Source organism: Arthrobacter sp. MYb23 (genome assembly GCF_002979775.1).
In the GTDB taxonomy this organism is placed as follows: domain Bacteria; phylum Actinomycetota; class Actinomycetes; order Actinomycetales; family Micrococcaceae; genus Arthrobacter.
Genome location: NZ_PCPR01000015.1, coordinates 1 through 56,205, shown reverse-complemented (window position 1 = coordinate 56,205; position 56,205 = coordinate 1). Strand labels below are relative to the sequence as shown.

Annotated in this window: 52 protein-coding genes, 4 tRNA genes, 1 pseudogene and 1 riboswitch (1 of these 58 only partly in view); of the genes and pseudogenes, 34 read left to right on the top strand and 23 right to left on the bottom strand. The window is 62.8% G+C overall.

Annotated features, from left to right (window positions below):
* The 3 genes from CQ020_RS15435 to CQ020_RS15425 all read left to right on the top strand — a co-directional run.
* A protein-coding gene (locus tag CQ020_RS15435) for a urocanate hydratase (RefSeq protein ID WP_105692648.1) crosses the window boundary here: on the top strand, positions 1-950 show its 3' portion. 778 nt of this gene lie to the left of the window's left edge; only the last 950 of its 1,728 coding nucleotides appear in the window; its start codon lies beyond the left edge, outside the window; its stop codon occupies positions 948-950.
* 8 nt (positions 951-958) lie between these two features.
* Positions 959-2,551 (top strand): histidine ammonia-lyase, encoded by a 1,593-nt coding sequence (gene hutH / locus CQ020_RS15430; protein ID WP_105692647.1) that lies wholly within the window; start codon positions 959-961, stop codon positions 2,549-2,551.
* 197 nt (positions 2,552-2,748) lie between these two features.
* Positions 2,749-2,997 carry a hypothetical protein gene (locus tag CQ020_RS15425; RefSeq protein WP_105692646.1) on the top strand — a complete coding sequence of 83 codons (249 nt, stop codon included), beginning with the start codon at positions 2,749-2,751 and terminating at the stop codon, positions 2,995-2,997.
* Between the two features lie 179 nt (positions 2,998-3,176).
* Here the strand turns inward: CQ020_RS15425 and CQ020_RS15420 are convergent, their stop codons facing one another.
* The 5 genes from CQ020_RS15420 to CQ020_RS15400 form a co-directional block, all read right to left on the bottom strand.
* Positions 3,177-3,398, bottom strand: a complete 222-nt coding sequence (locus CQ020_RS15420) for a hypothetical protein (RefSeq protein WP_105692645.1) — start codon at positions 3,396-3,398, stop codon at positions 3,177-3,179.
* A gap of 206 nt (positions 3,399-3,604) precedes the next feature.
* A tRNA-Cys gene (locus CQ020_RS15415) sits at positions 3,605-3,675 on the bottom strand.
* Positions 3,676-3,874: 199 nt separating this feature from the next.
* On the bottom strand, positions 3,875-4,354 hold the full coding sequence (locus tag CQ020_RS15410; protein WP_105692644.1) for a hypothetical protein: 480 nt from the start codon (positions 4,352-4,354) through the stop codon (positions 3,875-3,877).
* A gap of 62 nt (positions 4,355-4,416) precedes the next feature.
* Positions 4,417-5,364, bottom strand: a complete 948-nt coding sequence (hutG, locus tag CQ020_RS15405) for a formimidoylglutamase (protein WP_105692643.1) — start codon at positions 5,362-5,364, stop codon at positions 4,417-4,419.
* A 98-nt stretch (positions 5,365-5,462) separates the two neighbouring features.
* Positions 5,463-6,905: an NCS2 family permease gene (locus CQ020_RS15400; RefSeq protein ID WP_105692642.1), complete on the bottom strand. Its 1,443-nt coding sequence runs from the start codon at positions 6,903-6,905 to the stop codon at positions 5,463-5,465.
* Between the two features lie 114 nt (positions 6,906-7,019).
* On the opposite strand from CQ020_RS15400, the gene CQ020_RS15395 reads away from it, so the two are divergent.
* A complete protein-coding gene (locus CQ020_RS15395; RefSeq protein ID WP_105692641.1) occupies positions 7,020-7,646 on the top strand; it encodes a copper resistance CopC family protein in 627 nt (208 codons plus the stop codon).
* 150 nt (positions 7,647-7,796) lie between these two features.
* A riboswitch (cyclic di-AMP (ydaO/yuaA leader) is annotated at positions 7,797-7,988 on the top strand.
* Positions 7,989-7,991: 3 nt separating this feature from the next.
* On the top strand, positions 7,992-8,786 hold the full coding sequence (locus CQ020_RS15390) for an NlpC/P60 family protein (RefSeq protein WP_105692640.1): 795 nt from the start codon (positions 7,992-7,994) through the stop codon (positions 8,784-8,786).
* A gap of 250 nt (positions 8,787-9,036) precedes the next feature.
* Here the strand turns inward: CQ020_RS15390 and CQ020_RS15385 are convergent, their stop codons facing one another.
* Positions 9,037-9,729 carry an FAD-binding protein gene (locus tag CQ020_RS15385; RefSeq protein WP_105692639.1) on the bottom strand — a complete coding sequence of 231 codons (693 nt, stop codon included), beginning with the start codon at positions 9,727-9,729 and terminating at the stop codon, positions 9,037-9,039.
* 418 nt (positions 9,730-10,147) lie between these two features.
* On the opposite strand from CQ020_RS15385, the gene CQ020_RS15380 reads away from it, so the two are divergent.
* Together CQ020_RS15380 and CQ020_RS15375 are read left to right on the top strand one after the other, a co-directional pair.
* Positions 10,148-11,185, top strand: coding sequence for a universal stress protein (locus CQ020_RS15380; RefSeq protein WP_105692638.1), 1,038 nt, complete (start codon positions 10,148-10,150; stop codon positions 11,183-11,185).
* A gap of 19 nt (positions 11,186-11,204) precedes the next feature.
* Entirely contained in the window at positions 11,205-14,018 is a 2,814-nt protein-coding gene (locus CQ020_RS15375; RefSeq protein ID WP_105692637.1) for a PEP/pyruvate-binding domain-containing protein, read from the top strand.
* A gap of 12 nt (positions 14,019-14,030) precedes the next feature.
* On the opposite strand, the gene CQ020_RS15370 is transcribed toward CQ020_RS15375, so the two are convergent.
* Positions 14,031-14,951: a cation diffusion facilitator family transporter gene (locus CQ020_RS15370; RefSeq protein WP_024819257.1), complete on the bottom strand. Its 921-nt coding sequence runs from the start codon at positions 14,949-14,951 to the stop codon at positions 14,031-14,033.
* A gap of 10 nt (positions 14,952-14,961) precedes the next feature.
* Positions 14,962-15,462: a metallopeptidase family protein gene (locus tag CQ020_RS15365; RefSeq protein WP_105568166.1), complete on the bottom strand. Its 501-nt coding sequence runs from the start codon at positions 15,460-15,462 to the stop codon at positions 14,962-14,964.
* A gap of 91 nt (positions 15,463-15,553) precedes the next feature.
* Here CQ020_RS15365 and CQ020_RS15360 point away from each other — a divergent pair, with 91 nt between their 5' ends.
* Positions 15,554-16,477: a carbohydrate kinase gene (locus CQ020_RS15360; protein WP_105692636.1), complete on the top strand. Its 924-nt coding sequence runs from the start codon at positions 15,554-15,556 to the stop codon at positions 16,475-16,477.
* Here the strand turns inward: CQ020_RS15360 and CQ020_RS15355 are convergent.
* Positions 16,474-17,463 carry a DMT family transporter gene (locus CQ020_RS15355; RefSeq protein ID WP_105692635.1) on the bottom strand — a complete coding sequence of 330 codons (990 nt, stop codon included), beginning with the start codon at positions 17,461-17,463 and terminating at the stop codon, positions 16,474-16,476. The two genes, CQ020_RS15360 and CQ020_RS15355, sit on opposite strands and share 4 nt — an antisense overlap.
* A gap of 316 nt (positions 17,464-17,779) precedes the next feature.
* Here CQ020_RS15355 and CQ020_RS15350 point away from each other — a divergent pair.
* From CQ020_RS15350 to CQ020_RS15340, 3 genes are all read left to right on the top strand, one after another.
* A tRNA-Glu gene (locus CQ020_RS15350) sits at positions 17,780-17,852 on the top strand.
* A gap of 84 nt (positions 17,853-17,936) precedes the next feature.
* Positions 17,937-18,010 (top strand) — tRNA-Asp (locus CQ020_RS15345).
* Positions 18,011-18,056: 46 nt separating this feature from the next.
* Positions 18,057-18,132, top strand: a tRNA-Phe gene (locus tag CQ020_RS15340).
* 181 nt (positions 18,133-18,313) lie between these two features.
* Here CQ020_RS15340 and CQ020_RS15335 read toward each other — a convergent pair.
* The 4 genes from CQ020_RS15335 to CQ020_RS15320 form a co-directional block, all read right to left on the bottom strand.
* The gene (locus CQ020_RS15335) at positions 18,314-19,921 is read right to left on the bottom strand and encodes an FG-GAP-like repeat-containing protein (RefSeq protein ID WP_258141908.1); all 1,608 of its coding nucleotides are present in this window, start codon (positions 19,919-19,921) and stop codon (positions 18,314-18,316) included.
* Between the two features lie 389 nt (positions 19,922-20,310).
* A complete protein-coding gene (locus tag CQ020_RS15330; RefSeq protein WP_258141907.1) occupies positions 20,311-21,261 on the bottom strand; it encodes a PKD domain-containing protein in 951 nt (316 codons plus the stop codon).
* 2 nt (positions 21,262-21,263) lie between these two features.
* The gene (locus CQ020_RS15325; protein ID WP_105692634.1) at positions 21,264-21,938 is read right to left on the bottom strand and encodes a DUF6318 family protein; all 675 of its coding nucleotides are present in this window, start codon (positions 21,936-21,938) and stop codon (positions 21,264-21,266) included.
* Between the two features lie 111 nt (positions 21,939-22,049).
* Complete coding sequence (locus CQ020_RS15320; protein WP_024818458.1) at positions 22,050-22,430, bottom strand: RNA-binding S4 domain-containing protein; 381 nt, start codon at positions 22,428-22,430, stop codon at positions 22,050-22,052.
* 255 nt (positions 22,431-22,685) lie between these two features.
* Between CQ020_RS15320 and CQ020_RS15315 the strand changes: the two genes are divergently transcribed.
* Positions 22,686-24,077 (top strand): MATE family efflux transporter, encoded by a 1,392-nt coding sequence (locus CQ020_RS15315; protein ID WP_105692633.1) that lies wholly within the window; start codon positions 22,686-22,688, stop codon positions 24,075-24,077.
* A 21-nt stretch (positions 24,078-24,098) separates the two neighbouring features.
* On the opposite strand, the gene CQ020_RS15310 is transcribed toward CQ020_RS15315, so the two are convergent.
* Both CQ020_RS15310 and CQ020_RS15305 read right to left on the bottom strand, forming a co-directional pair.
* Positions 24,099-25,202 carry a sulfite oxidase gene (locus CQ020_RS15310; RefSeq protein WP_105692632.1) on the bottom strand — a complete coding sequence of 368 codons (1,104 nt, stop codon included), beginning with the start codon at positions 25,200-25,202 and terminating at the stop codon, positions 24,099-24,101.
* A gap of 164 nt (positions 25,203-25,366) precedes the next feature.
* Positions 25,367-26,401, bottom strand: coding sequence for an aldo/keto reductase (locus CQ020_RS15305; protein WP_105692631.1), 1,035 nt, complete (start codon positions 26,399-26,401; stop codon positions 25,367-25,369).
* Positions 26,402-26,699: 298 nt separating this feature from the next.
* On the opposite strand from CQ020_RS15305, the gene CQ020_RS15300 reads away from it, so the two are divergent.
* Together CQ020_RS15300 and CQ020_RS15295 are read left to right on the top strand one after the other, a co-directional pair.
* A complete protein-coding gene (locus tag CQ020_RS15300) occupies positions 26,700-27,191 on the top strand; it encodes a flavin reductase family protein (protein WP_024818448.1) in 492 nt (163 codons plus the stop codon).
* A gap of 64 nt (positions 27,192-27,255) precedes the next feature.
* Positions 27,256-27,759 (top strand): hypothetical protein, encoded by a 504-nt coding sequence (locus CQ020_RS15295; RefSeq protein WP_146116694.1) that lies wholly within the window; start codon positions 27,256-27,258, stop codon positions 27,757-27,759.
* 7 nt (positions 27,760-27,766) lie between these two features.
* Here the strand turns inward: CQ020_RS15295 and CQ020_RS15290 are convergent, their stop codons facing one another.
* Positions 27,767-28,618 carry a hypothetical protein gene (locus tag CQ020_RS15290; protein WP_105692629.1) on the bottom strand — a complete coding sequence of 284 codons (852 nt, stop codon included), beginning with the start codon at positions 28,616-28,618 and terminating at the stop codon, positions 27,767-27,769.
* Positions 28,619-28,754: 136 nt separating this feature from the next.
* On the opposite strand from CQ020_RS15290, the gene CQ020_RS15285 reads away from it, so the two are divergent.
* Positions 28,755-29,210 (top strand): YchJ family metal-binding protein, encoded by a 456-nt coding sequence (locus tag CQ020_RS15285; protein WP_105692628.1) that lies wholly within the window; start codon positions 28,755-28,757, stop codon positions 29,208-29,210.
* A 119-nt stretch (positions 29,211-29,329) separates the two neighbouring features.
* Here CQ020_RS15285 and CQ020_RS15280 read toward each other — a convergent pair whose 3' ends face one another.
* Positions 29,330-31,294, bottom strand: coding sequence for an acyl-CoA dehydrogenase family protein (locus CQ020_RS15280; protein ID WP_105692627.1), 1,965 nt, complete (start codon positions 31,292-31,294; stop codon positions 29,330-29,332).
* 62 nt (positions 31,295-31,356) lie between these two features.
* Positions 31,357-31,659, bottom strand: coding sequence for a hypothetical protein (locus CQ020_RS15275; protein ID WP_105692626.1), 303 nt, complete (start codon positions 31,657-31,659; stop codon positions 31,357-31,359).
* Between the two features lie 314 nt (positions 31,660-31,973).
* Between CQ020_RS15275 and CQ020_RS15270 the strand changes: the two genes are divergently transcribed.
* The 7 genes and pseudogenes from CQ020_RS15270 to CQ020_RS15240 all read left to right on the top strand — a co-directional run bounded on the left by CQ020_RS15270 (position 31,974) and on the right by CQ020_RS15240 (position 41,913).
* On the top strand, positions 31,974-33,431 hold the full coding sequence (locus CQ020_RS15270; protein WP_105692625.1) for a DUF3375 family protein: 1,458 nt from the start codon (positions 31,974-31,976) through the stop codon (positions 33,429-33,431).
* Positions 33,424-34,275 (top strand): annotated as a pseudogene (locus CQ020_RS15265) (DUF4194 domain-containing protein); the annotation flags it as partial. The gene CQ020_RS15270 and the pseudogene CQ020_RS15265, both read left to right, overlap by 8 nt.
* Before the next feature lie 203 nt (positions 34,276-34,478).
* The gene (locus CQ020_RS15260; RefSeq protein WP_105692623.1) at positions 34,479-37,955 is read left to right on the top strand and encodes an ATP-binding protein; all 3,477 of its coding nucleotides are present in this window, start codon (positions 34,479-34,481) and stop codon (positions 37,953-37,955) included.
* A gap of 51 nt (positions 37,956-38,006) precedes the next feature.
* Positions 38,007-38,786 carry an IclR family transcriptional regulator gene (locus tag CQ020_RS15255; RefSeq protein ID WP_105692622.1) on the top strand — a complete coding sequence of 260 codons (780 nt, stop codon included), beginning with the start codon at positions 38,007-38,009 and terminating at the stop codon, positions 38,784-38,786.
* Positions 38,787-38,953: 167 nt separating this feature from the next.
* Positions 38,954-40,327, top strand: a complete 1,374-nt coding sequence (locus tag CQ020_RS15250; protein ID WP_105692621.1) for a cytochrome P450 — start codon at positions 38,954-38,956, stop codon at positions 40,325-40,327.
* A complete protein-coding gene (locus CQ020_RS15245) occupies positions 40,320-41,549 on the top strand; it encodes an NAD(P)/FAD-dependent oxidoreductase (RefSeq protein ID WP_181151899.1) in 1,230 nt (409 codons plus the stop codon). Before CQ020_RS15250 ends, CQ020_RS15245 begins: the two co-directional genes overlap by 8 nt.
* A 43-nt stretch (positions 41,550-41,592) precedes the next feature.
* The gene (locus tag CQ020_RS15240; RefSeq protein ID WP_105692619.1) at positions 41,593-41,913 is read left to right on the top strand and encodes a 2Fe-2S iron-sulfur cluster-binding protein; all 321 of its coding nucleotides are present in this window, start codon (positions 41,593-41,595) and stop codon (positions 41,911-41,913) included.
* Positions 41,914-41,997: 84 nt separating this feature from the next.
* Here CQ020_RS15240 and CQ020_RS15235 read toward each other — a convergent pair whose 3' ends face one another.
* Positions 41,998-42,492: an FBP domain-containing protein gene (locus CQ020_RS15235; protein WP_105692618.1), complete on the bottom strand. Its 495-nt coding sequence runs from the start codon at positions 42,490-42,492 to the stop codon at positions 41,998-42,000.
* A 488-nt stretch (positions 42,493-42,980) separates the two neighbouring features.
* Between CQ020_RS15235 and CQ020_RS15230 the strand changes: the two genes are divergently transcribed.
* The 7 genes from CQ020_RS15230 (at position 42,981) to CQ020_RS15200 (ending at position 50,047) form a co-directional block, all read left to right on the top strand.
* Complete coding sequence (locus CQ020_RS15230; protein ID WP_105692617.1) at positions 42,981-44,051, top strand: iron-siderophore ABC transporter substrate-binding protein; 1,071 nt, start codon at positions 42,981-42,983, stop codon at positions 44,049-44,051.
* 5 nt (positions 44,052-44,056) lie between these two features.
* Positions 44,057-45,172: an iron ABC transporter permease gene (locus tag CQ020_RS15225; protein WP_105692616.1), complete on the top strand. Its 1,116-nt coding sequence runs from the start codon at positions 44,057-44,059 to the stop codon at positions 45,170-45,172.
* A 122-nt stretch (positions 45,173-45,294) separates the two neighbouring features.
* On the top strand, positions 45,295-46,275 hold the full coding sequence (locus CQ020_RS15220) for an iron chelate uptake ABC transporter family permease subunit (protein WP_258141915.1): 981 nt from the start codon (positions 45,295-45,297) through the stop codon (positions 46,273-46,275).
* A 1-nt stretch (position 46,276) separates the two neighbouring features.
* Positions 46,277-47,101 (top strand): ABC transporter ATP-binding protein, encoded by an 825-nt coding sequence (locus CQ020_RS15215; RefSeq protein WP_105692614.1) that lies wholly within the window; start codon positions 46,277-46,279, stop codon positions 47,099-47,101.
* Positions 47,098-48,153, top strand: a complete 1,056-nt coding sequence (locus CQ020_RS15210; RefSeq protein WP_105692613.1) for a siderophore-interacting protein — start codon at positions 47,098-47,100, stop codon at positions 48,151-48,153. The genes CQ020_RS15215 and CQ020_RS15210 overlap by 4 nt, the downstream gene beginning before the upstream one ends.
* Positions 48,154-48,378: 225 nt before the next feature.
* A complete protein-coding gene (locus CQ020_RS15205; RefSeq protein ID WP_105692612.1) occupies positions 48,379-49,209 on the top strand; it encodes an SGNH/GDSL hydrolase family protein in 831 nt (276 codons plus the stop codon).
* A 13-nt stretch (positions 49,210-49,222) separates the two neighbouring features.
* On the top strand, positions 49,223-50,047 hold the full coding sequence (locus tag CQ020_RS15200; protein WP_105692611.1) for an SGNH/GDSL hydrolase family protein: 825 nt from the start codon (positions 49,223-49,225) through the stop codon (positions 50,045-50,047).
* On the opposite strand, the gene CQ020_RS15195 is transcribed toward CQ020_RS15200, so the two are convergent.
* Complete coding sequence (locus tag CQ020_RS15195) at positions 50,023-50,310, bottom strand: YciI family protein (protein WP_024818432.1); 288 nt, start codon at positions 50,308-50,310, stop codon at positions 50,023-50,025. The two genes, CQ020_RS15200 and CQ020_RS15195, sit on opposite strands and share 25 nt — an antisense overlap.
* Positions 50,311-50,378: 68 nt before the next feature.
* On the opposite strand from CQ020_RS15195, the gene CQ020_RS15190 reads away from it, so the two are divergent.
* Both CQ020_RS15190 and CQ020_RS15185 read left to right on the top strand, forming a co-directional pair.
* Positions 50,379-50,858, top strand: coding sequence for a MarR family winged helix-turn-helix transcriptional regulator (locus CQ020_RS15190; protein WP_105692610.1), 480 nt, complete (start codon positions 50,379-50,381; stop codon positions 50,856-50,858).
* A gap of 53 nt (positions 50,859-50,911) precedes the next feature.
* On the top strand, positions 50,912-51,676 hold the full coding sequence (locus CQ020_RS15185; protein ID WP_105692609.1) for an SGNH/GDSL hydrolase family protein: 765 nt from the start codon (positions 50,912-50,914) through the stop codon (positions 51,674-51,676).
* On the opposite strand, the gene CQ020_RS15180 is transcribed toward CQ020_RS15185, so the two are convergent.
* From CQ020_RS15180 to CQ020_RS15170, 3 genes are read right to left on the bottom strand one after another with little or no spacing between them, the layout of a single operon-like run.
* Entirely contained in the window at positions 51,673-52,464 is a 792-nt protein-coding gene (locus tag CQ020_RS15180) for an FAD:protein FMN transferase (protein WP_258141905.1), read from the bottom strand. The two genes, CQ020_RS15185 and CQ020_RS15180, sit on opposite strands and share 4 nt — an antisense overlap.
* On the bottom strand, positions 52,448-52,918 hold the full coding sequence (locus tag CQ020_RS15175; protein WP_258141904.1) for an FMN-binding protein: 471 nt from the start codon (positions 52,916-52,918) through the stop codon (positions 52,448-52,450). The genes CQ020_RS15180 and CQ020_RS15175 overlap by 17 nt, the downstream gene beginning before the upstream one ends.
* The gene (locus CQ020_RS15170; RefSeq protein WP_105692607.1) at positions 52,915-54,390 is read right to left on the bottom strand and encodes a ferric reductase-like transmembrane domain-containing protein; all 1,476 of its coding nucleotides are present in this window, start codon (positions 54,388-54,390) and stop codon (positions 52,915-52,917) included. Before CQ020_RS15170 ends, CQ020_RS15175 begins: the two co-directional genes overlap by 4 nt.
* Before the next feature lie 393 nt (positions 54,391-54,783).
* Between CQ020_RS15170 and rpmB the strand changes: the two genes are divergently transcribed.
* From rpmB to rpsN, 3 genes are read left to right on the top strand one after another with little or no spacing between them, the layout of a single operon-like run.
* Entirely contained in the window at positions 54,784-55,020 is a 237-nt protein-coding gene (gene rpmB / locus CQ020_RS15165) for a 50S ribosomal protein L28 (RefSeq protein WP_011776361.1), read from the top strand.
* Positions 55,020-55,187 (top strand): 50S ribosomal protein L33, encoded by a 168-nt coding sequence (gene rpmG, locus CQ020_RS15160; RefSeq protein WP_003798558.1) that lies wholly within the window; start codon positions 55,020-55,022, stop codon positions 55,185-55,187. Before rpmB ends, rpmG begins: the two co-directional genes overlap by 1 nt.
* Before the next feature lie 4 nt (positions 55,188-55,191).
* A complete protein-coding gene (rpsN, locus tag CQ020_RS15155; protein ID WP_011776360.1) occupies positions 55,192-55,497 on the top strand; it encodes a 30S ribosomal protein S14 in 306 nt (101 codons plus the stop codon).
* The last annotated feature ends 708 nt before the right edge of the window (positions 55,498-56,205 follow it).

Sequence of the window (56,205 nt, the reverse complement as noted above, 5' to 3'; positions counted from 1 at the left end):
CTGAGGTGTTCCCCGAGCTGCTCCGCCGCCACCAGGCCGGGGAAGTGACTTTTGATGTGGTCACCGACCAGACGAGTGCGCACGACCCGTTGTCTTACCTGCCGGAGGGCATCACCGTGGCCGAGTGGCACACCGAGGCTGAGGCTGATCCGGAAGGGTTCACTAAGAAAGCCCAGGCTTCCATGGCCCGCCAGGTCCAGGCGATGGTGGAGTTCCAGGATGCCGGGTCTGAGGTGTTCGACTACGGCAACTCCATCCGTGATGAGGCACGCAAGGGCGGGTACGAGCGCGCGTTCGAGTTCCCCGGCTTCGTCCCGGCCTACATCCGTCCGCTGTTCTGCGAGGGCCTCGGCCCGTTCCGTTGGGTGGCACTGTCCGGTGATCCGGAAGACATCGCCGTGACTGACAAGGCCATCAAGGAACTGTTCCCGGAGAACAAGCACCTGCACAAATGGCTCGACGCCGCCGCGGACCGGGTGGAGTTCGAAGGCCTCCCGGCACGTATTTGCTGGCTCGGGTACGGCGAACGGGCCAAGGCCGGCCTGCTGTTCAACCAGCTCGTGAAGGAAGGCAAAGTCAAGGCCCCGATCGTAATCGGCCGTGACCACCTGGACTCCGGTTCTGTGGCCTCCCCGTACCGGGAAACTGAGTCCATGGCAGACGGTTCCGATGCGATTGCTGACTGGCCGTTGCTCAACGCCCTGATCAACACCTCTTCCGGTGCCACCTGGGTATCGATCCACCACGGCGGCGGCGTCGGAATTGGCCGGTCCCTCCACGCCGGACAGGTCTCCGTCGCTGACGGAACCGACCTCGCCGCAGAGAAACTTGAACGGCTCCTGACCAACGACCCCGGCATGGGCGTCATCCGCCACGTCGACGCCGGTTACGACCGCGCCGTCGAGGTCGCCAACGAACGCGGCGTCCGTATCCCGATGAACGAGAAGTAGGCAACACCATGACTATTACCTCCAACGAACAGCTCACCGTTACCCTCGGCTCCAGCGGCGTCACCCCGGAAGACGTGGTCGCCGTCGCACGCCACGACGCCAAGGTGACCATCTCTCAGGACGCCCTGGACAACGTTGCCAAGGTGCGTGCGCACATTGATGATCTGGCTACCAGCGATGTCCCCGCCTACGGCATTTCCACGGGCTTCGGGGCCCTTGCCAACCGCCACATCCCCAACGACCTCCGCACGCAGTTGCAGAAGTCGCTGATCCGCAGTCACGCTGCAGGGATGGGCCCGGCTGTGGAACGCGAAGTGGTCCGCGGCATCATGTTCCTCCGCGCCAAGACCTTGGCCTCCGGCCGCACCGGCGTCCGCCCTGTGGTTCTCCAGACCATGGTGGATGTCCTCAACGCCGGCATCACCCCGCTGGTCCGCGAGTTCGGTTCGCTGGGTTGCTCCGGCGACCTCGCGCCGCTGTCGCACTGCGCCTTGGTCCTCATGGGCGAAGGCGAAGCCGCAGGTCCCGACGGCGAACTGTACGGAACCGCTGGCAAGCCGCCTGTTGCTGAGCTGCTCGCGCAGCACGGCATCGAGCCGGTAACCCTCGCCGAGAAGGAGGGCCTGGCGCTCGTCAATGGCACCGAGGGCATGTTGGGCATGCTGCTGATGGCCATCGCCGACATCCGCATGTTGCTTGCGACGGCGGATGTCACCGCCGCGCTCAGCGTTGAAGCGTTGCTGGGTACGGACCAGGTGTTCCTGCCTGAGCTCCATGCAGCACTGCGGCCGCACCCCGGCCAGGCTGCCAGCGCGGACAACATGCTCCGCGTGCTGTCCAACTCGTCCATTGTCGCTTCCCACCGGATCAACGACACCAAGGTTCAGGACGCGTACTCGCTGCGTTGCGCCCCGCAGGTTGCCGGCGCTGTCCGCGACACCGTGGACCATGCAGCGCTGGTCGCTTCCCGCGAACTCGCCGCAGCGATCGACAACCCCGTGGTCCTCCCGGACGGCCGCGTCACGTCCAACGGCAACTTCCACGGTGCCCCCGTGGCCTACGTCCTGGACTTCCTGGCCATCGCCGTCGCGGACCTGAGCTCCATTGCCGAGCGCCGTACGGACCGCATGCTGGACCCGGCCCGCTCGCACGGTCTCCCGGCGTTCCTTGCTGCGGATCCCGGTGTTGATTCCGGCCTGATGATCGCCCAGTACACGCAGGCCGGACTGGTCTCGGACAACAAGCGCCTGGCTGTTCCTGCGTCGGTGGACTCCATCCCGAGCTCCGCCATGCAGGAAGACCACGTATCCATGGGCTGGCACGCTGCCCGGAAGCTGCGCAAGTCCGTGGAGAACCTCCGCCGGGTGCTCGCCGTCGAGCTTGTCACCAGCGCCCGCGCCATTGACATGCGGACGCAAATGTCCGACGGCGAACTCACCCCGGGTCCCGCCGGTACGGCAGTGCTCGAGGTGCTTCGCGACGTGGTTCAGGGCCCGGGCACCGATCGATTCCTGTCACCGGAACTGGAAGCGGCTGACCGTTTGGTTGGCTCCGGTGCGGTCCGTGCGGCCGCCGAATCCGCCGTCGGGATTTTGGCCTGACGTCGAATAAAACGCTCATTTGATGGGCATATTTGTCACGTCCCGGTCTTTGTTCGCAACGCAATCACCGGGGCGTGGCAAATGTAGTAAAACTTATGGTGTAAGTCACGTCCACAACAACGGTGTTGTGGGCTTGACGGTCAACCGTTCACAACTCAATACACAACAGAGAACATCCACAAAGGGGTAGAAGTTCAATGAAGGCACGCGGAGCAGTCCTGTCCAGGCGAAGCGCTCACACGGCTACGGTTACCGACTGGAAGACGTTGAAGGTGGGGGAGACCGTTGAAGTGGTCAAATATGCCCACGTCATCGCGGCCGGTCGGATCGAGGAGATTTCCAGCAGCGGAAACGTTGTTTGGCTTGAGCGCTCCGGCGCGGGCGTTACCGAAGAGGGCAAGGAACTGTTCATGAAGTCCGACGGCGTGACTCTCCGCAGGGCGTAGACACCCAACTGAGTCGCAGCTGAGCGCGTTCTGAGCGCCGAAAACGCGCTTAATTGCGACCTACTTGGGTTGGGGCAGCTTAAACAGAAACCGGGGCTCGTTCCCTTCCGCGGGTAGTAGATGCGGAAAGGAACGGGCCCCGGTTTTTGGCGTCGCTGCCAGGAAATACTTTGGGGGTATCAGGCAGCGAGGACTTCGCGGGTCTGACCGAAGGGAACGGATTCGTCCAGAGCCACGGTGTAGGTGCCGGGCTCGTGCCGGGTCACCAGAATGCCGCAGTTAGCGTCTGCTGCTGCGTTTTCGATCAGGGCATCCACGGCGCGGTCGAGTCCGTCGTGGATTTCGTCTGCCTTGGAAAAGGACAGGCGAATTTCGCGTTCTGCAGTCATTGCAGGGGTCATTGGGGGCCTCCTATTACGTGCCGCATGCGAGGGCGACCCATCAATCATAATCGGTAGGAACCGAAAATTTGTAAGATGACTGGCAGGTGAGTGACCTGCGTCTCACCTTAAATGCCGCGAGATGGCACTTAGCGGCAATGTTTGAGCGGCCAAACGTTGCCATCAAATGCCATCTCGCGAACGGGAGACGGTGGGCGGCCCCTAAGACGTGGTGGCGGGATTCGAACCCGCGTACGCTGCTTTGCAGGCAGCTCCCTGGCCTCTCGGGTACACCACGTGCAAACGACACTAGGGGCCCGACGGTGAACCCGGCAAAGTTGGTTTCCCCGCTTTTCGCAGGGCTACGCAGGATGTCCCTGAACTACGGTGTGGTGTCGCCGGGCTACGGGCAGGTTGCCTCGCGTTGCCTCCAGAGACCTGCCGAGCTGTGCGTCCGGCAGCCGGCGGATCAGCGGATTGTTCGTTGAGCGCTACGTTCAAGTGCGGGAGCCGCGGACAAGCGCGGGATCCTTGCCAGCGCGGCGCCTGGAAGGCAGTGCCGCCAGCTTTGAAACTCCCGCAGCAAGAAGCAGCGTCAGGATGGCAGCAGCCATGTGCGTGTAGAGCATGAGATGAACGTTGCCTCCGCTGGCGGCTGCCCCGGCGGGCACGTCCGCCAGGGCCTGGCTGCCGTGCAGGTGGTCCAGGAACCCGCTGCCCGGGAAGTAGCCCCCGAAAGCGTCGAATCCGAAGTGCAGCAGTTGCTGCGCCACCCCGGACAGCAGTAGCAAGAGCAAGGGGCCGTGGATCCAACGGGCCATGACTTGGGCAGCCAAAGCGCCGATGGCAGCGAAGGCCAAGAGGACAGGGACGGCCGGAGCGCTGCCGCCAGCCACCATGTGCGCTGTAAGTCCCAGAATCACAGCTGCCGGCCCGGCCACCCAAGCCCACTTGTCCTGCACAGGAGTTGCGCTCATTGCCGTCCTTCCCTCCCCACAGGCTAAGTGGAAGAGGACGGCTGGAAAAGGGGCCGGGAAATCTAGGCAAGCAAGGTGTTGACCAACCGGGCCGCAACCTTAGCTGTCCTGGAATCAATATCGAACTCCGGATTCAGTTCGGCGATGTCCACATGCAGCAACTTTCCGCTCGCAGCCACCTGGCGGCAGATCGCGCTAATCACGGGCAGAGGCACGCCATACGCGGCAGGCGCGCTCACCCCGGGAGCCACCGACGCCGGCATCACGTCAAGGTCGATGGTCAGGTACAGGACGTCCACTCCTGCCAGGAATTCAGTGACGAATACCTCTGCGGCTTCGGGCGAGCAGAGTTCATCGAGCAGGTACTTCACGCCCAGCCGGTTGGCGGTATCGAAGAGCGTTCGTGTGTTGTTCGGTTCTGAAATTCCGACGACGGCGTACTGCAGTTCGCGCCCAGCGGCAGCTTCCGCGTGGGCCATCTGCAGGAACGGAGTGCCCGAGCTCGGCGTGGGTTCATCACGCAGGTCAAAGTGGGCGTCCAGGTTCAGCACACCCAGCCGCTTGCCGCGCACCGTTTCAGAGCCGGCCACGCCAAGGTAGCTGGCGAACGCGGTTTCGTGGCCTCCGCCCAGCACCACGGTGAGGTTTCCGGCGTCGAGCAGTCCCGAAATGGCGCGTCCGGCGCGCTCTTGGCCCGCTTCAAGTGAGTCGTCCTCCACAACCACATCACCGGCGTCGAACACGTCACGGTCTAGGTGGAACGCCAGCGGACCAAGCGCCGATCGGATGGCGGCCGGAGCTTTGGCCGCGCCTGCACGGCCCTTGTTGCGGAGGACGCCGGCGTCGCTGCAGAAACCAAGCACGACGGCGGGACGCGCGCCTGCTGCGGCGGCTGCGGACGTGTGCGGCGTGATGGCCTGCCACCAGCGGCGGTGCTCGGCGCCGTCCCCATCAAAGCGGCCGGTCCACGGCGCGGGAATGACGTCTACGGTGGGGGCGCTTGTTTCCATGCTTCAAGCACACCCGAACACGCCGGCGAAAACCAGCGATCCAACCCCGGGAGTGTCTGAAACTCCGGACTTCCCCCTCTCAGGGACCCGGCGAGCGTTTACTTGACGCCCAGCAGCTCTTCCACGGTTCCGATGCCGAAGAACAGCAGGAAGGCAGCAGCCACAGCCCACATGAGCGGGTGGACTTCGCGGGCGCGGCCCTGGAAGGTGCGGATCAGGACGAAGGAGATGAAGCCTGCGCCGAGGCCGTTGGCGATGGAGTAGGTGAACGGCATGAGGGCGATGGTCAGGAACGCGGGAATTCCAACGCCCCAGTCCTGCCAGTCAATCTTGCCCACCTGGGAGACCATCATGAAGCCCACAACCACCAGTGCGGGGGCAACGGCTTCGAAAGGAACCAGGTTGATCAGGGGAGTGAAGAACATGGCCACCAGGAAGAGCGCACCCGTGACAATCGAGGCGAGTCCGGTCCGTGCGCCTTCGCCGATTCCTGCGCCGGACTCCACGAAGATCTGGTTGGATGAAACAGACGCGCCGCCGCCCACGATCGCTCCGAGCGCGTCCACCTGGAGCACGCGGTCCACGTTGGGGATGTTCCCGTCCTCATCCACGGTTCCGGCCTCGTTGGCCAGGCCCACCATGGTGCCCATGGCGTCGAAGAAGATGCTCAGGAGGATCACGAACGCCAACAGAGCTGCAGCGATGAAACCGAGGTGCTCAAAGGCGCCGAACGGGTTTGCCTTGCCTATGAGGGACAGGTCCGGTGCGCCCCATTCGGTGAGCGTGGGGGCCACCAGGGACCAGCCGCGGGGGTTGACGTTAGTGCCGTCAAAGCTCGGGCCAATGTGGAGTGTGAATTCGAGGATGGCGGCCAGTGCCGTGGACACGACGATGCCGATCAGGATGGCACCCCGGACCTTGCGTACCACCAGGGCAATGGTCAGGATCAGGCCCACTGCGAACACCAGCGTAGGCCAGCCCAGGAGCTTGCCGTCCACGCCCAGTCCCAGCGGAACAGTGGTGCCGGCGGCGTCGGGGATGCGGCGCACAAATCCTGCGTTGACCAGGCCAATCAGCGCAATGAAGAGGCCAATGCCCACAACGATCGCCGTCTTGAGGGCCTCCGGAACGGCTTTGAACACGGCTGTGCGGAATCCCGTGAGCACCAGGATGAGCATGGTGACGCCGGACAGCACCACCAGGCCCATCATGTCCGGCCAGGTCAGCCCCGGATGCGAGGCGACCGTGACCGCCACGAACGCGTTGACGCCCAAGCCCGTTGCCACAGCGAACGGGTGCTTGGCCCATGCCCCCATGAGGATGGTCAGAATGCCGGCCACGAACGCGGTAGTGGCTGCTACGGCCGTGAAGCCGAGGGACGCTCCGCTCGAATCAGGCCCGGAGAGGATCAGCGGGTTCAGCACCACGATGTAGCTCATGGCGAAGAAGGTCGCGAAGCCGCCACGGATTTCCCGCGAGTACGTGGATCCGCGTTCGGAGATCTTGAAGTAACGGTCTACTGCAGAACCTTGTTTAAGCATGGAGGACTCCGGTGATCGAGGGGAGTTTGCTCTCAAATCCTATGTGGTCCGGTGCAGGCCCTCCCAACGATTCGCCTAGTCTGTAAGGAAGCCAACACTAGGAGAAACCGCCCCATGCGTACCATCCGCCCGCTTCTGGCCGCCGTCGTCGCTGCTCTTGCCTTTGCTTCCGCCCTGCTGTTTTCCGCGGTGCCGGCATCCGCGCACGACGTCGCAGAATCAACCACGCCAGCCAACGGTGCCAGCGTGGCGGAAGTCCCGGCGTCGGTCTCCATTACGTTCAACAACCGCCCCCTCGCCATTGGTTCCGGCGTAACCGTGACGGCCGGCGGCGAGAATTGGGCGGACGGTCCGGTCGAAATTATCGACAACCAGGCCGTTCAGAAGCTTCGCGAGGGCGCCCCCGCAGGCGAGTTCACGGTGGTTTGGCGCGTCGTCAGCTCCGATTCGCACCCCATCGAGGGCACCTTCACTTTCACGGCCGCCGCGGCAAGCTCGACGACGGCGAGTGGTACGGCAGGTGCCTCACCGGCGGCGTCAGCTTCGGTCCCCACCGCGGGCACCGCGGCGCCCGGCACCGCCAGCAACAATGAGCCGGCCGCCGAAGCCTCCCAGCCATTCCCGTGGAGCATCGTGGGGCTGGCTGTGGTGGCCGTGGGTCTCGTTATTTATCTCGCTGTTACCGCACGGAGGAAATTGGCGGCTTCAAACGACTCGGATGCCGATACTTCCGCGGAATAACAAGGTTTTCTACGTAGCTGCGAATATCTCGAATCGGTCACCGCGACACGCCAGAAGCCCACTTCCCGTTACTTAAATGTGACTTCGGGGGAATCATCGCGTACGGTAGTACCTGTGCCTGTTCCACGTAGCGGGCACTTCCGGCCTGATTGCCTAGCTCTGCCGCAGTCCGGAATCCGTTCGCAGACAAACCTACGGCAGAGACGGGGAACCCAATTTAGGCCGCTTTCGAGCGTGCCTTGGGGTGAAGCCACGAAGCTTCCGCTGAACAGCGGGGGATAGTGGCCGGGTGACTCCCATCCGAATCCGACAGCTAACCTCGCAGGCATCGGGAGAGGCTCTTTCATGTCTTCACGCATTCTTCGCGGCCGTCGTAAGGCGGACAGCGTACGTCCTAATCCGTTCATCTCCATTTCGAAGGCAGTCGCCAGCAACGCTTCAGGTGCTGGTCGTCAGGCAGCTGTTATCGCAGCAGCCTCGGGCCTCGTTTTGACCGGTTCCATTGCTGCTCACGCAGCTGAGACCCCGGTTCAGCGCGATTCCAGCCCCGCAACGGTCGCTGAGACCGTCTCCGAGGCACCCACCAAAGTTGTTACCGCTCTGTCGACGGCTACCGTCAACTTCGAGCGTCCCGCCGTTGCTTCCGTAGCAGCTCCGGTCATCGAAAAGCCGGCTCCTGTTGTTGAGGCTCCCGTAGCCAAGAAGGCAGCCGTCACCACCGCTGCTGCAACAGCTCCCGTCGCCGCCCAGGCTGCGGTTGCTGCTCCTGTGGCTGCCGCACCGGTTGCCGCTGCTCCTGTAGCTGCTGCCCCCGCCGCTGGCGGAGTCAACGCAGCCATGGTTGCTTCGGCTTACGCACAGATCGGCATCTTCCAGGACTGCACCGCCATGGTCGAGAAGGCCCTTGGCTCCGCAGGCATCCCGGTAGGCGACCTCGGTCCCATGCAGTTCATGAACTACGGCAAGGTCGTTAGCGATCCCCAGCCCGGTGACATGATCGTCCAGTCCGGCCACGTTGCCATCTACATCGGCAACGGACAGGCCATCAGTGGCGGCATCAACGGCAACCAGACGGGCATCCACCCGATCAGCTGGTTGACCGCAACGGGTCCCCTGACCTACGTACGCGCTGGCGCATAAAGCCTCACGCTTCAGATCAAAGGCCGGTGCCTTCGAAGACCAACGTCTTCGGAGGTACCGGCCTTTGGCGTTAAGTTCTGTTCGGAAAAGTTCAGTGCGGGACGTGCGACGCCGGATCGGCTGGCTCTGGGGGGCGGGGCGCGGGACGTGCGACGCCGATCGCGGGACGTGCGACGCCGGATCAGGCGGCCTGCGGGGTGATTGTTGGACCTGAGGGTGCGGCTGCCCGGGGCTTGCCGGTTGTGATCCGCTAGGCGATGGCGATGCCGGGACCCGGCGGCAGCGCAACCTTTGTAGAGATCGCCTGGCCCACTGCCTTGGCTTGCCGCAGCACTTCCTTGGGGGACGGTGTGATGAGGTCCCCGACGCCCACAAGGTGCATGCCCACGGCTCGCATGGCCGCGGCAAGATTCTGGCCCACAGCTATGCCAAGTTCGGCAAGCATGCGCCGCAACTGGCTTTGGGCGCAGCGTGTCACTACTACGTGGTCTGCCAGGAGGACGCCATGGGCTGTGTGGACCGCCCACTGTCGGGGATTCGATTCGAGGGGGCCGGATGCATGGAGCCCGGTCCTCAGGCCCGCCGTAGTCATGCTGGCCACCAAGCCATATCCGATCTGCCGGGAGGGATCTGACCCCAGAAAATCAAGGCGGACGGCACGGGTGGTGTTGCGAACGTCCAGGTGGTGGCTGGCGGCGTAGTTCCGCAGGTGGCGGAGGATCTCATTGCGTTCCTGCATTGCTGCGGGATCTGCGGAGTCAGTACGTTGAAGCATGCCTGTATGGACGGGCGGTCCTGAAGCGGACAACGCCCCGAACCCGTCCACAACGATTGAACCCACGCCGTAGCGGCTGAGTTCGCTGGCAACTGCCAAGCCGGACAGTCCGGCTCCGATGACCACGGTGGTGGTGCGTTCCGTGGCGGAATCAGGCGTGAGTGACACTGCTTGGTTCCTCCTTGACGTGTGTGCCTTATGGCAGCGCGTGGGATCGCGTCCGAGTTCCCCAAGCGGCCGCAAATAAATGGCCGGGGCGTGTGTTGTGAGACACCCTTGCCGGCCATTCGGTGACTCGAACACTACCGAACTTTTTCGGCCATGGATAGCCTCTTTGGCTGCGCGTTTGGTCTGTTCGTCGGGAGCGCAATAACGACGGCCGGGAACCGAGCCCTGACCGTTATGCACATAGGCCAATGTCGTCTTGATTCGCCACTGCTGACCGAGAATAGTGAGCATTGGGAGCAGGAATTTCAGAGTTTCTCCTGCCCCTGCCATTGACAATGGCACAGTTAGGAAGTTCTACGCCGGGAACCTCTGGCAGAATAGCCGGAACATCAAGCAGTAGGTGGAGAGGCAGGCCCCCATGGACCAGCACGGTAGACACAGTGAAGAGCCACAGGACGGTCAGGACCAGGTTGTGGAACCAGGTGGCATTGTCGTCGGAGTGGACGGTTCAGAGCATGGTCAGTGTGCCTTGGTTTGGGCTGCACGGGAGGCCGAACGCCGTCAGCTTCCGCTGCATATTGTCACGGCTTACTCCGTGCCTATTTTTGCGGCCTCCGGCTTGGATGGCGGCTATGCAACAGTAGACGATTCCGTCATCCGCGAGGGCGCGGATGCGATCGTTCGCCAAGCCCTGGACAAGGTCTCCGGATATGCCATCGACGTTGATGCATCCGTGGAAAACGGCGACGCCGCTGGTGTCCTGTTGGACCTTTCCGAGGATGCTGCGCTGCTTGTCTTCGGCAGCCGGGGACGCGGTGGGTTCGTCGGACGTCTGCTGGGCTCGGTGAGCAGTGCCTTGCCTGCACACGCCAAATGCCCCACGGTGACGGTACCGCTCTATTGCGCCGACAGGCTGGGCGAGAACACCGAGGACAAACACATCAAGGCCGAGCACGCCAAGACCGGGCCGCGGACTGTGGAAAATATGGTTGTCGTAGGCGTTGACGGCTCCGAACAAGCACGCGTTGCCGTGCTCGAAGCTGCCGAGCAAGCCCAGCGCATGGGAGCCAAGCTCCGCGTTATCTGCGCTGTTCCCCAATACAGCGGTTCCCTGGCCTGGGTTCCGGCCCCGTTGGACCGTGAAGCGCTGTTTGCGGATATCAGGGTCCAGCTTGATGCGGGTGTTGCGTGGCTCAGAAGCCACTTCCCTTCACTGACCATTGAGACGGATCTCCGTGATGGCTCGCCGGTTGATGTTCTGGTTGAATCAAGCCGCAGCGTCGAATTGGTGGTTCTGGGTACACGGGGCCGCGGTGGATTCGCGGGAATGCTGCTGGGTTCTACATCGGACGGAGTCCTGCACCACGCCAAGGGCCCCGTGCTGGTTGTTCCGGACCGGGAGGATCCTCGCTTGGCTGACCGCCACAAGTTCGGGCCCATGCTCGGCGCTGCCTGAGTCGGCGCCCGTTTCGTCCATGGACAAGAAGCAGCCTGGGGAGCCGGCGCAGGATCGTGGCGACGGCCGTGGAGCTTCCGATTCCGTGCTCGTCATGGACATCGCCGAAATCCGTGGATCCATGCTTCCGGTGGTCGGTGGCAAGGCCGCTAATCTGGGCGAGTTAACCAGCGCGGGGCTGCCTGTGCCACCGGGATTTTGCCTCACAACAGCTGCGTACCGTCAGGCGCTCGTGGCAACCGGCTTGGAGGAAGTCTTCGCGGCTTTGAAAGAGGCCAGCACCCCCGGCTCGGAAGCCTCCGGCTCGCAACCGGGTGTGGACTCAGCTGGCTTGGGCCGGTTCAGTGAGATTGCCGTCCGTGCCCGGTCTTTGGTTCTCGACGCCGGGGTGCCGGCCGGGATCGCAGAAGCGGTGAGATCGGCGTACGAGGCATTGGGCCATGACGTCCCCGTGGCTGTCAGGTCTTCGGCCACGGCCGAGGACTTGCCGTTCGCGAGCTTCGCCGGACAACAGGACACCTTCCTGAACGTCGTAGGCGTGGACCCGGTCCTGGACGCCGTGAGCCGCTGCTGGGCCTCGCTCTGGACAGACCGTGCCGTGACCTACCGGACCACCAACGGGATTGACCATGCCACGGTGGCTTTGGCCGTGGTGGTGCAGGAGATGGTGGACTCCACTACGGCCGGCGTCATGTTTACCGCCAACCCCGTGACGGGGAATCGCCATGAAACCGTCATTGATGCCAGCCCTGGCCTGGGGGAAGCGGTGGTTTCCGGTGCCGTGAATCCGGATCATTACGTGGTGGAGCCCCGACGCGGCGAGATTGTGAGCAGGACCCTGGGGGACAAACACGTGGAGATCCGCGCCCTTCCAGGCGGCGGCACGGAACGTCTTGAGCGGAGTCACCAGGCCTTGCTTGATGATCCGGCTCCTCAGCCCTGCCTCAGTGACGGCCAGGTCCTTGCGCTCGCCACGTTGGGCCGTGAGGTCCAGGAACACTACGGCGCCCCACAGGATACTGAATGGGCCATCGACGCCGCAGGAAAGCTGTGGCTCACCCAGGCCCGGCCCATCACCACCCTTTACCCGCAAACCACCCGAATGCCTCCTGCTACGGGGGAGCACGCGTTCCTGAACTTCAGCCTCGCACAGGGCCTCACCAGGCCTTTGACGCCCATGGGTTTGGCCGGTATCCGCCTCATCGCATCCTGCGTCGCCAAGACTGCTGCGTTCGATGTACCTGATCCCAGGTCCGGTCCTCCACCGTATTATGAGGCCGGTCAGCGCATATTTTTCGATCTCACAGCGGTGCTGCGGAGCCGGGTCGGGCGGGCAATCGTTCCGCGGGTTTTCGATGTCATGGAGGCTCGCTCAGCCACACTCATGCGGGGTCTCTTTGATGATCCACGGTTCACGGTGATCACTAAGACGCCCCTGAAGCTGATTCGCCATGTGGGGCCGGTTGCGGCTAAGTACCGCGTCCCCGGGTCCGTGCTCCGCGGACTGTTCCGGCCAGCTGCGGCGATGAAAAGGGTGGAACGCATCAACGCGGAATTACGCACCACTTTGGCTGTGCCGAGGGAAGCAACCTCCCATCAGCGGCTCGGCCACGTTCAGAGAATCCTGGGAGATGAAGTCTTCGCCACCGTGCCGCAGGTGCTGCCTCTTCCTGCGCTCGGATTCGCCATGCTGGCGCTGGTGAGCCGTATTCTGGGCGGGCAGGCGCCCTACGATCAACTCCAAACAGTGATCCGTGGCCTACCCAACAACGTCACCACGGAGATGGACCTGGCTTTATGGCAGCTCGCCTCGGATATGCGGAAGGATCCCGACGCCGTGGCCTCCATGGTTGGCAGAACGGCAGTGGAACTGGTTGAACAGTATCGGGAAGCGGACCTCCCGCCGGTTGCACAGTCCGGCGTGGAAGCGTTCCTGCGCTCATATGGACACAGAGCCGTTGCCGAGATCGACCTCGGAATGCCCCGCTGGTCGGACGATCCCACCCACATCCTCGGGGTAGTGGCGAATTATTTGAGGCTCGGGGAAGGGGCGGAGACCCCGGATCGACAGTTCATCCGGGCAGCCCGTGAGGCCGATGAGCAGGTGGCCCGTTTCGTGGCCCGCGCCAGGGCGAAGAGTCCACTTCATGCCGTGATCGTTCGCACGGCTCTGGACCGGACGCGGAGATTCGCCGGCCTGCGCGAGTTACCTAAGTACAACCTCGTCCTCGGATTGTCGGCCGCGAGGGAGCAACTGCTCCTGGTCGGGAACGAGCTTGCGGCAGCGCACCGGATTGAAAGTGCGGAGGACGTCTTCTTTCTGGACCTCGACGACGTCGAGGTCGCCTTGGCGGGGGATGACCTACGCGACGTGGTTGCGGACCGCCGCGCGGTTTATGAACAGGAACTCCGCCGCAGGCACATTCCCAGAGTGCTCTTGTCTGACGGGACAGAACCCGAGGCTACGGCCGGCGGAAGTGGCGGCAAGCAGGGCCCTGGCACCGCGCCCCCAGGAACCCTGTCCGGCAGTCCGGCGTCGGCAGGTCTGGTGTCTGCACCTGCGCGGGTCATCATGGATCCGGTTGGCGCCCACCTGGAACCCGGGGAAATCCTCGTGGCACCGTCAACGGACCCTGGCTGGACGCCCCTGTTCCTCACTGCTGGAGGGCTGGTCATGGAGATGGGTGGCCCTAATTCCCACGGCGCTGTGGTGGCCCGTGAGTACGGCATACCTGCGGTGGTGGGCGTCCCCGACGCAACCTCGCGCATCAGAACTGGACAGCACATCACCGTTGACGGCGCTGCCGGAACGGTCAGTACGGACAACCCCTGAAGGCCGAAAAGATCAGGCGTGCTGGTGCGACTCGTGCTCCGAGTGGCTCACGGGCTCCAGCTGGAAAGTACAGTGCTCGGTATCGAAGTGCCGGCCCAGGCAAGAGCCCAGTTGATCGAGGATGCTGTCCGCACCCGTGGCGTTGAGGACCTCATCCTCCACCACCACATGGGCCGAGAACACGGGCACCCCGGAGGTGATGGTCCAGATGTGGATGTCGTGGGCCTCCACCACGCCGTCGACAGCCAGGATGTGCTCGCGGATCATGTTGACGTCCACGCCCTTGGGAGTGGCTTCCAGGAGTACGTCCACCACGTCCCGTAACAGATGCCAGGCCCGCGGAATGATCATCAGGGCGATCACTACCGAGGCGATGGGGTCGGCGGCGCTGAATCCCGTGGTCATGATCACGATTGCCGCCACGATGACCGCGATGGAGCCGAGGAGGTCGCCCAGGACCTCAAGGTAGGCGCCGCGGACGTTGAGGCTTTCCTTCTGTGCCCCCTGCAGGATCAGGAGTGAGACGAGGTTTGCCACCGCACCCAAAATGGCGGCCCACAGCATGACGTCCGTGTGGATTTCCGTGGTCTCGCCGAAGCGCCGGATGGCCTCAATCATGATCACCACGGCGATGACTATGAGGATCAGGGCGTTGGCCAAGGCAGCCAATACCTCGGCCCGCTGGTATCCATAGGTCCGCTGGTCGCTCGCCGGACGGGTGGCGATCCACGCCGCCATGAGGGCGATGAAGACTCCAGCGGCGTCCGAGAGCATGTGGCCGGCATCAGCCAACAGGGCCAGAGAGCCAGACACGACGGCGCCAACCACCTGGATGCCCACCACGCCTAAGGTGATGGCCAGGACGGCGATAAGCCGCTTCCGATGCTTGCCGGTTGCTGTGACTCCGTGGGAGTGGTTGTGGTCGTGCCCCATGCCTATAAGGCTAGCCCCAGCCGAGCTCATGCAGGCGGTCGTCGTCTATCCCAAAATGGTGAGCTATCTCATGCACCACGGTGATAGCCACCTCATCAATAACCTCCTGGCGGGTGCTGCAGATGTTCAGGATGGGCTGACGGAAGATGGTGATCCGGTCAGGGAGGGAGCCTGCCTCCCACCAAGAGTCGCGTTCGGTCAACGGAACTCCCTCGTAGAGTCCCAACAACACGGTGTCCGGATCTTCGCCGGGCTGTGGCGTGTAGTCGTCCTCGATGAAGATCGCCACGTTGTCCATGGCGCTGGCCGCTTTGGGTGGGATCAGCTGCAGGGCGTCACTGACGGCTTCCTCAAAGTCCTCGGGCGACATCTCGTAAGGCCCTGACAAATGGGCTTCATCACCGGGCCTGTTTTCGACAGGACTGTGCACTGCGTTCCGTTCCCCGAGCGGCGAGGAAGGGCGCTCGCCGTCGGGAACTATTGGCAGGCCGGGAGGAAGATTCGCGGGCATGATTCGACTTTAGTCCGCGAACGCAGCAATGGCTCCGTGTGTGATGGGAGATACTGAACTCAATCCTCCTTTCGACAGACACAGGAACCGCATGACCGGCACCGCTTCCCCCGCACCTGAGCCCCTCGACGTCGTCGTTGTGGGTGAGGCATTGATCGACATCGTCCAGTCGGCGAACGGGCAGAAGGAATACCCCGGCGGTTCGCCGGCAAATGTCTCCTATGGCCTTGGGCTTTTGGACGTGAAAACGGGCCTGCTGACAGCGATTGGCCGCGACGCACGGGGTGATGCCATCGCTGCGCACCTACAAAAAGCAGGTGTGGTGTTGTTGCCCGGATCCATGTCCGCAGGCAAAACGGCGACGGCGACGGCCCGGATAACCGCCGATGGTTCCGCGGATTACACCTTCGATATCGACTGGGCGCTGGCTCCACTGGCTTTGCCCTATGCGCCCAGAATCCTGCACACCGGCTCCATTGCCACCTTCCTGGAGCCGGGTGCAAGCGTTGTCCGGAGCTTGCTGGAGCAGGCCCAGGGCGGCTGCATGGTCACGTACGATCCCAACATCCGCCCCGACCTTCTTGGAAGTCACCACGAGGCACTCTCATTGTTTGAGGAAATAGTGCCCTTGACGGACGTCGTTAAACTCAGCGGCACCGACGCCCGGTGGCTCTACCCGGGCAAGGCGCTTGAGGACACGGCGAACCATCTCCTGGCCCTTGGTACGGGGCTTGCCGTGGTGACCCAAGGGGTCAATGGATCGCTCATGGCCACCAAGCACATACAGCTCAACGTCCCGGCTGTCCCGGCAACTGTGGCGGACACCATCGGCGCTGGCGATTCCTACACCGCAGCCCTCATCATGGGGCTGCTGCTGCGTGGCAGCGACGGACTTGCGCCGACCGTGCTGGAACGGATCGGAACCATTGCCTCCATGGCCGCTTCCATTGCCGTTGGCCGGCCAGGTGCCAACCCGCCCACGCACCGCGAACTTCTGATGGGCATGGCCCGCTAGCTTCGGGGCTGGCTGGTCTGGCGGGGCTGTCGGGTTTGGCGGGGCTGTCGGGTTTGCCGACGAGTTAATCCGACCCCGATCAGGCAGATTACGCCGCCGATCAGTCCCCAAATGGTGGGGATCTCCTGGAGGACTGCCCAGGAAATCAGGATGGTGGTACCGGGCACCAGGTACGTGGTGGCGGCCAGCTTCCCGGCCGAGATCAAGGACAGAGCGTACGCCCAGGTGGTGAAGGCGATGGCTGTGGGGAAGATGCCCAAATACACCAGTCCCAGTGTCGCGGGGAGCGGTGCCGCCTGGACCTCGGAGATCAGCTGACCCGTCCATGGGAGGCAGCAGATCGCACCCACCATGATGCCGAACCAGGTGGCCTGTCCTGCCGTGAACTTCCGGAGCACGGGCTTCTGCAGGATCGCGCTCACGGAGGCGAGCACAGCGGCAAGCAAGCACAACAGCACACCGGCGACGTCCGCCGTCGAGCGCTGTCCTGAACCCAAGGCAATCATGGCGACGCCGCAGAACGCCACGCCGCTGCCGATCAGCAGCCAACGCGGGAACCCCTCCTTGAGGAAAATGCCCGCAAGAATCGCGATGAGAATCGGTGAGACGTTGATCAGCATGGCGCTGGTGCCGGCGTCGAGCATGTGTTCCGCGGCGTTCAGTGCCACGTTGTAGCCGCCGAACCACATCACCCCGTAAGCCACGATCGGCACCCATTCCCGGCCGCTCGGCCAGACCTTCAACGTCGGCAGCACCACGATTCCAAGCACGACGGCGGCAACCGCCAACCGTCCAAGCGTCAAGGAACCGGGGGAGAAGCTGGGTCCGACTGCCCGGATGCCCACGAAGGCCGAAGCCCACAGGACCACCGTGATGATGACGGCTGCGATGCCGAGTTTGCTGATGGCTGCTCCCGGCGCGGGGGTGGTGCGCGGGGATGAGCCCGGGGAGGGCTGGCCGGGTTCGGCCGGGGTGGTGGTTGTCATAGGGCAAATGTATCCGGCACGCAGCCGGGGCGGCTGGCGGTTTTCGGACGCGTCAGGACAAGATCCTGCCAATGTTGGGCTGCAGCCCCCTAGGAAGTCCGCCGAGGGGTGAGCTCTCGACCCTTTGAGTGCTTCTTCCCCTTGAGATCCCGCCCCTCGGCGGTCACCCGGTTTGTGGTCCGCGACACTGCGCAAACCTCGATTTGGGAATATCGCCATCTATGCTCTAAAGTTTTAGAGTCCAGTTCGGACGAGCGAGACACGGAAAGAACGCGTAGAGCGTCCCTTTTCTTTGCGAAATCCGAATTGAGTTCAGGCCCCCATCGTCTAGCGGCCTAGGACACCGCCCTTTCACGGCGGCGGCACGGGTTCGAATCCCGTTGGGGGTACGCAAGGAAGTGGTAAATCGGATGAAAAAAGTCTGGTAAGCTAGAAGCCTTGAAAAAAACGCGGTAGAGATACTGCAAACGCAAGGCCCTGTAGCGCAGTTGGTTAGCGCGCCGCCCTGTCACGGCGGAGGTCGCGGGTTCAAGTCCCGTCAGGGTCGCTCTGAGCGCTGAAGAAATTCGGTTCTCAAGGTGACATGTCACCTAGGCTCTGTAGCTCAGTTGGTAGAGCGTTCGACTGAAAATCGAAAGGTCACCGGATCGACGCCGGTCGGAGCCACCACTGGGAAGCATCAGTTCTTCGGAACTGGTGCTTTTCTTCTTTAACGCAATTGGCAGGGTTTGCCTCGGGGGTTGTAGGACAAAACGGTGTAGGTCCCGGGACCATGGAACCGCTGGTAAAGTCGTTGCGCCGGCACCCGGGGACGGGTGCCGGCGTCGTTTTGTTACTTCCCCTGAAGCCTCTAGAGGACGGGGCTCATGGCGTTCCAGCCGGAGCCCACCCGGACTTGGGGAAGCCAGCCGCCTTTGCCGTTGCCGGGGTACATCCATAGATTTCCTGCCCCGTCGCGGGCTAGGAGGTCGGCGTAGCTGTCGCCGTTGAAGTCACCGGGGCCGGTCAGCTCTGACATGGCGTTCCAACCGCAGCCGACCTGGACTTGGGGGAGCCAGCCGCCTTTGCCGTTGCCGGGGTACATCCATAGATTTCCTGCCCCATCGCGGGCAAGGAGGTCCGCGAAGCCGTCGCCGTTGAAGTCACCGGGTCCGGTCAGAGCAGACATGGCGTTCCAGCCGGAGCCCACACGGACCCGCGGCAACCATCCACCCGTACCGTCACCTGGATACATCCACAGGTAGCCGACCGCATCACGGGCAAGGACATCGGAGAAACCGTCGCCGTTGAAGTCACCGGGCACGGTCAGCTCGGACATGACATTCCAGCCCGTGCCAACTTGCCGCTGGGGGAGCCAGCCCCCGGTGCCGTTACCGGGGTACATCCACAGGTTCCCTGCCCCGTCTCGGGCCAGTACGTCCGCGAAACCGTCGGCATCCCGACCCTGCGGAGCCTTCGGGTCCGGCCACTTGCTGTCCATAACGATGACCTTGTCCAGTTGCTCCAGCAGGACTTTGTCATGCACCGTGTCGACGACCATTCGGCCACGCCCGAGGGTGAATTTCCCGAGGCTTTCAAAACGGCCGTCCCTCTCTGCTGTGAGCTCATAGCCGCTCTCGTTGCCCCCAAGAGACTTCGCGAAGAAGAACGTCCGCGTTTCGGCGTCGTAAGTCAACATGCGCGCTCTATCGCTATTGGGAAAGAAGTCCGGGAACTGGGTTACTTTGCCGTCCTTGTACTCCGCCACGTTTTCCATATTCCAGAACAGGAGCCGATTTTCCACTGGATCGAAGGCAAGGGGGCCTATCGTGGGCAGCGCACCCCAGACTTCTTGCGTCGGGATGCCGTTGACGATGGGTTGGATCGCGCTGTACACCCATCCGCCGCCGCCGGTCCCTGCCTCGACCAGAACATAAGCGGTGTGAGTCATCGAATCGACCACCAGGTCACTCGGAAACGGGCCGGTGGGAACCGTGCTTGTGACACTTCCGCCGTTGATGAGGGCTACGCTGGCCCCGTCTATCTGTGCGACGTAAGCCGTGTGGGTACTCGAATCCACGGCCACGTTATGTGCTCCCCAGCCGACAGGTACCGTATTGGTCACCGATGTCCCCTTGATCACGACGACCTTGTCCCCTGTCGTGACGTAGACCGTATGATCACCGGAATCGACCCCTATCCGGCGTGCTGTTCCATCAATCGGGATGGTGGCCGTGACTGTGGTGCCGTTGATGACAACGAGTGAATAGGTGGTCGGCATCACTTGTGACTGACCCTTGAGGACGTATACGGTACCGCTCGTTTCATCGACCGCCATATCGATGATTTCTCCTCCGACCTCGATGGTGGCAGACACCGGATACGGCACTTCCGCCGCGAAGGCGATACTTGAACTCCCCAGCAAGAGAGCTGTCAGGACTGATAAGGCGCAGGCGCGCAACAGGTTCTTTCGTCTCATAAAGCACGACTCTACGGACGCGAATTTCACATCGATGAGATCGCGTTGCAATGTACTAAACCCGCCGGAAATCCGTCGTTCAACAGCTCGGGGTTCGCCGGGTACGGCTTTCTTCAAGTCTGGCGTCCGCGTTCTCTGAGAATTCAGTAGACCCAAATTAGTGGGCAGGCGCAGCCCCCACTTGGCTGTCAGCTTGCCACCAAACACTAAGGTGACAGCCGGGTGAAGCTGTGCACGTTTTGACCATCGCCCCCCGCGTTCGCTGAAGTGACCTTTAGCGTCTCTGAGAGCGCGGGCATCATCCGCGATGAACCCACCAAGACAACGACCATGACCTACATCTGTGGTCTCGCTGACGGAGTTGGCAAGTAGACGCGTGAGGACTGGGCTTAGTCGCTATTGGTGCCGGGGCAGCCCCAGGAGTTGGGGTTTTCTTGGCAGGTGTCTGCGACGAGTGCTTTTTCTGTTTTCCAGACGTGGATGGTTTTGGCCGGTGTGGTGATGTCGAGGGTGCCGTTGATGGGTAGCGGTGGTCCGTTGTTGACGGAGTAGGTGCCGGTGAAGCTGGTGGTGAGGGTTGCTGGGTAGTTGCCGGTGTTTGTGTAGATGTGGCTGGTGCGGGTCTCGTTGCTGAGCCATTCGGTTTCGGGGATGGGGTAGCCGGCGGCGGGTGTGGGTCCGAGGGCGGTGCCGTCGCCGAAGCTGTAGGTGTGGTTGGCGGGTGCGGCGGTGAGGTGGACTGTTTGGCCGAGGATGGTGAGGTCGAAGGCCTGCTCACCTGCGGTGGTGTAGAAGTTGGTGGGTCCGCCTTTGAGGGTGTGGGGGAAGGGTTGGGCTTCGAGGTTTCCGGGGTTGACGGGGAGTTGTCGGAAGTCGTCGAGGATTCGGGCGGCGATGTTGGCCAGGACATTCTCGGGTTGGGGGTCGTAGAGGCAGGTGGGGCCGCTGACTGCTGGGTAGTCGGTCCAAGTGGGATTCGTGATGGATTTCGGAGCCTGCCGCCAGATCACGGGGGTGCCTTCTTCTCCGTCAGGTGTCTTGGCCGGGCATTCCATGGTGAGGCACCCTCTGTCGGGCGTGTCTGTTCCGCCTGCCCGGCAATGAACGTCGGCCATGTACTGATTCGGGTCCTCAGAACCCGCGCTGCTGCCTTCAACGAACAGTGTAAAGCTGCCGGTGGTGGGGTCTCTGGTCCACTGGGACGCACTGAGGTTCAGCCCATTGTCGACGTACCCAATGTCTATCTTTGGGTCTTTGGCACTGGCGATTCCGCATTGCATCGTCAGTGCCATGAAGGTGGAAGCGATAAGAGTGACGCTGACACGCTTGAGAGTCTGCATAGCTAACGGATCAAGCCAAGGTCGGTCAGTAGCCACCGCTGGTTCTCAAACCTCAGGGCTGCTCGACTTGCTGAATTCGTTGCGGCTGTGGGGTCCTGATAAAGCGATCCGTCAGCCACCCTGATTTCAATGGGTTCTTGGATGACCTGCACGACGGCGACTTGGGTGGAGATTGATGGATCGAAGTCAGTCTCAATGGTCGCTGACTTGATGGTTGCCCCGGTGATCCACCGCCCGTCCAGCCAAGCGCTCTCCACACCCCTGCGGAGGGACGCACATAAGGCGCATGTCGGACTACTGAGGGGCGTCAGTTGGTCGGTAGAACCCGTCTCGTAGCTGTAGCTCAGCTGCGCGTACCAGTACCCAATAAACGCCTCCAGCCCGGCCTTCGAGTTCTCCTTCGCCAGCTCTGGCATCACGGGAACGGGCACGTTCTGCGCCTTCCCCATCGCGTCAGCGGGTTTGTAAACAGCGGCTGCAGTAGGAATGGCAGTAGCCGAAGCCGCCGGAGCCGAAACGCTCGAGGTGGGCGACGCCGTCGTCGAGCTGGTCTCTGAAGGTGAGGCGCTCGGTGCGGAGCCGCCCTGGCAACCGCTCAGGAGGACGATAGCGGTCAGGCCAACTACAGCTCTTCGGAACTGAACAAAAGGAAAATGGGCAAACGAAAGGCGTGACATGACAGGCTCCCCAGCAGCTGTTTGGCGGTGTGCCGGTCAGTCTAGGCCGGGAACGGGCAACCATTCATGTCAGAAAATGCGGCCTGTGGATAACCATCAGTGAGGGTCCGCCTAGCCCCGCAGCTTCTCCATATCCCGGCGGTCCTTCTTGGTGGGTCGGCCGGCGCCGCGGTCGCGCTGGGGGAGTCCGAGTTTAGGGGCGACGGGGCGCGGGGGAGTGTGGTCGGTGAAGCAGTGGGACGCGGCTTCTGCCCCTACCCGCTTCGCGATGAGTCGCCGCACCTCAAGGATCCGCTCCCAGCCTGACTCCCGGACGCGGATGGTGTCTCCAATGATCACGCTCTGCGATGCCTTAACCGGGTTCCCGTTGACGCGGATGTGCCCGGCCCGGCAGGCGGCGGTGGCAGCGGAACGGGTCTTGTAGGCACGGATCGCCCACAGCCAAGCGTCGACTCGGACGTTGGCCGGGGACGAGGACGGGATGCTCATCATTGAATTGTCGCCGATATCCGGGATGTGTGCACGGCAGACCCAGTTTTAAGGCGTCAAGGGCGCCGGGTGGGCCCGTGAGAAACGAACCCAATGAATGTGACTTGCAGCAATTCAGCATTTTCGGTATGCCTGCCGTAATCCGATGAAGCGGCATTCTGACGTAATTCCATATCACCAGAAATGTCGATCAAAGTAATTTTGGTAAACCTCTGGGAAGCATGAATAGGCAAATAATGTGTGTTAGCTTGTGGCGTAATGTCACAACGAATCAGTTCAACGGAGGACCCGGCGGCATCGAGCGCTGCTGCCCACACTGTCCTTTCTCCTCGGACGTTCGCTTCCCTGGCCGGGACCATGTTTGCAGTCGATCTCCTGAGCGCCGGAAATGGAGCTATCGACCTGGCCTTTGTGGCCCCTTTTGGCGCCCTCATGGTGGCCGGCATAGGTTTGGGCGATCTCGTGACCGCGCTCTTTATGGCCTTCTTCGCGGGAATCATCGATGTTTTTGCTGTGAAATTGGCTCGCGCCGAAGGGCGGAATCATGCCAGCAGGTTATTGCCTAAATTGTTTGCCGCGCTGCTGATCGTTGCTGCCGTTTGGACTGCAGCCGGAATGGTGGTCACCCGGGTTGTTCCCCTGATCTTTGACGTTGTAGGTTCCGAGCCTGCTGTGGCTGCCATAGCCACCGATTACTTGACCGTACGCATGGTGGGCATTCCCTTCACTTTGGCTCTGGCCGCCGTTTCGGTCACCCTCCGCATCGTGGGGCGACAACGCCCTTCGATTGTCCTCATTGTCGCCGTGTTCGTGTTGAATGCGGCGTTCAATGCCGCCTTGGTTTACGGCCCGATAAATGTGCTGGCAGCCAACCCGGTGATGGCGGTGGCCATCGCGACGGTGATCGCTCAGGTTCTCACTGCTGCCTGCGGGGTATTTGTCCTCGTGCGGCATTTCTCCCGAGGTCGTGGGGAAAGGGTAGGTGAGACTGATCAACCCCGGATCATCCCGCTGACCCGGGAGATGTTTGTAACAAGCCTCGGTGTCGGGTTGAGGCAAATGAACAACTACGCCGCGGCCGTGGTGCCCTTCATGCTCATCAGCCGTTTGGACGTAGCCACTGTTGCCGCGGCAGCGGTGGCTACGAGGATCTGGACTCTCTACTGTCGGGTTCCCCAGGCGACGCTCAGCGCTGTTGGTGTATTTGTTGGGTACTCCCGGGGCAGAAGCCAGCAGGACGCCCACGCTGTGGTGCAACGTTCGCGTAAGTATGTTGTGTGGCCCAGTTTCATCGCAGCGGCTGGTGTGGCGGCCGCCGTGCCCGTTCTTGCCAAGGTCTTGGGCGGCAATGAGGTTGACGTCGGATTGGTGTGGATACTGACTGCTGCCTATCTCATCGCAGTACCCGCCTATGTTGTAGAGAATTTGTGCGGGGAGATCTTGACGGTGGAACAGCGGGCGTCGTGGCTCTCCCTGCCATCAACCGTCGTCACTTATTTGATAACCATCCCGATTGCCATCCTCGGGATCTTGGTGTGGGAATCGGCGATGGTTGCCGTTGCCTCCACAGCTGTGGCATCGCTTCTTCTTGCCGTGAGGTACAGCATGCGGACAAGGCAGCTCGGCTATCGGCTAATCGGGAGGTTCTGAGTGGCGCGTCTGACCACCTGGCTACCGCACCGTCACCTCAATCACTTGCGCCATGTTGTTCCCGATGCCCTGGTAGTTCCACACCTGTCCAGTGGGCTGGAGCGCGCCTGTGGAATCCATGGCCCTACACCGCAGGATGTGCTCACCGGGACTCGCGACCCACACCATGGACCACGACCGCCAGGCAAAGTCGCCCAGAGCCGGTTCGAGGTGCGCTGGCATCCACTCGCCGTCGATCCCCACCTCCACGCGATCCACCTCGCCGTGCCCGGACCATGCGCGTCCGTGCAGCATCACGGGGCCAGCCTCCACCACGCGCCGCCGAGTGTAGAAGTCCGGAATTCCGGGCGGAATCATCAGGGAACGGACGCGAATATGGGATACGGGCAGCCCCGGCCCATCAGGTCCTTGAAGGTAGTGGTACGCGACCGCCTGCTGGAAGCCCATGAACCGGGACGTCACAGCTTCGATCGATGTCAGCCACTTCACGCTCGCCATGCCGTACCAACCAGGCACCAGCAACCGCAGCGGAAAGCCGTGCTGAATAGGCAGCGGACTGCCGTTCATGGCGTAGACCAGCATGACTTCAGGATGCATGGCTTCCGCAACCGACAGGCTGCGCGCGTACGGTTCCTCGACGCCGCCTTGGATGCCGTTGTCCGCACCGGTGAAGACAAGTTCGACGGCGTCACTCGCCAGGCCTGCTTCCTCCAGCAAGGGCGCCAACGGGGTTCCGGTCCACTCCGCCGTGCCCACGGCACCGAGAACCCAGGGTTGGCTGACGGGACGCGGCTGCAGAAGCGACCGCCCGTTTCCGGCGCATTCAAGAGTGACGGGCATGGTGACGGCGGGCCGGGCTTTGATGTCCGCAAGACTTAGCTCGAGGCTCCGGTCAACGGCGCCCCCGAGTCGAAGCCGCCATGTCTCAGCGGAAACGTGCGGGATGTCGAAATGGATCAGCAGGTAATGCAGCCCCGCCGGCGTGATGTCGTCGTGCAGGGCCTCGAGGGGCATGGAATGGTTGCGCCCGGACAGCTGAAGTTCTTCGTGGGTCAGAGGGCCTTCGGTCGGCTGCCCTGGGTTGGCAGCTTTCGTTGCTCTTTGCTTGACGTGGTGTTTGGACATGGGACGGCGGCGTTCTACTGGAAGCTAAACGCTGCGGAGTGCCGCAGCACCTAGGTCAAGGATCACGCCGCGGCCGAACCTGCGTCAATACCTTGTTGTGGGGCCCGCTCTGCGCGCCTAATCAGGAGCAACGGACGCAGAGGAGGCCTCACAACGCAAGGCGGCTAACGGCGTCGTAATTCCGGGTACTCAAGGTGCGGGGCAACTGTTCCGGCGTCGCGCTCCAGGAAGTTCACGGCCGGGGCCACGATGTCGTCAATTTCGTCGAGGACCGCCTCGCTGAGCACCACATCTGCGGCCTTCAAGTAATCGGTGAGGTGATCCTCGGTCCGCGGTCCGATGACCACGCTGGTCACCGCCGGGTGGTTCAGGGCGAAGGCGACGGCTAGCTGTATCAGGGTCAACCCATGGCGTGCCGCAAGCTGGGCGAGGGCATCAGCTGCGTGCAGCTTGCCTTGGTTAAAGGGCGCGTTGACGTCGAAACGGCCCGGAACCGCGGCCGATCGCGAACTCTCCGGCTGGCCCCCGCCGACGCGATAACCGCCAGCCAGCCATCCGCCGTCGAGCGGTCCGTAACTCAAAACCCCGACGCCGTATTGCTGGGTAATGGGGAAAACGTCGCGTTCGTTGGCGCGCACCAACAGCGAATAGGGAACCTGGTCCACAACGGGCGGCGTCAGGTGGTTGGTGTTGGCGATCCACTGGGCCTCGACAAGCTGGGCCGGGCTGAACACGGACGTGCCGTAATAGAGAATCTTGCCCTGGCGGATGAGGTCGTTGAGCGCGGTGATGGTCTCAAGGAGATCGGTGTTGTAGTCCGGACGGTGCGCTTGGTAGAGGTCGATCCTGTCCGTGTTCAGCCGCCTCAAGCTGTCCTCAACAGCCCGGACGATCCACCGGCGTGAGTTGCCGGCGTGTGCCGGGTTGGAACCCATCTGGCCGTGGAACTTGGTGGCCAGGAAAACGTCGTCGCGCCGGCTGTGGATGGCCTGGCCAACCACAGTCTCGGCTTCGCCCTGGGAGTAGATGTCTGCGGTGTCAACGCTGGTGATACCTGCGTCGAGGGCGGCCTTGATGATGCGGATGCTCTCGGCAGGACCCGTCGGAGCGGCGCCGGTGCCGAAATTCAGGGTGCCCAGCGTGAGGGGGCTGATCAGGGCGCCAGTGCGTCCAAGCGTTCGTAGCTCGTTGAGGCTCATGTCGGCTTCCTGTGGTGGGACAGTGCTGGTGTCTGGTGGGACGGTTTTGGTGTCCAAACCTGAGTCTGGTCATGGACGGGATGTTCAATCGAGGCTACACACGCCCGCCGGAGCCATAAACGCAAGCGGTAGAACTTCTTCGTTTTTCGTCTTGCGAGGTAATGGAACAGGCCTTACTTCGCGATATTTCTTGACACGCAGCAACACAAATGTCTTGCGGATCAACAAATATTGCTGTTCCCGGAAGCAGGTGAATTATGGGAAGGGAACTCAAGAAACGCACGAAGGGGACAGCGGAATGACACAGACCACAGTGGAAGAAACGGCGGCCATCAAGGCAGCATTTGCGCAGTTCCCGTCCGGAGTTGCTGCCTTCAGCGCGATGGTGGATTTCACGCCGGAAGCGTTGGTGGCATCCTCCTTTACGGTGGGGGTGTCACTCGAGCCGCCACTGGTGATGTTCGCGGTGCAGAACTCCTCCACAACCTGGCCGAAGCTCCGCCAGGCCCAGCGTTTGGGCGTTTCGGTGCTGGCCGAGGGACAGGAAGCGGCGGCACTCCAGCTGGCCTCCAAGACCCGTGACCGTTTTGCTGGTTTGGACACCAGCGTGAGCGATTCTGGTGCGGTGCTGATTGACGGCGCCGTGTTGGGCTTCGAGTGCGAAGTTGTGTCTGAGACGCCCGCCGGGGATCACGCGATCGTCGTTCTGGAGGTCAAAGCGACCACCATCAACCACGAATCCAAGCCGTTGATCTACCACGGTGCCGCTTTCCGGCAGTTGGCCGCCTGACTGGTCCCGCGACTCGTGGTGTAGCCCTATGGCGTCCTGATGGGCAGCTATTTAGAGTTGACCCATGGAGACCGATCGTTCGCCTTCTCTTCTGAAGATGGCGGTGATCCTGCCACTGGCTGGCGGCATTATTGTCGCTGCAGCCGTGGCCATAGCGTCCCGCCTTCAGCTGTCTGAGGGGCGTCCAGGGGTGCTCATGGTGACCGTTCCTGTGCCGGCGCTCGTCCTGCTGCTTGTCGCTTTGGCCGCTGCCTGCAGAGCTCGATCCTTCCGCTTTGGGCTATTGACCGGACTTTGGGCCCTCCTTGCCAGCTTTGTAGCTTTGCTGGCTGCGCTAGCTGTGGAGGGTCCGGTATGGATGGCGCGTTACGGAGTGTTCATGCTCGACGGCGACCCGCCCCGGAACTCCGCCAGCACCGTTGACGTAGTTATGGACCTTTTCTCCACGGGGATGTGGAGTGGCCATCTGTTTCTGTGGGTACCGGCAGTCCTCATAGGCGCTGGGCTGGGTGCTTGGATCGCCGGACGCATGTCATCGCTTGGCCAGGCCCGGCAGTTGGCCGCCTAGCCGGGAACTACGAGTTGCGGCTGGCGCTGCTCAGCGAACCTTTTCGAATCGGGCTCGGAGATTTTCCATTCTTGGAAGTGTCCGGGCCTGGTTTCTTGGCCCCATTGCCCGAGGTAGGGATCTTTGCATCGCCGGTCTGTGAGGGTCCGTGATCCGGCCTCTTGGGTGGGAAGTCCGGACGCTTGGGAGCCGGCGTTTGGCCGTTGGAGGATGGCGTCGGCTCGTCAAGGTCGCGGACAGTGACCTTGATGGACGGAGGCTGTTGCGCTTTGGCGCGTTCGGCCGCACGTTCGTCTGCCTCGGCCACAGCGTCCGCCCAGTCCTTCGCCAGGACGGGCGGTTCCTTGGCAGCCGCAACAACAATCGGGTGGTGCGCAGTCTGATGTTCCACCACTGACTTGACCTCAGCAGGTTTGGGCAGATTGCGGGGGTCTACTTTTGCCTTCCACGTGCCTTCCTTCAGCGCGGAAGTTGCACCCGAGAGCCGCCGTCGGGCATCTCCCAGGAAGTCCCGCTTGGGCGCAACTGGAGCGGAAGGTTCGGAAGCGGAAGCAGCAGCTGGAGCCGTTTCAGCAGCTGGCACGAAGGCGGGCTCCGTCAACGCGGCCGGCACGAATTCGTCGTCGGCAGCGGGATCAGGCACGTGTGCAGGGTGTTGAGGGAGACGAACGATGGGTGTGGTGGCCTTCTTGGGGAAGATTCCCACCATGGCCAGGAGGATGATCGAGATTAGCCGTCCGACTCCGGCGATCACCAGAGTGATGATGACGATCAACCCGAGGCCCAGGAACATCAGGACCGCGAGTCCCAGTGTCCCCAAATACGTCAGGTTGATGGCGAGTGTTGTCGGATCCTCCACGTTAGCCTCCCCTGGCCGTCGTTTTGTGATGCGCCCAATGCCCACCCAGCTTGCATCTATAGCCTAAGGTCCAGCACCGACGGAATCACACCCCGCCCCACACTCTGGCGGGGTTGTTTCGAAGCTGTTATATGACGTGGGAAAATATGTTGCCCAGCTCTCATTTTTCGCCTCAGATTGGGACCCCGTGACCCCTGATTCAGCCCGGCTCCGCAACGGCGCCTGCCCCTGCCTTTCCGGCGAGCAGTACGACGACTGTTGCGGACGCTTTCACCGCGGCGACGCCCATGCGCCAACGGCCGGGCAGCTCATGCGCTCCCGTTACTCGGCCTTCGTGGTCCTTGATTCCGGCTACCTCCTGCGCACCTGGCACGCCTCCACGCGTCCAGCGTCAATGGACCTCGATTCGGACATGGAATGGCGCAGGCTGGACATCGTTTCGACGTCGGATGGTGGCCCGCTGGACACAACGGGAACAGTGGAGTTCGCTGCGCACTACAGGCTCGACGGCGAACGCGGCGTCCAACGCGAAATCAGCCGCTTCGTCCGGGAAGACAAGCGCTGGTTCTATGTGGACGGGGACGCGCGCTAGGTGCGCTCCTTCCCAGTTGCCTCCGGATTGCCCGGCGGCGATCAAGGAAGTTCCGCGGCCTGACCCGTCGTGCTCAGGCAGCGTTCCGGACTAACTGGGAAGGAACGCAGCGGGAAGGCCTACCGGTAGTTGCGGTGCAGGTTTTCCTTGGTTGAAGCGCCCGGGGAGGCATCGCCGATCCAGGGGCCGGTGCCTTCGGACTGATCCAGCACTCCGGCCTCCAGCCATGCGTAGTCGCCGGCCAGGACCTTGCGCGAAAGGTGGTGATCGCCGTCGTCGGTATTCCTCCACAGCTGGTCGAAGTATTCGTCCACCCGCACGCGTGCCTGCTCACAGAACGCTTCGGCGAGCTCGAAGGCGGCCGCGCCCTGTTCGGGATGGGTTCGGAGCAGCATTTCAGCGCGCGAGCAGCACGCCGCCATGGCGAACAGCTCTGCCCCAATGTCCACGATCCTGCCCAGGAAGGCCTGCTTGTGCTCCAGCTTCGCCTGCCAACGCCCCATGCCGTAGAACGTCTGCCGGGCGAGCCGCCGCGACGAGCGTTCAACGAACCGCAACTGCTTGGCTAAGCGGCCGAATTCCGCGTAGGAACGCGGATCCATACCTGCGCCAGCAACCAGCTTGGGCAACCAGCGGGCATAGAAGCCGGAGGCGCCGACGGCGGCCCTCGCCTTATCCTGCAGGCTCGCGTCCGCTGAGGCGAGGTCGCCCGCGGCGGCAAGGTGGGCATCCACGGCTTCCCGGGCGATCAGGAGTTTCATGATCTCGCTGGAGCCCTCGAAGATCCGGTTGATGCGGAGGTCCCGGAGGAGTTGCTCGGCCGGGACTGCCCGTTCGCCGCGGGCTTCCAGGGAATCTGCGGTTTCGAAGCCCCGGCCGCCACGGATTTGCACGAGTTCGTCGGCGATCCGGCAGCTCAGTTCCGTGGACCAGAGCTTGGCTAGGGCGGCTTCGATGCGAACGTCCTTTTGCCCGGCGTCGGCCATCTCCGCGGACAGTTCAAACACGGCCTCCAGCGCAAAAGTGGTGGCGGCTATGAACGCGATCTTCTTGCCCACGGCTTCGTGTTTGCCCACCGGACGGCCCCACTGCGTCCTCGCGTTGGACCATTCGCGGGAGATCTTCAGGCTCCACTTTCCCGCCGCCACGCACAGGCCAGGGATGGAGAGCCGCCCCGTGTTGAGGGTGGTGAGGGCGATTTTGAGTCCTTGGCCCTCGCGGCCCAGCCGGTTGGCGGCGGGAACCCGCACCTGGTGGAAACGGGTCACGCCGTTCTCAATCCCGCGCAGGCCCATGAAGGCGTTGCGGTTCTCCACCGTGATGCCCGGGGAATTCATCTCAACCACAAAAGCGGAGATGCCACCTTTGTGTTCCGTCCCGTCTGCATCGGTATGGGCAGGAACCCTTGCCATGACCACCACCAGTTCGGCGATCACACCGTTGGTGGTCCACAGTTTCACGCCGTCCAAGAGGTAAGAGCCGCCGTCGTCGGACAGCACGGCAGTGGCGCCCATGCGTGCAGGGTCGCTGCCGACGTCGGGTTCTGTCAGCAGGAAAGCAGTGATGGCGCCGGATGCGCAGCGAGGCAGGTATTCGTGCTTCTGCTCGGGTGTGCCGAATTCCTTGACGGGCTCGGGAACGCCGATGGATTGATGGGCGGAAATCAGGGCGCCGAGGCTCGGGTGAACCGACCCCAGCAAGGCAAGCGCGCGGCCGTAATAGACCAAGGACAGGCCTAAGCCGCCATATTCGCGAGGGATTTTCATACCGAAAACACCCAGGTCCGCGAGCCCCTTAAGATATTCGTCGGGAATTTTGGCGTCGCGTTCGATGACGCGGCCGGACATGGTTTTGGCAAACACCAGCAAGCGGGCCATGAACTCCTCGCCCCGCTCCACGTCCTCGGCCTTGGCCTGCGGCCAGGGATGGATCAGGCTGAGGTCGAAACTGCCCAGATAAAGGCCCTTGGCGAAGCTGGGCCGGTTCCATTCAGTTTCCCGGGCAGCCTCGGCGACGGCGCGGGCTTCTTCTGCGGTGGCGTTGACGCTTGCGGCAGCGAGACTGTTGTCAGTGGCGGACGTCATGGGAGAACTCCTCTAGCCGGTGGTGCCGGATGGAGCCAGGGTCCGCCGTGGGTGGGAACCCTTCAGCTGTCCCTCAATGCTACCCGTGAGTAGCTACCTGTACTAGGGGAAATCTGAGGCTGGAATTCAGCCGGGATTTCCACCTGTCCTGCGTGATGGACCAGGCGGTCCCACGCAAAGTTAATGCCGTGGACAAGGCCACCGAGAACACCTTTGACGGTGTACCAGACCATGCCCATGGCCCCAATAAGAATGATTGTTGCCATTGCTGCGGCGGCAATAAAGGCCACCAGAATTGCAGCGAAGACCAGTGTTCCAATGAATACGTAAGTGGCTGTATCAAGCGCAGAGAAGTCGAAATTCATGGTTCCCCCCGGGGCGACGGTGCGTGGGTTGACGCGGCGTGGCTGCGTCGATGCTCTGACACTAGGGGCGGGCGCGGTTTCCGGCCAGTGCAGAAACGCGTCATAACGGCGTTGATACGGGATCGAAACCATACCGGGCGGTAGGTTACGAAATGGTAGCGGCGGGCGCGCTCTGACAGGCTCGACGGCGGTGCTTTCGGCGCGCTCGACGGCGGTGCTTCCGCCCGTCGGTAGCCCAAGCGACGCTCTGCGTTAACCTTGTACGGGGCAGTTTTCGCTGCCAGCCAGGTTTCGCAGCAGCTGAAGGAGAGTAGTTGTCCCGTTCAGCCATGTCCTCCGCCGACGCCATCAGCGCGCGGCTCCGCGACCTCGAACAGCTGACCAAAGGCCCCGCGTGGGCCCTGACACGGTCGGCCCCGTGGGTGATCGCCGTGCTGCAGGCCTCCTTTACCCGCACCCGGCCGCAGCTTCCGCTCGAAGAGTTCCATGCCGACGTCGACGCTTTCCTTGAGCAGCTCCGACGCCAGGATCCGGCCCTCGGCGGCCAGCAAAACGGCAAACTCTTCGGCGACGAATGGACCCGCAAGCAGTTCCTGACGCGTCGGAACCAGTCCGGCCAGATCGTCTACGAAGTCACTGAGCCTGCTGCCCGCGTGCTGGCGTTCCTGGACAGTCTTTCCAGTGAACGTTCCACGCTTAACGGTTCGCGGCTCGGCACGCTGTTGGGCGATGTTGAGAAGCTCGCCAACGAGACCAACCCGGACCAGAGCGCGCGCTTGGAAGCCCTTGAAGAGGAAATCCACGAGCGCCAGCAGCTGGTGGAAGACATCAGCTCCGGGGAGTTCGATGGGCTTCTGGACGATGAGGAAGCAGTTGAAGCGGCCGGCAACATCCTGGACCTCGCGGCCAGCCTGCCAGCCGACTACAAAAAGATGCGTGACCGGATCGAAGAACTGGTGGGCGAGCTCCGCAACCAGATCATCGAGGAATCTCTGAGCAAGGGTGCCACCATGGCCCAGGTTTTGGAGGCCGACAAACGCCTGCGGCAAAGCCCGGAAGGCCGCACGTTCCGCTCCTTCACAGCCTTCCTGGAGGATCCGCAGCAGCAGCTGCGCTTCCGTTCCGCGATCGGCGAGGTGCTGAGCCGGCAATTCGCGGACGACCTCTCCCATGAGGACCGTGAAACGCTGAAGAATCTCGTTGCCGAGCTGCGGTATCAGCACAGTCAGATCCAGCGGATCTACGGCAAGCTCTCCGAAAGCCTGAACACCTACATCCAGAGCGACGACGTCAGGCAGTCCGTCAGTCTGCGCAAGGTGCTGGCCGAGGCCGAGCAAGCCATCCGGTCCATGCCGTACGAACGTGACCGCCCAGGCCTGGTGCGCGGGCCGGTCCTGTTCAACGCCGGGTTTGAGTCGTTGGCCATGGTCAAACTTTTCGACCCCGACGAATTTGCAACACCCCCGCGCCTGGCCGACCCCATCGCCTTCAGCGACTCAGACCGCGTACGGTCGGCGCGCACCGGAAAGGCCAAGCCCGCTGTTGTCCGGACAGCCATGGCCGGTGCAGCCACTCTGGGCGAGGCATGGGACAACCTGCCCGCCGAAGAACGTCACATCAACACCGTGCGCACCCTGTTGTCCATGGCGCTTCAGACGGGCGCCGCCTTCGACAGGGCCGCCTGGGAACACATCGACTTCGAACAAATCGACGGCAGCATCCGCACGGCGTACCTGCCTGTCGTCACGCTGAATGAGGATTCTGATGACTGAAGAAATTACGACGACGGACGTCACCGCAGCGGACAAGGTCGCCGAAGTGGTGGTTGAGCCCGCCGCCGAAGCCGGCCACACTGATACCGAAGCCGCCCACGCTGATACCGAAGCCGTCCACGCTGACCCGTTCCGGGTCACTCCGCGGGACACCTTCGTGGACGGCGCTGCGTTGTTCCCGGGCGACACCGGAGTGATTCCCATGAAGGTCCGCCATGCTTTGGTAAAGCTGCTGAAAGGCCCGTACATTGACGGCGGCCGCGACGAGAAACTCTGGACCACGCTGCTGGACAACCAGCTGATCCTGCGCAGCCGCCTCTCCGAGCTGTTCCTCACCCTCCAGCTCGACCATGATCGCAAAATCGCGGTCCTCCGACCCGTCGATCCGGAAGTCATCGGCGCCAGCTCCCGCTCCAGCATCCTCCGGCAGCAGCGCGCACTGAGCCGCGTGGAAACCATCGTCCTGCTCCGCCTCCGCCTTTTGCTGGACCGCCATGTCACAGCCCAAACGGACCCCACCATCACCCGCGAAGAGATCTCGGACCTCGTGGCCAACTACACGCCGGCCGGCCAACAGGATGCCCTGCGCGACTCTGACGTAGTCACCCGCACCATCACCAAGCTCCTGGCCCGCCAACTCATCCTCCCCACCCCGCTGGATGACACATACACCATCAGCAACGCCCTCCCACTGGCTCTTCCCTTCGAAAACATCGGAGATATCCCGGCCCAGATCGAGGCCCTGATAGCAGTAGCAGCCGACGAATCAGGAACAGAACCCCTCCTGGACCTTGATCCCGACTCCAACCAAACCAACTCAACAGGTGACGACCTGGACGACGACGCAGAAGGTGAAGGGCCCGCTGAGGTGAGCGCCGACGTCGAGCGTTCTTCGGATGAAATCAGTGATGCCTCTGAGGTCGGGAACGGCACGAGCGGCGATGCCGGAGACATGCGGCAGCATGCGTCTAAGCGAGGGACGAGCGAGCATGCAGAGCATGTGTCCGGTACCGCTGCGGACGCAACCAACGCTGAAGGGATCACAAAGTGACCATCGCAAGCATGCTCCCGCTCGGCGAGCTCACGAACCCCGGCCAGATGCGCCTCGCGTTGGTGCAGGTGGTCAACTGGGGCACGTTCCATGGCGCCCACACCATGCATGTGGACCGCAAGGGCACTCTCCTCACGGGTAATTCGGGCGTGGGCAAGTCGACGCTCTTTGATGCGATGCTCCGTGTTTTCGATGCCCGTCCGCGCTCGAACGAGGCTGCGGCCCAGCGTTCCGGTGGTGCTGTGGAGGACAAGAGGACCACGTTCACCTATATGCGCGGCAAGGTGGGTGATAAGGCGGTCGGCGATAGTTCGGCGAGTGCCTTCCAGCGCCCTGGTGCCACGTGGTCCGCCGTCGCGCTGACGTTTGATAACGCGGCCGGCACCAAGGTGACGGTCTCGGCGCTCTTCGACCTGCCGAAGAATGGCACGGAGTCGAGCGTCGGACGTTTCTACGTGATTGACAGCAAACCGTTGGACCTCGAGGCGATCGAGGGGATCGCGCAGAAGCGGTTTACCAAGGGCGCGCTGGAATCGATCTTCCCAGAGGGACAGGTCTTCGATGTGCACAAGGCGTTCGCCGAACGTTTCCGGCGTCTGCTGGGCATCAACTCGGACCAGGCGCTCCCGCTGCTTCGCGTGATCCAGGCGGGTAAGGGCTTGGGCGGCAGCGTGAATACGTTTTTCCGCGACCAGGTGCTGGATGCTCCCGCGACGTTGGCTGCCGCCGATGATGTGGTGGAGGAATTCAGCAACCTGATGTCTATTCGGCAGCGGCTGGAGGACGTGCGGCAGCAGCGCGACCAGTTGGCTCCGGTTCCGGGGTTGAACAAGGAGTACGCGCAGGCATTACTGGACGCGAACCGTCTCCGGGAGTTGGCTGGCGAAGAGTTCGAGGCTTACAAGCAGCAGCTGGCGGTCACCGTCCACGCCAAGACCCTGGCCAGGTTCAAGGAATTGGCTCAGTCCAAGGCCCAGGAGCTGGCCGCCGAGCGCACGGTGCGGGACGGCTTGTCCAAGGAGCTCCGCGACCTTGAGGTGGATTACAACAACCGCGGCGGTAACGCGATTTCGGCGATTGAGCAGTCGTTGGAGAACGCGAAAGTTGGCTTGAAGCTGCGTCAGCAGGTGGAGGATTCTGCCAGGAAGGCTTTGGCTGACGCCGGGCTGAACCTTGAATGGTCCGCCGAGGGCTGGGACCAAGCCCACGAGCAGGCAGCAGCGCGTTCAGCCGAGTTGAAGGACGATTCGGAGGCGTTGAAGGAGCTTCGTTTCGAGGCTTTCGACGGCCACGCAACCAAGAAGCGCGAGCTGGCCGCGGCTCAGCAGGAGTTGCTGTCCCTGCGGTCCCGCAAGTCCCTGCTGCCGCCGTCGAGCATTGAAAACCGTGCCGCCATCGCGGCGGCCACGGGCATTCCGGAAGAGCGGATGCCCTTTGGTGGGGAGCTGATCGATCTCGCCGAGGGGCAGGATCAGTGGCGCCCGGCCGCCGAGCGGGCGCTGCGCAACCTCGCCACCACGTTGCTGGTTCCTGGCGAGCACTTCGCTGCGGTGACCCGGTATCTGAATGACAACACCGTCCGCGGCGCGTTGCGTGCAGTTGATGTCTCAAAGCCGCTCGCCGGTGGCGCGCTGGCTGTTGAGGACGTGTCCGACGGCGACCTCTTGACTAAGTTGAGCATCCTCACCATGGGCGCGAATGCCGACGCCGGAGAGTGGATCCGCGAGCGGATTGCTGTGGACTTCGCGTACCCGTGCGTGGAGGATCCAGACGAGCTTGCTTCGCTGGACAAGGGCTTGAGCCTGGGCGGTGTGGTCAAACGCAACCGGCACACCGTGGAGAAGGACGACCGTTTTACCAGCCGCCAGGATTACGTCCTCGGTTTCGATAACGCCTCCAAGCTGGAACTGGTGGCTGCCCGTGTGGGCGAGCTGGAAAACGAGCTCGTGAAAGCCGCGGAACTTGCTCAAAGCCGCGAGGATTCGCACCAGGGAATGGCTCGTCAGCTCGAAGCGCTGCGCCGGGTCGCTGAAGATGAGCGGCCTTGGGAACAGGTCTCCGCAGCCGTCGCCGCGGAGGAGCTTGCCAGGATCGAACAGCGCCTCACGGATGCGTTGGCCGCTCAGGCGGACCTGGAGCCGTTGCGGGCAAGCATTGAAACCGTGCGGGAAAAGCACCAGTCTTCCACAGGTACGGCCGCCGTTCTGCAGAGCGAATACAAGGCGCTGGACCACAAGATGACCACGGCGGACAGCCTGCTCGATGCTGCGAGGCTGAAGCTGGAGCAAGCACCGCCGTCGGCTTCTACTGTTACCGCGCTGGAGCCGTACTTCGACGGCGCCGCCGACGTCTCTGAACTGTACGAGCTCGACAATCTGGCCAACAGCGTCCGCAATAGGTTGCTCGATGAACTGCACGCGGCGGAATCGCGGGGGCAGGCTACCGCCGAGCGGCTGACCCGCATGTTTGAGGCGTTCGTGCGTGACTGGGGAAGTGCCATCAGCGCCGATCACGGCACGTCGATCGGCGCCGCCGGGGACTTCGAATCCCGGTACCACGCGATCGTCAGTGATGGCTTGCCCGCCCAGGAGGCCGAGTTCCGGCTGTTCTTCAACCAGCGCACCCACGAATCGTTCAGCACCCTCCTGCACTTGCTGGACGAGGAACGCCGCAGTATCACCAGCCGCATCCTGCCCCTCAACGGCATCCTGTCCCAGGTCAATTTCCATGAGGGCAGCTTCCTGGAACTGGACATCAAGCAGACGCTTCCGGCCACCGCCAAACAGTTCAAGGATGCGATTCAGAACGCGCTGAAGGCCAAGCACACGCGCCCGTCGCGCGGCGCGGCCGCTGGTTCAGCAGCAGAAATCGACGACGACGCCGAACTCACCTCGCGCTACAAGTCGCTCGAAACCCTGGTGAAACGGCTGGGATCGCAGACGCCGGAGGATCGGCGCTGGCGGGCTGAGGTGCTGGACGTCCGTGGGCACCTGTTTATTCAGTGCAAGGAACACCGCGAGGTGGCTTCGAAGTCGAACAAGGCCGGCACCGGTAAAGCCGCCAAGCGGAAGACCGAGGTCTTCATGCATGCCGATACCGGCTCGATGTCCGGCGGTGAGCGCCAGCGATTCACGGCGTTCATCATGGCTGCGGCGCTGAGCTACCAGTTGGGCATCGCCGAACAAGGGTTCACCACCTACGGCACCGTGATGATGGACGAAGCGTTCGTGCTGGCATCCGAGGAATTCGCGGGCGCCGGCATTAAGGCGCTCCACGAATTCGGGTTCCAGTTGCTGCTCGCGGCTCCGGAAAACGTGATCGATCTGTCCCGGCACCTTGGATCCGTCACGGAAATCCTCCGCGACAAGCGAACCAACCGCTCGGGAGTGCTCACGGCTCCGGTTATTGCCGGACCAGGCGATCCGGGAGCGTGGCGTTCCGAGGCTAACCCGGTGGACATCGTCCTGCGTTAGGCGTTACACGGTAGGCGCTAAGCGCGGGCGGGATCGTGGCAAACTCACTGCATGACTGATTCCGTGCCCGGGGAATCCGTCATCAGCCGGGTTGTCCGGTTGATGTCGGCCTTTGACCGCTCGCTTCCCACCATGACGTTGTCGGGGTTGGCGCGGCGTGCAGGGCTCCCTCTGACTACTACTCATCGGCTCGTGCAGGAACTAGTCCGGCACGGCTTGATTGAGAAAGTCTCGGGGGACGAGCTCCGAGTCGGCATGCGGATGTGGGAACTCGGGGCCCGCGGATCCCTGGCGCTGGGCCTGCAGGAAGTGGCACTTCCCTACATGGAGGATGTCCAGGCCACCGTCCGGCAGCACACCACCCTGGCCATCCTGGACAGGGGGTCTGTTCTTTACGTTGAACGGCTGTCTGATCCGGAATCTCCGCTGGATGCTGCCCATATAGCCCAACGCATGCCCATCCACGCGGCGTCGTCAGGGCTGGTTCTCCTGGCGTATTCCGATACGGCGTACCAGGACGAAGTTCTTTCGCTGCCCCTTGAAGCTGTTACCACGGATACCATCACCGACCCATCGATCATTCGCAAACACCTGGCCGATATCCGGCAGCGTGGGCACGTGGCCATTCCAGGGATTGGTCACATGGACTGGATCGGGATAGCCGTCCCGGTCTTCGGAATCGCCGGAAAGATTGCGGCGTCCCTCAACGCGATCGTCCCCCGCGGCGAAGCCAACGTCCCGGCCATCATTCCGTCACTGCTGACGGCGGCCCACGGTATCTCGCGGACCCTCGGCGCTGATAACAGGCTTCCGGGTTCGCGCCGGCTGTAGCCAGTTCGCGCCGGCCGTAGCCAGCTCGCGCCGTCTCTCATTTCAGCAACTCATTCCGCTCAGCGGAAGGGCTGTTCATCCGCAGGCCGCAGATCCACAGACTGGAGATCTGCATCACATCAGCCCGGCGGACCTTGCAGATCCCGCCACCCTCCGAAAGTAGGACAATGATGTCTGAGCCTTTGACGTGCCCCGTCGCCGCCGAGCCAGTGGAAGAAGCCCCACGCTTAGTGTCGGAATCCGGCTGTCCGATAAGTCCCTCGGACGCCACTGCCGATTCCGACGGCGAGGCGGGTGCCGTCGTCGAGCATGACCCGATCAAGCTACCGCCTTACTCCCACGAGCTGGAATGGCCTGAAGGGCTGGAGCCATTCAAGGTGGTGGACGACGGCAGTCAAGGCGACCCCTACGCGCATTACCAGTGGATGCTGGAAAACGCCCCCGTGTTGCGCTGCCATACCCCGCAGTCGGACGTGTGGTTCATCACCCGCTATGACGACGTCCGGAAGGGCCTCCGTGCACCCAAGGTGTTCTCCTCCCAGGTAGTGGATCCCGTCCCGCTGACCTTTCTGACGCTGCTCGATGCTCCCAACCATGGCCGTCTTCGCCAGGTGGTGGCTCAGGCGTTCACACCCAAGGCGGTAGCCACCTTTGAGGACAGGGTTCGGGAGAACGCCAATAAGTATTTGGACAGGATGCTCGCAGCCGGAGGCGGAGATGCCGTGGACCACTACGCCATTCCCCTTAGCATGTCCACCATCAGCGCGCTCCTGGATGTGCCCAACCCGGACTTCGACAAGCTCAAATTCTGGTCCGACGAGACCTTCAGCTACTTTGGCCGACTCGCCCGGAATGCCAATGGCACCGGTACCGACGAGCAGAGTGCCTTCGAGTTCTTCGACTTCCTCAAGGAGAACCTCGAGCGCCTGCATGCGGAGGAGAACCAGTCCGTCGGCGGACAAATCGCCCGGATGTGGAAGGACGGGCTGCTCAGTGAGAAGGAGGCCAAGGAGTTGTGCGCTTTCGTCTTCGTGGCCGGGCACGACACCACCACCATCCTGATCGCCAACGCCTTCCGGGTGTTCGCCGAAAAACCGGAGCTTCTGGCCCGTATCCGGGAAACGCCCGGGGACACCGAGTTGTTCATGGAGGAACTCGCGCGGTATCGCGGTACGGTGCAGCGGGTAAGTCGTATCACCACCGGGGACGTAGAGGTCGCCGGGGTGGTCCTGCCCAAAGGTTCGGTAGTCCGGCTCATGCCAGCCGCCGCCAACTGGGACAACCGAAAGTACCCCAATGCGGCCGAGTTCGACATCGACCGCAGGCCTGAAGGCCATCTCGGTTTCGGCCACGGTGTGCACAGCTGCCTCGGAGCTCCGCTGGCCCGTCTGGAGACCACCGTGACCATTGAACTTCTGGCGCACCGACTTGCCAATCTGGCTCTGGATCCCACGAAGCCAATCGAGTATGTACGCGGCAACAACCTCACCAACTCCGGTCCGGAGCACCTGTTCGTCACCATGGAGAAGTCCGATGCATGAGCCACGTATCCCTACTGAACCGATCATCATCATTGGTGCCGGGCACGCGGGAGTTTCCGTCGCTGCCGGGCTTCGGAGCCAGGGCTGGGACGGTGGGGTGCTGCTGGTCGACGCCGATGGCCGCCTCCCTTACGAACGGCCCCCGCTGTCCAAGGATTTGCTGAAACCTGGATCGGCGGAGCAGGTCACCCCTTTGCGACGCGCCGGGTACTACCAGGAACGGTGTATCGAGACAGTGCTCGGACTGGACATTCGGCAGATCGACGTCGAAAATCGCTCGGTCACGCTGTCTGACGGCAGCGTCCGCGCCTACCACCGGCTGGTGATCGCCACCGGATCCACCGCGCGGGCGCTGCGGATCCCGGGCGGTGACCTTCCAGGCGTACAAACGCTGAAAACGTTCGACGACGCCGCTCGCCTCCGGACCCAGCTCACCCCTGGTGCCCGGGTAGTTATCGTTGGTGCGGGCTACATAGGACTGGAAGTGGCGGCGGCCGCGGCAGCACTTGATTGCGACGTTACGGTCCTCGAATTCCAGGACCGCGTGATGAGTCGCGTGACGTCCGAGCCCGTTTCCCGGTTCTTCGAGCAGCACCATGAGAATCACGGAGTGCGGTTCGTGTTCGGTGCGGCTGTTACGGCAGTTGAGGGCGACGAACGTGCTGAGCGCGTACTGACAGCCGACGGCGGAAGCTACCCTGCCGACGTCGTGATTGCCGGGATCGGCGTGGTTCCCAACCAGCAGTTGGCCGAAGCTGCCGGCCTGGAATGCAATGACGGCATTCTGGTGGACCAGCATGGGCGGACGTCGCATCCGGAGGTCTATGCCGCTGGTGATGTCACCCGCTTCACGAGTCCTTTCGATGGATCCAGCCTCCGCCTGGAATGTATCCAGAATGCACAGGCCCAAGCGGACAGCATCGTCCACCACATTGTGGAGAAACCGCGGAAGGACCCGGACATACCGTGGTTCTGGACGGTCCAGCACGGCGTGAGGCTGCAGACAGCCGGGGTGCGGCACCCGGACGATGACGCAATTGTGCGGGGGAACGTGGAGGACAAGAAGTTCTCCGTGGTTTACCTCCGAAACGGCAAGTTGTCAGCCGTGGACACCATCGATTCCCTCAAGGACTTCATGGCAGCCAAAAGGCTCATCGGAGCAGCCCTGGACCCGGTTCTCGTTTCAGCCCCTGGCACCTCCCTGGCAGAAGCCGCCATCTGATCTTTTGGACAAGTACCTTTCGCACCAACAGAAGGAACGTGCAATGAGCACCAAGCAAATCAACGTCGTAGACCGTGAAGGCCAGCAACACGTCGTCGAGTGGTCAGCCGATCAGTCCCTTATGGAAGTCCTGCGCGACAACGACTTCCCCATCCTCGCGTCCTGTGGCGGCACCGCGTCCTGCGCCACGTGCCATGTGTTCCTGGAAAAGGAGGCATTTCCGTCCTCGGGGGACCGTAGCGAGGACGAGCTGGAATTACTCGTTGAAACGGACACGTACATCGAGAATCAGTCCCGGTTGTCGTGCCAGTTGGGCTTCGATAGCTCCGGGGAGGGGGCCACCGTCACTATCGCCCCTGAGTAGCGTGGCTGCCCCAAGTAGGTAGCAGATCATGCCGTTTTGAGGGTTCTAAACGGCACGTGCTGCTACCTACTTGGGACTGGTTGGTTACTTAGCCCGGACCCGGTCCAGGAACTGTTCGGTCCTGGACTCCAGTCCCGCGATCTGCCGAACAACGACGACGGCCGGGTCCGGGTTGATCTCGTTGACGGGTGGCTCCTTGCGCACGTTGGCGCTGCAGCCGAACTCGGCGCAGATCAGGGTCCCCACAGTGTTCCCGTCTTTACCGGATTGACCGGCTTTCTTGGCGACCCACAGGTAAACGTCGTCCTTGGAGAAGACGTCGCGGCACAGTTCGCAGAGGACCACGCGCCGCTTCCCCGAACCGCCTTCGGGAGCGCGGAGCAGAATTCCGGTGAGTTTGCCCCGGTGCGGAACCACGAGGTAACCGCGTTGGGGCATTTTCTCGTCGCGCCAGCCGAGGAACTCCAGGTTGTCCCAGTCGAGGGTTTCGAAGTCGCGGGGCAGGTTGACCTTGGCGGCTTCGGACTTGCTGGCGTTGATGAAAGACGAACGGATCTGTTGGGCAGTGATTTTCTGCATGGCAAAGCTTCTTTCGGAAATGGTCGACGTCCGTGCGCAGAATGTGGGCGCTCGGGGGGCAGAAGTCGTCGGTCATCCGGGAAAGCGGGCGCAGCAAAGAGACCCTGAAAAGGGGTGCGCGGCTAAGAGTCTAGGAAGATACCGACGTGCGGGGGAGTGCCAAGCAGGCCGAAGCGGCCACCTCGCCAACCATGGCTGCGGCAACTGAAACAGTGCGCACGCTCATCCCCTCGTTCGATTCCGTAAGAAGCGGTAGTCCGCTGCCGCCAATACTTTCAAGACTCCCGGCGGATGTCCACTGAGAGAGCGTTCGGGTGAAGGGCTCGGGATGTGAGAGACGGTCCCGAGGAAGGGCCTGGGAGGTGAGAGAGGGTGTGATCTGCATCCCATTCCACTCATGAGGGGGATTAGGTGACGCAAACGTTTCTTAATTATCGGCAGGCTAGGCTAGCCTTACTTAGGTTCGCATCACTTACTTAAGGAGTCCCGTGGCTTCCCTTCTCCCACGCCGCGCCCTGCTCAAAACAGCAGGAACCGCGACGGCCGCACTTGCCGCCGTCGCTCTTACCCTCACCGGCTGCTCCACTGGTCCGGCAACGTCCACACCTGCAACTGAGCAGGCAGCCTCCTCAGCTTTCCCGGTGACCATCAAGAACGTCTTTGGTGAGACCACCATCAAGGAACAGCCCAAGCGCGTAGTCACCGTCTCGTGGGTCAATGACGACGTCGCGATCGCACTGGGCGTTGTTCCCGTGGGTGTCCCGAAGAACGAGTGGGGCAACAACGAGCAGGGCTCCACCCCTTGGAAGGACGCAGCACTGGAGAAGCTCGGCGCCGGCTTTGGCACCGACAAGGCTCCCGTTCAGTTCTCCGAGGCAGATGGCATCAACTTCACCGAGATCGCCAAGCTCAACCCGGACGTTATCCTGGCGGCCTACTCGGGCCTTGAGGAGGCTGACTACAAGAAGCTCAGCGAAATCGCCCCCGTTGTGGCGCAGCCGGAGCTCGCCTACGGGACCCCGTGGCAGGAAAGCACCACCCTGATCGGTAAGGCACTGGGCAAGGAAGCCGAAGCCAAGAAGCTGATCGAGGACACCGAAACCACCGTCAAGGACAAGGTTTCCAAGTTCCCTCAGATCAAGGACAAGACCTTCATCTACGGCAACCTTGAACCTGCCAAGGGCGATGGCGCCAACGTTTACACGGCCATCGACAACCGCCCCCGATTCCTCTCCGAAATCGGCATGAAGCTGGCCCCCGTGGTGGAGCAGAACACCAAGAGCGCTACGGAATTCTTCATCCCGTGGTCCGCTGAAAAGGCCAATGAGCTCGAATCCGACGTTTTCGTCACTTGGGTTCCGGACGCAACCACAGCCGACGCCATCAAGGCCGACCCGCTGCTTGGCCAGATCCCGGCCATCAAGAAGGGCGCCCTGGTTGCTGATTCGGACCAGACGCTGACTCTCTCCATCTCCGCTTCTTCGCCGCTGAGCCTGCCGTGGGCGCTGGACACGTTCCTGCCGCAGCTGGGTAAGGCTGCGGACGCAGCGGGCAAGTAACTGCAATGAAACTGAGTACGACGACGGCAGTCCAGGGACGGGGCAACGGCACTTTGGTGTCGGCTGGCCCGGGAGGCATCGCCCCTGAAACTGCTGGAACCGGAGGGGGAACCGTCTCCCGCAGCATGGCAGGCAAGCGCACCGCTTGGCTGCTGGCCGCCGTCGTCGTACTCGCCGCAGTCTGCGCCGCATCCTTGGCGATCGGCGCACGCGGACTTCCCCTCAACACCGTGTGGGAGGCGCTCACCAACTTCAATCCGGAGGACGGTAACCACGCTGTGGTCATCGCCCGGGTTCCCCGCACCGTGCTGGGCTTGCTCGCCGGGGCCGCACTTGGCCTGGCCGGTGCAGCCATGCAAGGCGTAGCCCGCAACCCGCTTGCCGATCCGGGCATCCTGGGCCTCAACGCCGGTGCCGCTCTCGCAGTGGTCGTAGGGATCTACGTTTTCGGTATCGGCTCGCTGTCCGGTTACATCTGGTTCGCCTTCTTCGGTGCCGCGGCAGCCGCCGTCGTGGTTTACGCCGTCGCTTCCCTGGGACGGGATGGTGCGACGCCGGTCAAGCTCGCCCTCGCAGGTGCTGCCCTGAGCGCAGGCCTGTTCTCCCTCATGAACGTCATCCTGGTTTCAAGCCAGGACACTTTTGACCGTTTCCGCTTCTGGCAGGTGGGCACTATTGGCGGCCGTGACTGGTCCGTCCTCCTTCCGGCGCTGCCGTTCCTGGCCGTCGGGGCCGTGATTGTGCTGGCCGGCGGCCGTATCTTGAACAGCCTTGCCCTGGGCGACGATATTGCCCGAGGCCTCGGACAGAACGTCACGTTGGCCCGCAGCATCACCGGGCTGGGAATCGTCTTGCTCTGTGGATCCGCCACTGCCGTGGCCGGACCGATCGCCTTCCTGGGCCTCGTCATTCCGCACGCTGTCCGCTCGCTGACCGGGCCGGACTACCGCTGGATCCTGCCGTTCTCCGCGGTCGCGGCCCCCATCCTGCTGATCATCGCCGACATCGTTGGCCGCGTCATTTTGCTCCCCGGTGAAGTCCCCGCGGGCATCATGACCGCCATTATTGGCGCCCCCGTCTTCGTCTGGCTCATCCGGCGCGGAAAGGGGGCCGGACTGTGACCGTCCTCAAATCCGCCCCCGAGTTGGCACTGAATGACAATTTTTCCCCCAAACATCAGCATCAACTGTCACTTCGGCGAGTCCTGAGCCCCACGTTCTTCCTCGGGCTGGCGCTCCTGGTCATGTTCGCGGTGTACGTGCTCCTGGGCAGCTACACCGTGACCATCCCGGACTTCTTCACCATCGTGATCAACCACTTGACCGGGGGCGAGAAAATCCCCGGTGCCAGCTTCATCGTGATGGAGCACAAACTGCCCCGCGCAGTGGTGGGCACCATGATTGGCGTAGCTTTCGGCCTGGCCGGCGCGCTCTTCCAGACCATGCTGCGGAACCCCTTGGCCAGCCCGGACATCATCGGCATCAGCTATGGCGCCAGCGCCGCTGCCGTGACGGCAATCGTGATCTTCGGTGCCTCCGGAGCGGTCGTTTCCGGGGCTGCACTCGGTGGAGCACTCGGCGTTGCGGCCATCATCTACGCAATCTCCCGCGGCGGTTCCGGCGCGGGCGGAGGCAGCCGCGGCAACGCTGCAGGCAACCGCCTCATCCTTGCCGGTGTTGGCATCGCCGCTGCACTGCACGCAGTGGTCAACTTCCTCATGACCCGCGCGGACATCCGCACCGCCGCGGATGCCCTCATCTGGCTCAACGGATCCCTGAACTCCGCCACCTGGGACCGCGCTGGCGTCCTCGCAGTCTCCTTGCTGATCCTGATCCCCGCCGTCATTGCCCTTGCCGGCCCGTTGCGCATCCTCGAACTCGGGGATGACGCCGCCGCCGGCCTCGGCATCAGGGTCAACGCCGCCCGGCTGGGACTGGTGCTGACCGCCGTCGGGCTTGCCGCCGTCGCAACTGCCGCAGCCGGTCCGGTAGCGTTCGTCGCTTTCCTCGCCGGACCCATCGCCCGGCGTATCGTCCGTAAACCCAGCCTCCCGGCGTCGGCCCTCACCGGTGCCTTGATCGTGCTGCTCGCCGACTTCTTCGCCTCCAACATTGCTCCCGTCATCCTGGACGGAACCGTCCTCCCGGTAGGCGTCATCACCGGCGCCCTCGGTGCACCCTTCCTCCTGTGGCTGCTGGTCACGTCGAATCGAAAGGAGGCCTGACATGGCCATCCTTAATGCCAAGGACCTCACGCTCCAGTACGAGGCACGCAAGGTGGTGGAGGGGCTCACCACTGAGATCCCCGAGGGCAAAGTGACCATGATCGTGGGCGCCAACGCCTGCGGCAAGTCCACACTCCTGCGCGGCCTGTCCCGACTCCTCAAGCCAGCCGGCGGATCCGTCACGCTCGACGGCAAGGACATCCACAACCGACCCGCCCGTGAACTTGCGCGCACGCTCGGCCTGCTCCCGCAGCACCCCACCGCACCGGACGGCATCACCGTGCGCGACCTCGTAGGGCGCGGCCGCTACCCGCACCAAGGCTTCTTCCGCAGCTGGTCAGCCGCCGACGACGCCGCGGTGCAGCGCGCGCTCGACGCCACCTCCACGCTGGAACTCGCTGACCGCAGCATCGACGAACTGTCCGGCGGGCAGCGCCAGCGAGTCTGGATAGCCATGGCCCTCGCCCAGGAAACCGACGTTCTTCTGCTCGATGAACCCACCACCTACCTTGACCTGGCACATCAGGTGGAAGTCCTGGACCTGATCACGGACCTCAACCGCAGCCGCGGCACCACCGTGGCAATCGTGCTCCACGACCTCAACCTCGCAGCCCGCTACGCGGACCACGTCATTGCCATGAAAGGCGGGTGCATCGTGGCCGAAGGGCCAGCACCCACAGTGGTCACCGAGGAACTCGTTTTCAACGTGTTCGGCCTGGAATCCCGAGTGGTTCCGGACCCCATCTCAGGCACCCCGCTGATCGTCCCCATCGGACGCCACCACGCACAGCCCGCTTCAATCAACGAACTGGAGATCGCCTCATGAGTGCACAACCGACCCAGGCAAAAGCAAGCGCCGCCGTGGAGCCCATGACCCTCGCCTTCGACGTCACCGTGACGGCCGTGCAGGAGCTCAGCCCCAGCTTCCGCCGCATCACCTTTGGCGGCTACTCCCTGCGTGACTTTGGCGTTGCCGGAGATACCCTGGACCTTCGCGTGAAGCTGATGATTCCGTCCCGCGACGCATCCGGCAACATCATTCCGTTGCCTGTCTTCAAGATGGAACAGGCCGGCTGGTACCAGGAATGGTTGGCCATGGACCCATCCGTCCGGGGTGACATGCGCACGTACACCGTCCGCTCCGAGCGCCTCGATGCTGTGTACCCGGAGATCGACATCGACTTTGTCATGCACTTCGACGAGGCCGGACATGGCGGACCCGCAGCCAACTGGGCCCTTGCCGCGAAACCGGGAGACGCCCTCACCATCATCGGCCCCAACAACCGGGCAGCGCAGTGCACCACGGCCGGCGCCTACGGCGGCATCGAATGGCGTCCGGGTCTGGCCCAGCGCGTGCTCCTTGCAGGCGACGAAACCGCGGTCCCCGCCATCAGCGCCATCCTCGAAAGCCTGCCAGCCGACATGACCGGCCACGCGTTCCTGGAAGTACCCGAGGCCGGCGACTTCCAGGACATCAGCACAGCCGCCGATATCGAAATCACCTGGCTTGCCCGCGGTGCCGCCATCGGACGCTCCCGTCCCCACGGCGAACTCCTGAAGGAAGCCGTAGCCAAAGCTGTTCCCGTTCCGGGCTGGGTTGGCATCAAGGGCACCGGGACCGCCGCCGGTCCCGAGCCCGAAGACGTCAACGTGGACCAGGAAATCCTCTGGGAAACCCCGCAGCGCATGGACACCGCAGCCATTGAAGCCAGCAAGAACCCCACGCTGCCGGCCGGTGCGCTGCCGTTCTACGCCTGGATCGCCGGCGAAGCATTCGTCATCAAGGAAATGCGGCGGTACTTGGTGCGTGATGTTGGCATTGATCGTAAGCAAGTGGCGTTCATGGGCTACTGGCGACGAGGCAAGGCAGAGGGCTAAGCCCAGCTCCACCGCTTAGTCCGCCGCAGCTGGGAGGCCGGTGGGCGGCCATCCTCGGCGTGCTGCTCCTTCGTCGCTTTGACGCACGCTGCCGGATGCCCGCCCCCCGGCCTTCCGACGCTCTCTCACTTCCCTCGGGTTTCAGGCGATCGCTCTCTCACATCCCGTTGGCTTGTTCACTTTGGGTTGGTTCTGGCTTAACCAGGGGCGGGTAGCGTCGCTGGGGTGCGGGAGGAACTCGGGGACCGGAGTAATGTTCGACGGCGGTATGTCGCCATCGGGGACTCCTTCACCGAAGGCGTGGGGGATCCCAGCAAGGTCCTGCCCAATGGGGTCCGCGGATGGGCCGACCGGGTTGCCGAGAAGTTGGCCAAGGATCAGCCTGGCTGGGAGTACGCCAATTTGGCGGTGCGCAGCAAGAGGCTCCGGCACATCATCGATGAACAGCTGGAACCCGCCATCGCCATGGAACCAACGCTCATCACGCTGTATGCCGGCGGGAACGACATCCTCGATTTCGGCACCGATATGGATGCGCTCCTCAACGATTACGAATTGCTGGTAGCGCGCCTGAGCGAAACCGGCGCTACTTTGGTTCTGTTCACGGGCTTTGATGTGAAAGTGTCTGCGGTCCTGGAACCCTTCAAGAAGCGGAATACTCTCTATAACCAGAGAGTCCGCGATATTGCTGCCAGATATGACGCCGTCCTGGTGGACTACTGGTGCTTCGACGCCTTTAAGGACGAACGGATGTGGGCCCCGGACCGACTCCACATGTCGAAGGCGGGACACAAGTATTTGGCTGCTCAGGTCCTCGATCACCTCAACGTCCCCCATAAAATTTCGCCCAAGCAGTGGGATCCGCCGTCCCGCGTAACGCTCCGCGAATGGGAGCGCCGGCAACGCCGTTGGGTCAATGACTGGGTGGTCCCGCTGTTCGGCCGCAAACTCAGGGGCATCACGCTGGGCGACTCCCTGCAGCCCCGCTGGCCGCAGCCGGTCAAGGTGCCACGCAAAGGCGGGTTGAAGAAACTCGTGGAAGAGGCCGCACTATGAAGAGGGAAGCCCCGTGAACGACCACCTCAGGTTTGTGGCCCTCGGCGACTCCTTCACCGAGGGCGTCGGCGACACCGATCTCAGGCTCCCCAACAATTGCCGTGGCTGGGCCGACCGGGTGGCAGAAGAACTGGCCCGGCACGACGACGGAACGCGCTACGCCAACTTGGCCATCCGCGGCCGCCGTCTCCAACAGATCATCGCTGGACAACTTGAGCCCGCCCTCGCCATGAAACCCACGCTGGTCAGCTTCTACGCCGGCGGCAATGACCTGCTCACGGCTACACCCAATATGAGCAGGCTCATCCGGGATTACGAGGACGCCGTCAGAAGGGTCAAAGCCAGCGGAGCCACGGTCCTGCTCTTCACGGGTTACAACGTTCCGTTGTCGCCCCTGCTCGAACCGCTCAAAGTGCGCACCGCTATTTACAATCGCCAGATTCGCCGTATCGCAGCCACGTACCAAACGCTACTGGTGGATTATTGGTGTTTCGAGAAGTTCCAGGACCCGCGGATGTGGGCCCCTGATCGCCTGCACATGTCCTCTGCCGGGCACAGCTACATGGCCAAGAAAGTCCTGGAAGTCCTCGGCGCTCCGCACTCGCTCCAATCGCCAACGCTCGCCGCTCCCCGTCCGCGGACCCGCGCCGAAAACATCGCCGACGACGTCGCCTGGCTGAGGCGCGACGTCGGGCCGTGGCTTTCGCGGCGGTTCCGCGGCGTCTCAAGCGGCGACCACCTGATGGCTCGCTGGCCGGAACTCATGCCGGTGGTGCTGCCTGAGCGGCTGGGCACTGCAAAAGCGCAGAGACCTCAGGTATCGAGCAGGTTCTCGTAACCCTCGGCCACGCTGGTGGCAGTGAATTCGATGATCTCGAACTCGGCCACGCCATTGCTGTAGAACGGGTCCTCGGCCAATGATGCATCGAGCGTAGCCCTGTCCACTTTGGAGAGCAGGACACCGCCGGTGGCTGGGACGCGACGTCCGGACGCAAGGAAAGTCCCGGCGTCGAACGCTTCCTTAAGCCAGGCCATATGGCCAGGGCGGTGGAAGTCGACAATTTCGTCGGGAACCTTGTAGGTCAATGAGACGACAAACATGCCGCCAGCCTATCGCCTGAGCCGGGGACTGGACCTAAGAAAGCAGCGAATTCTCATAAGATGGAGGCATGACTCAACCCCGCTGGCTGAACGCCGACGAACGCCGTGCCTGGCTGGCCCTGCTGAGCATCAACACCTTGCTCCCCTCGGCGTTGGATACCCAGCTTCAGTCGGCCGGCAAATTGTCCTTGTTCGACTACAACGTGCTCGCGATGCTTTCCGAAACAGAGGGCCGCTACCTTCCCATGAGCGAGCTCGCCGCGCGCACGAGTGCTTCCTTATCGCGCCTTTCCCACGTTGTCACCAAGCTGCAGAAACGCGGCTGGGTTGAACGTCAGGCGCACCCCGGCGACGCCCGCGTGACCGTAGCGCACCTGACCGACGCCGGCATGTCCACCATTGTGACCCTCGCCCCGGGACATGTGGAATCAGTGCGGACGCTGATGCTCGATTCGCTCAGCCCGGACGACGTCGCGGATCTTGCCCGCATCGGCGAGAAAATCGTGGCCCGCCTGGACAACAACCACTGGATCCTCCGTGACTCGTAATCACCTCAACGGGTGCTTTGTGACCTCAAGCGCTGAAGTGGCAGACTGACGGCATGGATTTTTCTGCCCGTTATGTTGCCCTGGGGGACTCGTTCACTGAGGGCGTCGGAGACGACGATCCCGCCCGCCCCAACGGTGTTCGCGGCTGGGCCGACGTCGTCGCCGGGCAGCTGGCCCACAGCAACGCGGACTTTGGCTACGCCAACCTGGCCATTCGTGGCCGAAAGCTCCGGCAGATCATGGCTGAGCAGGTTGATGCCGCCGTAGCCATGAAGCCCACGTTGGTGACGTTGTATGCGGGCGCGAACGACATCCTGCGGCCCAAGATCGATATTGACTCGCTTTTGGAGGAGTACGACGCCGGCATTGCCAAGTTGAGCGCGTCGGGCGCCACCGTGGTTCTTTTCACTGGCTTTGACGCGAAAGGCTCCAAGGTTTTCAGCGCGATGCGCGGACGCACTGCGATCTACAACGAGCTGGTGCGCGAAATTGCAGAAAACCATGGTGCCCTGCTGGTGGACTATTGGCGGTTCGACGAGTACGACGATTGGCGCCTCTGGGGTGAGGACCGGATGCACATGTCCACCGCCGGCCACGTCAACATGGCAAAGCGCGTCCTGGATGTCCTTGAGCACCAGCATGTAATCGAAGTTCCCGAGCTGGCGCCGGTTCGTCTGATGAATCGTGTGGAGGCATTGAAAGCCAACGCACGCTGGTTCCGGGAATCTGCGGCTCCATGGGTTGCCCGTCGTGTGCGGGGAGTGTCCTCCGGCGACGGTTTGAGCCCCAAGTACCCCGAGCTGATCCGGCCGCTCTAGGCTGCGTTCCTGAACTCCGGTGTGGCCAGCAGGGTGCCGTCCCGGCGTACCGCCAAAACGTCCGCGCCCCACTTTTCAACGGCCTGATCCAAGGTCCGGGTGCCACCGGCAACGATCGCTGCGGCAAGGACATCCGCAGTGACGATGTCGCTGGCCGCCACCGAGACCTGTGCGAACTCCGGTGCTGCGCCGCTGATTGCCCAGATATGTTCACCCCGCTCGGCTGAGCCCGACGTCGCCAGCGCACTCTTGGATGCCAACGGGAACGCCCCCAGCAAAGCCTGGCGATCCAAGGGGTCAACGATGCCGGCCAGCCACGGTTCATGTGCGGTGGGCCCGGGTGTCCCGCTCACCAACACATCCCCTCCCGCGTTCAGGCACCAGTCCGTCAGGCCAAGCGCGCGGAGCGAAAACGCAGCCTCACGCATCGCATGGGCCTTGACGATCCCGGAAAGGTCCAGGATGCCGTCCGGACGCTCGGACGTGAAGGCGCCGTCCGTTGCCAACCGCCACTCCGATGCCTCTGCATAGAGTTCCTGCATGGTCTCTGACGTGTAGGCCAGCATGATCTCCCCGCGGGCCAGCCGACTCGCTTCCGAACCTGTCCGGTACAGGCTGAACGTCAGGTCAAGATGCGCGAAAATACTTTCAACAACGTCGACGGCGGACTCGAGCTCGTCCACGGCAGTTTGGGCGTATCTGTTGCTCGCCATCGTTAAGCTCACCACGGTGCCCATGCTGCGGAAGGTCCGGGCACGGAGCTGCTGGCCCCTAGAAATGGGCTGCATCGAGGGCTGCCTGGAGCGAAGTGAGGTAGGCGTCGCTGGTGACCGTTGCCCCACCGATGGTTTGGACGTTGGCTGACTGGGCTTGGATCACCTCGGACCTTAACACCGGAGCTGCGCGGCTGCTGATCTGTGCGGACTTCCGCTCGGCATCCGTGAGCTGGAGCGGGGTAACTTCCGTGATCTTGCCGTCCTGGATGGTCACCTGCACCTGGACCGTTCCGAAGCGGGTCTGGACTGACGCGCCGTCGTATGTTGCCGCCGTCGTACTTCCCGACGCCGCGCTGCCGCTGGAGCCGGTGCTGCCGCTGGCAGCTGAGCCGCCGGTTGAGGCACTGCTGCTCAGGCTGGTGGTGGTTGAGGTGCCCGTCTCGGCAATGTGCGCCCCGGATTGCCAGCCGGCCAGCAGGATGCCCGCAGATGCCAGGGCCGTTGCCATTGCTGCTCTGATCCTCACCAGTCAAACCTTTCGTAGTGGAGTTGTTCTGCCGGGACACCCGCCCACTGCACATCCCGGATGACGGAGGCAGCCCACGGAGCTGGGCCGCAGACGTAAACATCGGCGTCGGCGATGTCTAGAGCGTAAGAGCTGAGCGTGAAGCCGGCCGCGACCGCCGTCTGGGGGAGCCAGGCGTGATTGCCGCTGGATCGGGGGCCGGTCAGGTGGAAGAGCGTGACGCCACGCGCCTGGCACAACGACATGATTTCCTGCCCCAAGAAGAGGTCGGATTCGTCGTGACCGCGGAGGAGGACGGTGGCCTGACCGGGTTCGAACGGCGTGGATTCAAGGAGCGACCGCAGCGGGGTAATGCCAACACCGGCTCCGATCATCACCACCCTGTTGCGGGTTCTGGCCGCCGTGCTGAACATTCCGTAGGGTCCTTCAATGGCCACCTTGGTGCCGGGGCTGATCTTCGCAAGGCGTGCGGAGCCGTCGCCGAGGTTCCGGACTGTGATGCGCAGTTTTCCTTGGCTTGCAGATTCTTGGGCCGCTGACATGGCCAGGACCGGTTCCGCGGACAAACTGAACGGGTGTGCCTGCCACCAGTGCCCGGCAGCGAGGAACCTCCAGAAGAAGAAGCGCCCACCGGATCCGGCCAGCCGTTCGAGGTGCCGGCCCGTCATTTCAATACTGAAAACGTCCGGCGCCACGCGGACCACACGGCTGACGGTGAGCTGATGCCGGAAGCTTGCGGCCAGCGGCTGATACACGCGGTAGAAGAGGAGGGCGGCGCCCGTGGCGATGCAGAAGGCCAACCAATACCAACGCTGCCAGGTACCCTCGGCGAACAGCCCACCCACGCTGAACTGATGGGGGATCGCGGCCGCAACGGCCGCATAGGTGAGCAGGTGGACTGCGTACCAGAACTCATAAGGGAAGCGGCGGCGAACTGCCACCAGCGAGGTGACCACCACGGCGATGAACAGTGCCATGGACACGAACGCGAGCCACATATCGGGCACGTTGATCCACAGGGAGACCGACTCGCTGATGGGGTCGAGTCCCTCCGCTGCGCCGTATCCAATGGCGATGAAAAGACCGTGGGACAGGAGTAAGTAGAGCGCCGGCTTGCCCAGTTTCTTGTGGATTTCGAGGGCGCGATCATGGCCGATGGTGTTGTCGATGAACGGAATTCTGGCCGCCAGCAGGAGCATCAGCAGGACCAAGTCCATGCCGATGAGGCCGGCCACAATTCCCAGCGCCGTCATTGTTCCAGCGAGCGAAGAGAACCCGCTCGCGCCGCCGTCGGCCAGCCACAGGGCTACCGCCGCCACACCGGACAACCACCCCAGTGCTCCGAGAAAATCAGCCCGGACCAGCCGCCGTCGGGCCTGTGGACGGAAACGTTCGACGGCGGTCGGAGGCGTTTGCCGTGCCGGCGCCGGAATGCTTTCCACCGGGGTATCGGGAGTCAATAACGAGGTCATGACCTAAGACTCGCCAAGCATCCTTTGGTTCTGCTGTGAAAGAGCTTTAGGGGGCGTATGATGCCTGATTGGTCTTAATTTGGCTTGGCCCGTAGAATAGTTAGGCGCTAGGTAGTGCGGATCGTGTGCAATTGCTCCGGTTAGTGGTGACTGTCGGTTTTACTGACGTCCCGGTGGCCGGTAGTTAGGGGCTCAAGTTGCGTGCATTCCTGTATTCGCCCGGTATCCCAGGACCTGATTCAGTGTTTCACTGACCACCCTGAGGCCAGCCTTCTTCGCCGCACTTGCTGCGGAAACTACCGAAATGGTCTGGATCCGGCTGCGGACGCTGCCTGTCGCACGGTAACGCAGGAACATCTGCACGCCGTTACATTCAATCTTTGGAGGAGAGTCATGGCAGCACACTGCCAAGTGACCGGAGCCGAGCCGGGCTTTGGACACAGCATTTCGCACTCGCACCGTCGCAACAAGCGCCGGTTCGACCCGAACATTCAGAAGAAGCGCTACTGGGTTCCGTCCCTGCGCCGTAACGTCACGCTGACCCTGTCAGCCCGTGGCATCAAGACAATCGACGTACGCGGCATCGACTCAGTCGTTGCTGACATCCTGGCACGAGGAGTAAAGCTCTAATGGCAAAGGACAAGGACGTACGTCCGATCATCAAGCTGAAGTCCACTGCGGGCACCGGTTACACCTACGTAACCCGCAAGAACCGTCGTAACGATCCGGACCGTCTGGTCCTGAAGAAGTACGATCCCAAGATCCGCCAGCACGTCGAATTCCGAGAGGAGCGCTAAACACATGGCAAAGAAGTCAAAGATTGCTCGCAACGAGCAGCGCAAGGTCATTGTTGAGCGTTACGCTGCCAAGCGTCTCGAACTGAAGAAGACCCTGGTTGACCCCAACGCGACTGACGAAGCACGCGAAGCTGCACGCCTCGGCCTGCAGAAGCTGCCCCGCAACGCCTCCCCGATCCGTCTGCGTAACCGCGACCAGATCGACGGCCGTCCCCGTGGCACGCTCCAGAAGTTCGGTATCTCCCGTGTTCGCTTCCGCGACATGGCTCACCGCGGTGAGCTCCCGGGCATCACCAAGTCTTCCTGGTAATCACGAAGCTCTGAAAGGGTCGGCAACCGTTATGGTTGCCGGCCCTTTTTGCGTTTAAGCGTGGTTGTAGGTGGGGCGCTTGGGGCTTGCTGGCGGCTGGGGCGGCCGTCATCCTCGGCGCGCTCGGTCGTGCCTCCCTTGGACGCGCGCTGCCGGATAACCGCCGCCCCCTTCCGACGCTCTCTCATGTCCCGCGGGTTTGGGTCCATCGCTCTCTCACCCCCATTGGCAACGCCATCTCGTGTCCAGCCGACGGCGGTAGTCACCAACAGTGTTTGGGCGGACGCCCTCAGGGATTACGTTCGGGTTGACGCTCGCCGTCGGGGTGTGATGGGCTTCACGTCGCATGATTTCGTTCGATTGAAGGAGATTTGACCGCGCTGTGAGGCCGTTTGGCCTGTGTTTCCGGGGTTTTGGGTGATGCTGGTGTGGATTTGTGCCCGAGGCGGCGGACGTGTAATGTCTTCTGAGTCGCCGCGAGTGAGACAGCCTGGAGCTGAGAACCGCGGAGGCCGACCCCCTTGATAACAGCCTGGAAAATGGCTCGCTTTTGAGCGTGCCATCGCCGGGTGGGGCTGAAGATTGGATCGAAAATCGCGGAAACGCTGATTTGCGAAGATCTGATTGATCGGGTAAGTTTGAAAAGTTGCTCCGGAGCGATCCTGTCCCTTTGTGGGGGTTTGGTGGTGCCGGGTGTGTCTGTTGTTT

Coding starts and splice junctions, on each gene's coding strand:
- hutH (WP_105692647.1), top strand. CDS start 959: ATGACTATTACCTCCAACGAACAGCTCACCGTTACCCTCGGCTCCAGC.
- CQ020_RS15425 (WP_105692646.1), top strand. CDS start 2,749: ATGAAGGCACGCGGAGCAGTCCTGTCCAGGCGAAGCGCTCACACGGCT.
- CQ020_RS15420 (WP_105692645.1), bottom strand. CDS start 3,398: ATGACCCCTGCAATGACTGCAGAACGCGAAATTCGCCTGTCCTTTTCC.
- CQ020_RS15410 (WP_105692644.1), bottom strand. CDS start 4,354: ATGAGCGCAACTCCTGTGCAGGACAAGTGGGCTTGGGTGGCCGGGCCG.
- hutG (WP_105692643.1), bottom strand. CDS start 5,364: ATGGAAACAAGCGCCCCCACCGTAGACGTCATTCCCGCGCCGTGGACC.
- CQ020_RS15400 (WP_105692642.1), bottom strand. CDS start 6,905: ATGCTTAAACAAGGTTCTGCAGTAGACCGTTACTTCAAGATCTCCGAA.
- CQ020_RS15395 (WP_105692641.1), top strand. CDS start 7,020: ATGCGTACCATCCGCCCGCTTCTGGCCGCCGTCGTCGCTGCTCTTGCC.
- CQ020_RS15390 (WP_105692640.1), top strand. CDS start 7,992: ATGTCTTCACGCATTCTTCGCGGCCGTCGTAAGGCGGACAGCGTACGT.
- CQ020_RS15380 (WP_105692638.1), top strand. CDS start 10,148: ATGGACCAGCACGGTAGACACAGTGAAGAGCCACAGGACGGTCAGGAC.
- CQ020_RS15375 (WP_105692637.1), top strand. CDS start 11,205: ATGGACAAGAAGCAGCCTGGGGAGCCGGCGCAGGATCGTGGCGACGGC.
- CQ020_RS15370 (WP_024819257.1), bottom strand. CDS start 14,951: ATGGGGCACGACCACAACCACTCCCACGGAGTCACAGCAACCGGCAAG.
- CQ020_RS15365 (WP_105568166.1), bottom strand. CDS start 15,462: ATGCCCGCGAATCTTCCTCCCGGCCTGCCAATAGTTCCCGACGGCGAG.
- CQ020_RS15360 (WP_105692636.1), top strand. CDS start 15,554: ATGACCGGCACCGCTTCCCCCGCACCTGAGCCCCTCGACGTCGTCGTT.
- CQ020_RS15355 (WP_105692635.1), bottom strand. CDS start 17,463: ATGACAACCACCACCCCGGCCGAACCCGGCCAGCCCTCCCCGGGCTCA.
- CQ020_RS15335 (WP_258141908.1), bottom strand. CDS start 19,921: ATGAGACGAAAGAACCTGTTGCGCGCCTGCGCCTTATCAGTCCTGACA.
- CQ020_RS15330 (WP_258141907.1), bottom strand. CDS start 21,261: ATGCAGACTCTCAAGCGTGTCAGCGTCACTCTTATCGCTTCCACCTTC.
- CQ020_RS15325 (WP_105692634.1), bottom strand. CDS start 21,938: ATGTCACGCCTTTCGTTTGCCCATTTTCCTTTTGTTCAGTTCCGAAGA.
- CQ020_RS15320 (WP_024818458.1), bottom strand. CDS start 22,430: ATGATGAGCATCCCGTCCTCGTCCCCGGCCAACGTCCGAGTCGACGCT.
- CQ020_RS15315 (WP_105692633.1), top strand. CDS start 22,686: ATGTCACAACGAATCAGTTCAACGGAGGACCCGGCGGCATCGAGCGCT.
- CQ020_RS15310 (WP_105692632.1), bottom strand. CDS start 25,202: ATGTCCAAACACCACGTCAAGCAAAGAGCAACGAAAGCTGCCAACCCA.
- CQ020_RS15305 (WP_105692631.1), bottom strand. CDS start 26,401: ATGAGCCTCAACGAGCTACGAACGCTTGGACGCACTGGCGCCCTGATC.
- CQ020_RS15300 (WP_024818448.1), top strand. CDS start 26,700: ATGACACAGACCACAGTGGAAGAAACGGCGGCCATCAAGGCAGCATTT.
- CQ020_RS15295 (WP_146116694.1), top strand. CDS start 27,256: ATGGAGACCGATCGTTCGCCTTCTCTTCTGAAGATGGCGGTGATCCTG.
- CQ020_RS15280 (WP_105692627.1), bottom strand. CDS start 31,294: ATGACGTCCGCCACTGACAACAGTCTCGCTGCCGCAAGCGTCAACGCC.
- CQ020_RS15275 (WP_105692626.1), bottom strand. CDS start 31,659: ATGAATTTCGACTTCTCTGCGCTTGATACAGCCACTTACGTATTCATT.
- CQ020_RS15255 (WP_105692622.1), top strand. CDS start 38,007: ATGACTGATTCCGTGCCCGGGGAATCCGTCATCAGCCGGGTTGTCCGG.
- CQ020_RS15250 (WP_105692621.1), top strand. CDS start 38,954: ATGATGTCTGAGCCTTTGACGTGCCCCGTCGCCGCCGAGCCAGTGGAA.
- CQ020_RS15245 (WP_181151899.1), top strand. CDS start 40,320: ATGCATGAGCCACGTATCCCTACTGAACCGATCATCATCATTGGTGCC.
- CQ020_RS15240 (WP_105692619.1), top strand. CDS start 41,593: ATGAGCACCAAGCAAATCAACGTCGTAGACCGTGAAGGCCAGCAACAC.
- CQ020_RS15235 (WP_105692618.1), bottom strand. CDS start 42,492: ATGCAGAAAATCACTGCCCAACAGATCCGTTCGTCTTTCATCAACGCC.
- CQ020_RS15225 (WP_105692616.1), top strand. CDS start 44,057: ATGAAACTGAGTACGACGACGGCAGTCCAGGGACGGGGCAACGGCACT.
- CQ020_RS15220 (WP_258141915.1), top strand. CDS start 45,295: ATGTTCGCGGTGTACGTGCTCCTGGGCAGCTACACCGTGACCATCCCG.
- CQ020_RS15215 (WP_105692614.1), top strand. CDS start 46,277: ATGGCCATCCTTAATGCCAAGGACCTCACGCTCCAGTACGAGGCACGC.
- CQ020_RS15210 (WP_105692613.1), top strand. CDS start 47,098: ATGAGTGCACAACCGACCCAGGCAAAAGCAAGCGCCGCCGTGGAGCCC.
- CQ020_RS15195 (WP_024818432.1), bottom strand. CDS start 50,310: ATGTTTGTCGTCTCATTGACCTACAAGGTTCCCGACGAAATTGTCGAC.
- CQ020_RS15190 (WP_105692610.1), top strand. CDS start 50,379: ATGACTCAACCCCGCTGGCTGAACGCCGACGAACGCCGTGCCTGGCTG.
- CQ020_RS15185 (WP_105692609.1), top strand. CDS start 50,912: ATGGATTTTTCTGCCCGTTATGTTGCCCTGGGGGACTCGTTCACTGAG.
- CQ020_RS15180 (WP_258141905.1), bottom strand. CDS start 52,464: ATGCAGCCCATTTCTAGGGGCCAGCAGCTCCGTGCCCGGACCTTCCGC.
- CQ020_RS15170 (WP_105692607.1), bottom strand. CDS start 54,390: ATGACCTCGTTATTGACTCCCGATACCCCGGTGGAAAGCATTCCGGCG.
- rpmB (WP_011776361.1), top strand. CDS start 54,784: ATGGCAGCACACTGCCAAGTGACCGGAGCCGAGCCGGGCTTTGGACAC.
- rpmG (WP_003798558.1), top strand. CDS start 55,020: ATGGCAAAGGACAAGGACGTACGTCCGATCATCAAGCTGAAGTCCACT.
- rpsN (WP_011776360.1), top strand. CDS start 55,192: ATGGCAAAGAAGTCAAAGATTGCTCGCAACGAGCAGCGCAAGGTCATT.